Raw genomic sequence first — 57,671 nt, 5'->3', positions numbered from 1 at the left:
GCGCTTGAGGAGAGGGGTTAATTCATGTTAAGAGGTCTGTACACCGCTACTGCGGGAATGATTACGCAACAACGCCGCCATGACACAGCAACACAGAATATCGTAAATATGAACACCACGGGATATAAACAAGTGAACAGCGTAAGCCGTTCCTTCCCGGAAATGCTCATTACTTTGGTAGGCGGAGATGCAAATCTTCCAACAAAGCGGCTGGGCAAGCTGAACACGGGGGTGTTCGCGGAAGAAAGTTTGTCCATGAATTTGCAAGGGACTATTATGGAGACTGGGCAGAAAAATGATTTTTCCATTTCATCCAATATGACTGTCAATGATCCGCAGACTGGACAACCTGTCCCGTTTGACGCATCAGGCAAATTTGTACGGGCCGACGGCACGGTGACTTACCAGCCTCAGGCGTATTTTACAGTTCAGGATGCAGAAGGTAACACCGGATATACACGCGATGGTCACTTCGAGATCACAGGAACGGGACAATTGCTGAGCTCAACAGGTTCACAAGTGTTGGATAATAATGGACAACCTGTAGTGTTGACAGGTTCCGTAGAGCAATTTAAAGTGGATGAGCAAGGCCGTTTGGTGGATGCAGCAACAGGTGCACCGACAGGGGTTACTCTCGGCATTAGTGTCATTGACCAGCCGAATCAACTGGTTCGTCAAGGTAATGGCAATTTCAGTCTCAGCGATGCAAACGGGGCAACGTCCCGGATGATGGCAGCTGGTGATAATGTGCAGATCCGTCAGGGATACCTGGAAGGCTCGAATGTTGATGCTTCACAGGCAACGGTTGATATGAACGCCGCATTCCGTGCGTATGAAGCAAACCAGAAGGTCGTACAATTCTACGACCGCAGTCTGGATAAAGCCGTCAATGAAGTCGGGCGTGTATAACGCCGACGTTTAAATATAACCGCGCAGCGGAGAGCCAAACGCCCTTTGCGTGCAAAGCAGAGAGGCTCACGCGAAGCGCAAACAAAGTGCAGCCGAGCTTATGCGAGGATTGCGTGGCAGTACCTGAGCGAAGCGACGGTCTCGACAGTCCTTTGCGGAGCAAAGCAAGGAGAGACCCCGCGGAGCGCAAGAGCCTAGACGCAGCCGAGCTTATGCGAGGAATGCGCAGCAGTACCTGAGCGAAGCGACGGTCTCGACAGCCCTTTGCGGAGCAAAGCAAGGAAGAGACCCCGCGGAGCGCAAGAGCGTAGACGCAGCCGAGCCTATGCGAGGATTGCGTGGCAGTACCTGAGCGCAGCGACGGTCTCGACAGTCCTTTGCGGAGCAAAGCAGGGAGAGACCCCGCGGAGCTACACGCCGCATAAAGAGCGTGCCGGGTTATGATTCAGCCATGTGAAACTATGGCGGGAATCATAGCACGGCAGTCGCGGCGCACACACACCACCGCCACTTAGCAAGATCGTACCCCACTTACCTAATCCGCCTGTTTCGGGAGTCCAGAGGGCAGCGCCATCTGGGGCCCTCCCTACTAGGGAGGGTTTGGGAGGGTGGACAGGACACAAGGGAGGGTATACTACCAATGAATAATTCCATGATTAGTGCCAAGGTTTCCATGACTGCCATACAGCAGCGTCTGGATGTCATTTCCGATAATATTGCCAACGTGAATACGGCAGGCTATAAAAGCAAACAAGCGGCTTTCGAGGATGTGCTGACCCGGGTTCAACAACAACCGGACAAATACAAACTGGATGGACGTTCCACACCGATGGGATATAACCTCGGTTTTGGTGCTCGTTTGGCAGATGTGACGAAGGATATGTCTCAAGGCCCCTTGAACGAGACTGGCCTTCCGACCGATCTGGCTATTGAGGGAAATGCGATGTTTGCAGTTGAAGCGAATGGGGAGAAAATGTGGACACGTCAGGGTGCATTTCATTTTGTACCTGATACAAGACCTAAGCCTACTCCGAATTCACCTGATATGATGGTGATGGTCAATGGCGAAGGCCACTTTGCCCTGGATCGTCAAGGCAATCGTATTACGGCACCAAATAATAGCAAAGTTGCTTTTGATGAAAATGGCAACCTGCTAATCCGACGCGGTAATGAGGCAAACGCAACCATTGGAGCACAGCTGCAAGTGGTAGACATTGAACGCCCTGAGGGGCTGGTACAGTATGCGGATAACCTGTTTGGTCTGGATGCGGGATTAACCGAGGATGATGTGTTTGGCGCTAATGCAGCTACACGTCAAGCGGCTGCCTTGATCCGTCCAGGATTTCTGGAGCAATCCAATGTAGATCTGACACAGGAGATGTCTTTGCTTATGCAAGGACAGCGGACATATCAGCTGGCGGCAAAGGCGCTAACTTCAAGTGATTCCATGTTGGGTCTTGCCAACAATATGAGAGCGTAAAAGGTGAATGTGATGACAGAAACACAGCAGCAGAACAGTAAGCCGGAGAAAAAGGAAGTCAAGAAGAAGAAGAGTGGATTGCGCATCGCAAGATGGTTCCTGGTCCCAGTCCTACTTGTTCTTGCCCTCGCTGGCGGAATGGTAGCTGGATATGTGGTACTGGGCAAACAGGATATCGGTTCCGTATGGCAATGGAGTACATGGGAACATGTATACAATCTGGTGTTCGCTCCATAATGTAACGAGTTAAGCGAAAACTCCTGCGCAGGCAGGAGTTTTCTTTTTGACGTTGAAAACAGTATAATGATGGATGACGTTTGACGTCACAAAAGAGGCCTCCCCTGCGAAAGACATTCGTCATCGCGAAGAGAGACCCCTTATCTTAACCTTCACTACTGCAGTCATGAAGGATATAACTAGTGTTAACCGAAAATATGCTTTCCATACAAAATTTAAAAATTAAAAAACCATTTATATGAGCTTCGACTTTGTCATGTGGGGGTTGACCTTGCAGCACCGAAGTAAGTGGAGGGAACGGAATCGTTCAGAAGAAGCGAAGCGCTCGCCTTTGTCACCGAATTTTGACCTCTCTGAGGTTGATCAAAAAAATTCGGAGACAACAGCGATCAGAGGGACGATCCGTAACCGTAACGACCACCGTAGCGCTAAGAGTCAATCCATGATGAAGAACGCTCATATAAACATCCCGAGAGGAGATTACACAGTGCTCGATATCAAACAGATTCAAGAAATCATCCCGCACCGCCCCCCGTTTCTGCTGGTGGACAAGATTCTAGAGATTGAGGATGGTAAACGTGCCGTTGGTTTGAAAAACGTAACCATTAACGAACCTTTCTTCATTGGTCATTTCCCAGAGTATCCGGTAATGCCGGGTGTACTGATTACAGAAGCGCTGGCTCAAGTTGGTGCAGTAGCTATTCTGAATTTGGAAGGCAACAAAGGCAAAATCGGCTTTTTGGCGGGACTGGACAACTTCCGATTCCGTGGACAAGTTGTGCCCGGAGATACGTTGATTCTGGAAGTGGAGATTACACGTCTGAAGGGTTCTATTGGTAAAGGTAAAGCAACTGCCCGAGTGAATGACAAAGTGGTCGCTGAAGGCGAGATTATGTTTGCACTGTCTGACCCAAGCTGATTACATACGTGAGCATTGACATCATGCAGGAACTTCGTTGGACCGAATGATGCAAGATGCTAGAGTACTCAGCACACCTGAATTTATATAGACGGAAGGGGTTTATCGGAATGGAACAGTTAAGCACAGCAGCAGCAGAGACGTTGCAGCAATGGTTGGAGGATGCTTCGATTGATGAAGCAACGAAACAGGAGCTTCGTGACTTGCAGGATCAGCCGAAAGAGCTGGAGGAACGTTTTTACAGAAACCTGGAGTTTGGTACAGGTGGATTGCGCGGAGTCATTGGTGCCGGAAGCAACCGGATGAACCGTTACACCGTAGGTCGGGCAACGCAAGGATTTGCGCGTTATTTGCTTGAGCAGCATGGTGACCAGGAAGGTAAACCTTCTGTTGTCATTGCTCATGATTCCCGTCATTTCTCACCTGAATTCACACTGGATGCTGCGCTTGTACTGGCTGGAAACGGCATTGTAGCCAAGCTGTTCCCATCCCTGCGTTCAACTCCTGAGTTGTCATTTGCGGTGCGTAATCAGAAGGCTACTGGCGGAATCGTCGTAACAGCGAGCCATAACCCACCGGAATACAACGGATATAAAGTTTACAATCATGAGGGCGGTCAATTGGTACCGGCTGAAGCGGAAAAAGTCATTCAGTACATCCAGGAAGTGCCTTCCCTTGCTGACGTGAAGAAACTGACGCAAGAAGAAGCAGAAGCTCAGGGACTCCTGATCTGGTTGGGTGAAGAGCAAGATCAAGCGTTTGTGGATACCGTAGCAAGCCGCAGTCTGAGCCGTGAACTGATCCAATCCGGCATAGGTCGTGATTTCAAAATCGTTTACACACCGCTTCACGGAACAGGTAACATTCCTGTACGTCGCGTGCTGGAGCAGATCGGATTCGAGCAAGTGCACATTGTAGCTGAACAAGAACAGCCGGATGCTGAGTTCTCTACCGTGAAATCCCCTAACCCGGAAGAACGCGAAGCGTTTACGCTTGCAATGAAGCTGGGAGAATCCGTAGGCGCTGACATTCTGATCGGAACAGATCCGGATGCAGACCGTATGGGTGCTGTCGTGAAAGACAATGATGGCAAATATTTCGTCTTGTCCGGTAACCAGTCTGGTGCCATTATGGTACATTACCTGCTCAGTCGTCTGCAAGAGACAGGTACACTCCCAAGTAACGGTGCGGTTGTCAAAACAATCGTAACAAGTGAGATGGGTGCTGTTATTGCTGAACATTACGGTGCAGAAGTGATGAACACACTGACGGGCTTCAAATATATTGGTGAAAAAATGAACCAGTTCGAAGCAACAGGCAGTCATACATTCTTGTTCGGATATGAAGAGAGTTATGGCTACCTTTCCGGTAACTATGCCCGTGACAAGGATGCTGTCCTTGCCTCGATGCTAATTGCTGAAGCAGCTGCGTATTATAAGAGCCAAGGCAAGACGTTGTATGATGTCTTGCAAGAGCTGTACAACCAATTCGGATACTTCTTGGAGAAGCTGGAGTCCCGTACGCTGAAAGGCAAAGACGGCGTGGCTCAGATTCAAGCCAAAATGACGGACTGGCGTTCCAATCCGCCACAAGAAGTAGCGGGAATTGCGGTACAAGATGTGCTGGACTATTCCCTTGGTCTGGACGGTCTTCCGAAGGAGAACGTACTGAAGTTCATTTTGGCAGACGGTTCATGGTTCTGCTTGCGCCCTTCAGGAACAGAGCCAAAGATCAAAGTATACTTCGCCGTGCGTGGAGAGAATTTGGAAGATGCGGAAAGCCGGATCGAGCGTCTGGTGACTACAGTGATGTCGCGTGTAGACGCACAATAATACGAATGCAACAATGAGCAAGAACATGAGAAGGCCTCTCCGCACCGTAAGGTTGGTTGGCGGAGGGGTTTTTCTTTGAAATAAAAGTGTAGATGGTTCTAGCATATAAGAGGGCTTGTTGACACAAGCTGTTTGTAACCTATTGTATGAATATTAAATGAACGAATTACTTGAGCTGAACGTGCATTTGGTTCCAACACTTGAGGAGGTACATGTAGTGCGTCAAAAATGGCTTTATTGGAATAACGCTTCTCGGAAGTGGTTGTGGCTCGTCGTTATTATCGGTCTGGTTGCGTCCATCCCTGTCATCAGTGATCGGGTGCAGACAGAATCTTCTGCCAAAAAGGTGGAGCTTGTCTTCAACTATAGAGGTCTGCTGGATATCTCCGCGTATCAGGCACATCCACAAGATTTCATGAATGAACAATTGACTCGTCTAAAAGACGCAGGCGTAACAACGATGGCTGTGTTCGAAAGTACATTGGACGAGCTGAGAAAGACACGCCGACTAATGGTGTACAATGGCCAAGATCTAGCGAACTTGACCAAAAATGTGATTCCTTCTAATGAAAATTACACGTATGTGTTATTTACATCGGAGGAAAACGCACAGACGTATACCCCTATTATTGAACAAACGTTCGCTGATCGGCAGATTCCGGTAGTACCATGGGAATATGAAGGTCGTAGCGGCTTAATATTGCAGACTCCTCCGGAGAATGCCAACATGCAGCCTTTGCAGCCCGATCCGGTTGCCGTGAAGATGCTGCGTGATAAAGGTTTCTACATTTTGCCGCGGATCTCGGACAGTGTGCCATACAGCCAGGAATCGATGGAGCGCTTGCTTACCTTCTTCGAAGAGAATGGCGTAAAGCGCATCTTGTTTGATGGTGATGCTGTGAAAGGGTACAATGATAATGCAGAGATGAAGAGTCTCGACCAATTTGCACAGTTGCTGAACAAGCACAATATTGGTCTTGCAGCCATTGAGAACTTGAAGAAACCGCAATCTGGATTCCAGACCCTTGCTTATAAAACGGATTACAACGTTACGCGTCTGTACTCCCTTAGTGATGGAGATGCCAATCTGGACGTAGACACAATTGCTGACCGTTTTGTTCTCGCAACCAAGGATCGCAATATTCGTATGCTCTATATGAATGCATCGCCAAGCCGGAATACAGCAAAGGCCATGATTACAGATCCAATTGAGAATCTGATCAACAGCCTGGGTGAGCCGGGTCATGCCGTAGAACGCATGGCGAAGCATGGATTCGAGCTAGGACAAGCTGAGGCATTTACAGTTAAGGATTCTTCGATTCAGCGTTATGCCAAGCTGGTTGCTCTTGTTGGTGCAATTGCCATGATTGCACTTATGGTTTCTTATTTTATCCCACTACTGACCTTGATCGCATTTGTGGTCGCTTTGGTGGGCAGTGCAGGATTGTTCCTCTTGAAACCAACGCTGCTGGAGCAAGGAATCGCCTTGCTTGTGGCAATCGCCGCGCCGACCATAGCGATGGTGCTGGCCGTTCGTACAGTGAACTATCAGCAACAGCGTCAACCCGACGCATCTGCGGGTCGTCGTTTGAAACAAACGTTGGTGTTATATGTAAGAACTTCGATTCTGTCATTCCTGGCGGTACCTTTTGTCATCGCATTGCTTAACAGTATTACGTACAGTCTGGTGATTAACCAGTTCCGCGGCGTGAGTCTGTTGCACTTTGCACCTATGGCACTGGTGGCGATCTATATTGTGTTTTACCGGGGTTCGGGATCGTTCTCTATTAAACAAATTAAGAATATTCTTCGTACACCGATTACCGTTGTAATGGTAGTACTGGGACTTGTTGCTGCCGTTGTTGGATATTACTATTTGAGTCGTACAGGTAACTCGGGTTCGGTTACACCATTCGAGATGTTCCTTCGTGTTGTGTTGGAAGATACGTTCGGTGTACGTCCGAGATTCAAAGAATTTATGCTGGGACACCCGCTGTTTATCGTTGGCGTGTTCGCCGCTTTAAAATATCGTAAAGTCATCTTTGTGCTCATTATTGCAGCGATTGGGCAATTGTCCATGGTGGATACGTTCGCGCATATCCATACGCCGGCTGTATTGTCACTCATTCGTGGAGTGATGGGATTGGGACTTGGCTTAATCTTCGGTATCATTGCTGTGGGTGTGTGGCAAGTAGCGGAAGGATGTTGGAAAAAATGGTCACCACTTCTCAAAAGTTAGTCATCTCGGGGTATTACGGATTCCGCAATAGCGGAGACGAAGCGGTGCTAAAGTCGATTTTGACAGCGCTGGAAGAGGAAAGCCAAAGGTCAAACATAACCATTGAACCTATTGTTCTCTCGGGTGATCCCGAGTCGACAACCGCCATGTACGGTGTGCGCTCCGTGCATCGCATGAAATTGAAGGAAGTCCGTGAAGCACTCAAGGAGAGCGACGGGTTAATCAGTGGCGGAGGAAGCCTATTGCAGGATGCAACTGGACTGAAATCCATTCCTTATTATCTGGGTGTAATCAAGCTGGCCCAGTGGCTGAAAAAACCAACGTTTATCTATGCACAGGGGATTGGCCCTGTGAATCGTAAATTTTTTAACCCGATGATCAAATCGGTCTTTAAGGCCTGTACTTATGTATCCGTTCGGGATGAACAATCGGCGGATTACCTGCGTGGGCTCGGGCTACAGTGGAATCAGATCCATGTTGTACCCGACCCAGTAATGGGTTTGCCATTACCTGAAACAAATTCGAAGGCTGTAGCAGGGGCTACTTCAGCAGATGCTGCTAACCAGGCTAAGCGAGTGGAACCTTCAACTGGGGGACATACCAAGCTTCCTGTGATCGGCGTTTCGGTACGTTTTTGGGAGTCAGACCGGAAGGAACTTACGGCTATTGCCGCCGGATTGAAAAAACTGTGTTCCAAAAGAGCGGTGCACTTGCGTTTTCTGCCATTTCATTTGCCGGTTGATGAACAGGCATCACGATTTCTTATGGAAATGCTCGGTGATGTGACCAGCAAAGGCAGCGAGATTAGCATCACAGAAGATCTGACCGACCCTCAGCTTATGCTGGAGGAAGTCAGCAAGTGTGATCTCGTCATCGGTATGCGTCTGCACAGTCTGATCTATGCGGCTTCGCAGTATGTGCCTCCGGTGGGCATCTCGTATGATCCGAAAATTGATCAATTCCTGCTTCGTCTCGATAGTGAACCAGCAGGCAAGACAGATACACTCGATGGGAACAAACTCGCTAAGACTGTTGTTGGACTGCTGGATCAACGTTCACAGTGGCTGAAGGAACATGAAGAAGGTATCACCCAACTGAAGCAGGAAGCCAGAGTGCCTGCACAGCAGATTATTAACTATTTAGGCCGCAAAGGATGAGATAAAGATGAGTCAGACCGGATCAATACCTACCGTTTCAATCTACGGCATTCCTTTTTCCAAACTGACGATGAAAGAAACGGTAAAGGTTCTCCAGGAAGCTGTGCTGTCCAAGCAGACACCACATCAGGTCATCACAGCCAACCCCATTATGGTTATGGCCGCATTGGAAAATCCCGCAATTATGGAAGTCATGCAAGCTGCGGAATTGATTGTTCCTGATGGAACAGGTGTCGTATGGGCTGCAAACTATTGTGGAGATCCAGTAGCTGAGCGAGTGCCGGGTTTTGAGCTGTTACATGAATTGCTGCGTGTTGGAGAAAACTATCGATGGGGCGTATATCTGCTGGGTTCCACCCCTGAGGTGATTCAAGAAACGGCAGTTCGGTTACAACAGCAGTATCCGGCGATTCGAATTGTGGGTTATCGCGACGGTTATTTTGGTCCGGCTGAGGATGAACAGGTTGTCGCTTCCATACGGAAAGCTGCACCTGATCTGTTGTTTGTAGCACGTGGGGCAGACACCCAAGAACCTTGGATTCACAAACACAAAGATGCACTGCAGGTTCCCGTAACCATGGGCGTTGGTGGCAGCTTTGATGTGATTTCGGGTAAAACCAAACGTGCGCCTATGCTGTTCCAAAAGTTAAGACTGGAGTGGTTCTATCGCTTATTGCGTGAACCAAGCCGGGCTGGCCGGATGCTTGCGCTTCCGAAATTCGCTGTTAAGGTGATGCGTGACAAAGAAAACGTGACGAAAGTCCGTTAAAAACAGGTAATTGCGAGATAAATGCGTGTTTTTGCTAGAAATTGAGGATGGCTTTTCGGGTGTGATGAGCGTATAATTCATTCCGGATTACATGTGTGCCACTCCATGAAAGCAGAAGCTGTGTCACAACACGAAAACAGAACCGTTACACTTGCCACTACGATTACAAGGCAACCTGTCGATCGCCGTTATCCCCAGATTTCCTTTTACCTTTTTCAAAGGATGAAATCCGGTGATAAATGCGAACGTTACACTTCTCTAGGTTTTCCTTGCACTCTCCGTTATCGTGTAACATGATTTTTCATCAAAAGTGACTAACAATATTTTTTTATATATAAAAAGAGATCAGGGGATTTATAATTTCGTACAGGTATTATAATTGGGGGTCGAATGTTCAAATGGTAGCGATCTTTATCATTGGATTTATCGTGTCAATGGGACTGGCTCTTGCCCTGACACCACTTGTCAAAAAGTTCGCAGTCCGCATTGGCGCAATGGATACGCCGAATGCACGTAAAGTACACACACGGATCATGCCACGTCTTGGTGGTCTGGGGATATTCCTGGCCTTTATTATTACAGTTGCGGCATTGCTTCCTTTTGTATCGGCATGGTTCACAACTCGGGACATGAGTTTTGTTAGCGCGTTTCTGATTGGTGGAACCATTATCGTACTGATCGGAGCACTCGATGATCGGTTTGAGCTGTCGGCCAAAGTGAAGTTGCTCGGTCAGATCGTTGCTGCTTCTGTCGTTGTATTCGGATTTAATATCCGGGTAGATTTCGTTAACATTCCTTTTCAGGATTCCTATTCTTCACTCGAAGCTTGGGTATCCATTCCGCTGACGATCTTATGGATCGTTGGTGTAACCAATGCGATTAACCTGATTGATGGTCTGGATGGTCTGGCAGCCGGTGTATCTGGTATTGCAATTGGTACCATTGCCGTAATGTCATTCCTCATGGGTAACATGATGATTGCCTTGATGTGCCTTGTGTTGTTGGGTAGTATTATCGGATTCCTGTTCTTTAACTTCCACCCGGCCAAGATCTTCATGGGGGATACCGGATCACTATTCCTTGGTTTCTCTCTGGCAATGCTATCTATGCTGGGATTCAAACAAATTGCTATCGTGTCCTTTATTACACCGCTGATCATTATCGGTGTGCCGCTCTCGGATACCTTCTTCGCGATTATCCGTCGTGCGGTACAACGGAAACCGATTTTCGCACCGGATAAAGGTCACCTGCATCACTGCTTGCGTGAACTTGGATTCAGTCACCGTCAGACGGTACTGATCATATACGGAATTGCCGCGTTCTTCGGAGTTCTGGCGATTATCCAATCTTCCGCTGCTATGTTCGAAGCGAACTGGGTAACATTTGTTGTCATCTGTATCATGATGTTCTTCCTCCAGGTGGGAGCAGAAGTCATCGGACTTGTTAGCAAAACGAGAAGACCGGTTATTAACTTTCTGATGCGCATGCGCGTCAAGCTGAATCCGGAGACCCGTTCGAAATCATAAATAGATAAATGTAATGGTTACAGCTATTCTTGAATATTATTCCAGACCCAACCTTATCCCTTGTGGATAAGGTTTTTTGTTTATTTTGAGATTTTTACTAAATAATTGGAACCTTTTGCCGATATATAAAGGTAACTGACTTAAAAAGAGGAGAGATGATATTTAATGCTGCGTATGAAAAAGCCAATTGTTTGGCTAATGCTGATAGCGCTGGTAGTAACTCTGATTCCTGCTGGCTATGCACCAGTTGCATCGGCCGCGGGACAGACAAGTTACTTTACTCCTGACAATGCTGGGAATGTCCAATTGAAAGATACAGTAGGACTGAAGTTGAGCGGAAACAGTGCCAATGCGGATGTGTTGTCTCGTACATCAGCTTTTGTTGTTACAGGAAAGGAACAGGTTTTAACAGGAACATTCACGAATGTTACAGGTTCAACACTCGGTGTGAATGTTCAGCTGATGAATCTCAAAGGTGACACTTGGACTCCTGATAGTACACGTGTTGCACCAGGGGTAGTAACTGTTGATCCTAATCGACCGGATAATCGGTTTAGATCAACCATTACACTGTTCCCAGGGATGAATAAAATTACGTTTACAGGTTCCCAAGGACCAAGTGAACGCTCTGAGAGTTTTTATATTTTATACGATTCCGTCCCATACATTGAGAAGTTGCAAGTCCTTGGTGGAGCGGATAACCTCAACTTGAATGAGGGATCTCAGGTTGTGGTTAACACCGGCGAAGTTACAATTCAAGGTGTTGCGCAGAACTCATCCAAAGTAACGATATCGTTGAATGGTGGCTCGGAGCTGCCTACATCACTATTGCAGGATGGTACATTCTTCTCTCCAGTACTGACACTAAAATCAGGTGAGAATACCCTAAGAATGACGATTGAGAGTGGCGTCGATAAGAAAGTATTTAATTATTCTTTGTTATATTATGATGAAACAAAACCATTCACTCAGTTGGATTTAATTGAAGGTGCAAACGGGCTGCCGCAGAGTATGCTTTCATCAGCTAGACCGACCTATGGAGGCACTCCTGCTAGTGCCAATGTGAAAGCACAGTTATTGCTTCCGGGAGCTGATGTTACTGAAGTTCCGGTCATTGATGTCGATGGAAATGGGAACACGGGTGTAAGTAATGTAAATGTGGAACATATCCCTAGCGTGGGACAAAACACACCGGCTTATGTCCTAATTTCCTTTGATATTAACCCGATCACATTCAACGGAGCTCCTGACCGATTACAGAATCATAGTCTATCGGTAGACTATGGGGATAAAAAAGTTACAACAAGTATGAATTTTGAATATGTACAAGATGCAGTTGTAATTACAGGATTGAAGTATCTTAGAGACTACAATGGGTCTGGTACTGTTCCAGATGGAATACCACTTGATGGTGCCAGCGTAAGTGGATCCAACTTTTATATTTTAGTGGAGACTAGCAGAGCACCGAGTGATCCAAAAACTTTGGTTGCGGACTATCTGCCTAGAGGAACAAGCACAATTACCGTGAACCATGTAGGTCCGCTTAGTGCGACAGATACTACAAAAAATATTTACGAGATTAAAGGGTTCAAAACGGGAAATCAAGTTGTTCAATTTAAGTATTCCGGATCGAGCACAGGTCGGAATGCAACGATTTCATTCGCTTCAAAGAGCTTTATCTCTGTAGAAAATCTTACTGATGGTCAAACTCATGATTTGAAAGACAATGCCACAGGCGTTCCAATTCTGGGTCAGTACATTGGATTTGATACGCTTAGCAGTCCATATTTTGTAGCTGAAATTTTTGCCAACGGTACAAAAGCATATTCTACTGAGGGTAGCGGAAATACGGATTTCCCACGCAAGTTGAACCTGGGGGCAGATGGAACAATTAATAGCGTGATCATTCCTATTGGAGAACCCGATGGCTTGTTATTTTTCGGTGAGAACCGAATTGTGCTGACAGGAACAACTAAGGATGAGAACGGACAACTTAAAGAGGTATCTAAGGAACTTCGAATCTATATTAATGATAATAATATTTCGAACATTCGAAACTTCCAACCTGCAATTACGAAAGGTCGACCAGAATTTATTGAACCATTAGACCAGGATGCACAATGGGTCAAAGATGCGTTCAATATGTCACCAGAGTTCGTATATGCTGATAATAAAATCACCACCAGCTTGAAGAACTTTGATATTGTCATTCGCGGAGCAGGTGCGACACGGATGAGTTTGAGCATGGGGACTCAGAAGATATTCGATCAGGACATTCCAGATGGAAACACGGCAACTTGGGACAATGCAAAGATTGATCCTCAGTATGCACTGGATAATGGTACTGTTACAGTTGACAGAGCAGGTCGCCAACAGGACTTTGTTATTCGTCTGCGTAATCTCAAAATGGATACACCAGGAACGTATATCTATACACTAGACCTCTTCAATCGGACGGGAGCGAAGACCAGTCAGAAACTTGAAATTGTTAAAGAAGTAACTGGATACCGTATTTTATCACCTAAACCGACTTCAGGTGATCGTGTAGTTGTAAATAAGAACTTTGTTCATTTTGACATCGAAGCAGAAGGTGCAACAGGGGTTATCATTGATAAAGAACCTGCACAGAAGCTGCAAGGTGTAGAGACAGATCGCTTTGTCCTGGATTATGTAGGGTTGAAGCCGGACAAATCTAATAAAATTAAACTAACCATTAACCGTGATGGTGTAACAACCACCGACACTATTGATGTATTCTACACAACAAGTCCAGGTATAGATTCCCAATACATGGCTCCGAAAGTAGCTAATAAGTATTCAGCCTTTAATAAAAAGCTGGAATTGAGTTTCCCGAAAGGTACAGTTATGGAAAGTACTGATATTCGCGGAATCAAGAAATTTTATCCAGACAATAAACTTCTCTTTGGTATCGCAGATCCCAATAATGGTATTGTAGAGCGTCGCAATGATTATGGTACTGTCATGGGCGTAGGTGCAGAGAGAGGTGAGGGTGACCCAGTCAACTTCGATGTACAAGAAGAATACTTCAGAAGATTTTCTGCCATTGTAGGAGATACATTGAACTTCAGTCCAATTTCTGATATTTATTGGGTCAGCGGTGGTCTGGGCGAATATGGTTCAAGAGATTCAACAACGTATAAAGCGCCGACGAATGGTATCGGACCGTATACACCTGACGCTCTATACGGAGATGTTAAGGTACCAGCGGAGCGTACAATCAAGCCTTCACAGCGTGGAACATTGACACTGACCTATGATTCAAATGTAGTAGATGATGCTGGAACGACTATCTCCGTCTTCTATTACACACCAGGACGCGAGTGGAAACGAATTGGTGGAGAAGTGGATTCCAAGAAACACACAGTTACTGTGCCATTTGATCAGTTCGGATATTATAAAGTCATGAAATTAAGAAGAAGTTACAACGACATCACGAATCATGGATGGGCTAGAAATATTCTGAATGCGTTATACGCTAAAGGTTTCATGCAACCGATTCGTTTCGAACAATTCGGAACAGATGATCGTGCATCCCGTGGCGAATTTGCTACCATTCTCGTGAAAGGATTGAACTTGCCGATTACTTCGGATAATAAACCTACATTTACAGATGTAGGAGCAGGGACAAGTTCATTTACGTGGGACTATGCAAGTATTGAAACGGCAGCCAGAGCAGGTATTGTATCAGGACTTACGGACGGAAACTTTGGTCCAGATCAACCTCTTACACGTGAGCAAGCAGCTGTAATGATCGCAAGAGCTCTTGAGTTAAAGTTAGCAAGCAATGATAGTAAGTTAACTAGTGCATTGGCCAAATCCTTTATTGACTCAGGAAGCATGGAAGCTTATTCAAGACCAGCGATACAAGCGGTTACGAAGGCTAAAATTATGGAGGGATCTCCAGTCACAGTAGCAGGTCAGAGCAAGCAACAGTTTGCGTTTAATCCGAAAGGGAATCTGACCCGTGCTGAAGCAGGCAAAATTGCAGTAGAGTTGCTTAAGAAGAGCACCAAAGTTTTCCCTAAAACCTTGAGTTAATTCATTTGATACATCGAATCAATTTAGAAAGGACCTGTCCCTTACTCTAAAGGGGCAGGTCCTTTTCATGGCTGTCAATGAATTGACATAGAGTACTTTTATAATAGAAGAAACAGAATTTTTACCAATAACTATTTTTGTAATTTGCTAGAGTTTAAGATACAATAACGGTAAATACACAATGATCTAGAGGGTGAAGTTAGCTAATGAAACCGATTTATTCGAAAGCCCAGCTGGGCTACATGAAGGCAAAGACACAGTTTGAGAAGCAGGCAGTCATTCTGGAGAAAAAGTTGGAAGATACACGCAAGACTCAGGAGATCTCTCAGGAAGTTATGGAAGGGCTTGTACAGTCCACTGGCTTCCATGATGCGTATAACAATCTGGTTCTGGCTGAGAATGAGTTGATTGAATGGTCTCACACGACGATGAAGCATGAGAAAACGTACCGTGAGAACAGACAACCAATTGACGATATGTATCTGAGATTGAACAGTGATCCAAGTATGCGTGCTCAAATTATTGAACTCGCGATGAAGATTAAATAACTTATATTTCCAGATGTGCAGGAAAAGCATCCCGATAGGGGTGCTTTTTTATTTTATTTTTTGTGAATTTTGTCGCTTCATAGGTTGAAGTTGCGGGTATAAATAAACGTTGGTAGCACAGACAAACCAGAGATCACAATTCCAGATTCATTGCTGTATCAACGGTTTGAAAAGGTTTTGAATGGCTTCAATACCCGCATTGTACCTATACATAAAAAAAATCAAAACTTTTTTTGTGCAATCCGCAACTTTTTGAAATCTACTGCGTTTAAAGTGTAGAGTCGAAAACATTGGGCCTGTTACCAAGAATGACCTCGTGAAGAATCTTGTCTATTTTTTAGAAAAAATTGCTTTACGCCACGAGAGACCCATTGTATAATACGTAAGGTAGGATTAGGAAACTACTCTATTTACGTGTGATTCTGCTTTATTAACTAGTTTACAAGTTTCTGTGATATGCTCACAGACATCATTTATATTAACTTGCTCACAACTCTGGAAAGGGGGTGCAACAATATATGAGGAATACGAGCGACCCTATTACTAAAGAAAATTCAAATGTTATGAACGCCCAAGGAGGAGAAAAAAAGGTTATGAAGAAAATTTTATCCGTAGCATTGTCTACAGCAATGGCATTCTCAATGTTTGCATCTGTAGCATTCGGTGACACAGCAGTTTCCCCGCAACAACAGTTTGATGCATTGAAAGCAAAAGGTATCTTTAACGGTTATCCGGATGGTACAGCAGGTCTTGACAAAGACATGACTCGCGCTGAGTTTGCAAAAGTTATCACTAAATTGCTGGGTCTGAAAGAGATCACTGGAACTCTTTCTTACACTGACAAAAACTACACAGCTAAAAACTGGGCTGTACCTTACATCGAAGCAGTAACTGCTGCGGGTATCATGGAAGGTAAAAACGTTGAGAAGAAAATCTTCGACTTCAACGGTAAAGTGACTGTGTCCGAGATGGCTACAATCCTGACTCGTGCATTGGATCTTGAAATCCCAGCTGAAACAAACAACACTGCTCCAGCTTGGGCTAAAGGTTATGTTCAAGCAGCAATCAACGCTGGTCTGGTTGATGCAAACACTAACTTCACAGCTAACGCTTCCCGTGAATTGCTTGTAGGCGCTGCTTACGCAATTGACGAAGCACAAAGCTTGAAAGTAACTAAATATGAAGTAAGTGAAGGCGGTAAAGTCGTTACTTTCACAATCAGTGACGGCGAAACTGTAAAGGTTACTTTGGATAAAGCTCTTGAAGCTAACAAAGAAACTGAAGTGAAATTTACTTACAAAGAAAAATCTTTCACTGAAAAAGTTACTTATGTTGTAGAAGCTGCAACTAAAGTACAATCCGCTTCTTCTGTTAACTTGAAAGAAGTAGACGTTGCTTTTGACGGTAAAGTAGATAAAGCTACTGCAACTGACAAAAACAACTACTCTGTGGATAGCAATTCCAAAGGAATCAAATCTATCACTTTGTTGGCTGACGGTAAAACAGCTCGCCTGTTGTTGAACGAATCCAGCAAATTCACGCAAGGAACAACTTACAAAGTAGTTGTTAAAAACGTGAAATCTTCTACTGGTACTGTATTGCCACAAGGTGAAGTTTCCTTCACATCTGCTGACAATGTACTGCCTACAGTAACAGAAGTTAAAGCTCTGGGAACTAAAGTTATCAAAGTAACTTTCTCTGAGCCAGTTGTAGCTCCATCAAGCAGCAACTTCCAATTGGATGATAAAGCTTTTGTTGGATCTGTAACTCCAGGTGCTAACCAACGTGAAGTAATTCTGCGTGACTACACAGGAACAATTTCTGAAGGTGCTCACAAATTGACAACTTCCATGATTGAGGACTTCGCTGGTCTGAAATCATTGGCAGCAACTACTGATTTCACTGTAGCAGCTGATACTGAAGGTCCTAAAGTGACTGAAATTTCCGCTACTTTGGAAAAAGTAACTGTAACTTTCGATGAAGAGATCGATCCAGCTTCTGTAACTAACGACAGCTTCTACTGGAAATCCGGTTCTTCTAATAAAACAGGTACAGTAACTCAAATCGCTTCTAACGTTTATGAAGTTGTATTCAACACAGACAACCGTCTGCCAGGATATGAGTCCACTTTGTTCGTAGAAGTTAAAGACTATTCCGGTAACGCTAACGCCGTGAAAGAACACAAAATCAACGCAACTGTTGACTTGGTTCGTCCACAAGTAGTTGAAACTACTTTCGGTGATCGTGGTAATAAAACTTTGACAGTACGCTTTGACAAAGCTGTTAATGCAGCTGACAAAAAATACTTCACAGTTAAAAAAGGTAATGATGTAATTCCTGTAAGCGACGTGTCACCAGCTGATGCATCAGGAAAAATCTTCTATGTTAACTTCTTCAACCCAGTTGCAAGTGGTACTTACAACTTGAAGGTTGCTGATGTTCAAGATACTACTGCTTTGAAAAATACTCTTGTTGAATACAATGGTACGTTTGTAGCAAATGATACTGCTAACCCGTCTATTGTTTCTACAGATTATAACCAAGCAAATCGTAAACTCACTTTGAACTTCGGTCGTGAGATGGATCTTGCTACAGTTCAAGCAAAATCTAACTACTACATTAAGTTCCAAAAATCAGGTGCTGATGCTAACTACATCTCTATTCCAAATGAAGTAACTGTTAACCCAGTAAATGGTGGTAAGTCCGTAGTACTTACATTCCCTGAGAATATTGATGGAACTGCTGTAACATTTGGTCCTACTGGTTCAGTTCAAGAAGTTAATGTTACTGGATTGAGATCTAAAACAGGCCAAGTAGTAGCACTGAACAGAACTACACTGGATTCAGCTACTGCTAACCAAGTTCAATGGACTGGTACTAAACAAAAAGACGCTAAAACTTTTGAATTGACATTCAATAAAGTTATTGCTAACGCTAATGTTGGAGATTTCCAAATCAATGGTAAATATCCATCTTCCGTAAGCATTGACGACAACGTTGTAACGTTGAAAACGTCTGACGATCAAAACAGTGGTGCAGCAATTACTGTGTTTGCGAATAGCTCTATCGAGACTTATTCCAACACTAAATTGAACCTACCGAGCAACACAACAGTTACTGTAAATAATGCTGTTGCACCTCGTGTAGATAAAGTATCTACTGTTAGAACAGTAAATGATACTACTAATAAACAAGAAATCGTTTTGACATTCTTGAACAATGTTGATACTGCAACTGATCAAGTTAAAGATGTAACTGCTGATATCATTGTTAGAGATACTACTTTGACTAACACACCTGCGTTGCAACCAAACGTTGATTATGTTGTTACTAAAATCGATGGTAAAGAAGTTACTGTAGAGCTTACGAAACCAGACTGGAATACAAAAGCATTGTCTGTAAAAGTAGAAAATGCTAAGTATTTGGTTGCTGCTAATAGCACTGTTAAAGCTGCTAATTCTGACCTTTATACTGTAGCTGCTCCAACTGAAGATAATGTTGAAGATGTTACAGTAAGTGGAACTAAGTACACTGCAGGAACAGACGCAGTTGCTGCTGTAACTCCTAATGCTGTAAATGGTGTGAAATTGGCTGGTATAGCAAAAGGCGTAAGTATTGATAGTGTTGCTTGGACTGAAGATGCTAGTATTGCTCCTGGTACTGTAGTAGCAACTGCAACTACAATCAAAACTAATGGAGTAACTGCTGCACAACTGGAAAACGCAATTAATAACCAAGCTGGTCTGCCGTATAAAGTTACTGATACAGCTGGATACGCTACACCTGCTGCACCTACTGATCCAGCAACTCCTACAGCTGTAGGTACATTCACTTTCTCTGGTGAAAAAGCAAAAGTAAACGCTACTTTTGAAGCTACATTGAGCAAAACAGTTTCATATCCAACTGGATTTACTGCAGGAACTTATAAAGTTACTATTGGTACTAAAACTTATGATGCTACTATAACTGGAACAAAACTCTTAGTAGATCTTGGTGACAGTACTAAAGCAGATATTCAAGATAAGAACTTGATCTTCGATGTTACTCTAGGTTCTTCTGTGAAGACTGTTAGACACGGTATCTCTGGTCTGTAATAACTGATTTATAGCAAAGAGTCGGGAATTTATTCCTGGCTCTTTGTTTTTTGTTTATGGAATTCTTATTTATTGATAAGCTAAAAATACAAATATCAACAGCATCGTAACTTTCTCCCTCTCTCAAACGTTTATACTATAAAGCAACAAGCAACTTATGGGAGGTTTGGAAGTGGATCATAAAAAGGTCATGATGACTTTGTTGGCGAGCATCTTGTTGATCAGTTCAAGTGGAGGTATCGCAGTGGCTACGAATACGAATAGCGTATCGGGCGATTTATTTCATAGCGGTTATACAACCCTGAAGAGATCCGAGAGCTTAGCAAAAACCAATTTTGTAAGTAAAATCGCATCCAAGAATGAATTACTTGCAGAAGATGTTAATGTTGTTGCTCCAAAAGTAAGCCTCGAAGTTGGAACGAGAATTCCCCAAATTAACAAACAGATCGAAATTCCATTTACACAAGACCTTGATACAACTAATCAAGAACTATATGCAAATGACTTGATTATCAGGAAACTGTCCCAATTGAACGTTCCTACATTAATTCCAATGATCGATTACAATACAGTAGTTGAGGGTAATAGTATTATTGTCACTTTTTTAGCAGATTATGCGGATGAATATACTGTACAAGTTAAAGATTCTCTTTATATTCGTGCTAATGGAATCCCGGCTTCACAGTCAGCATGGTACATTACAACACAAAACACCCAAGTGAACACAGAGATCCCTAAGGTTAGACTCGAAGTTGGAACAAAAATTCCCCAAATCAACAAACAGATCGAAATACCATTTACACAAGACCTTGATACAACTAATCAAGAACTATATGCAAATGACTTGATTATCAGGAAACTGTCCCAATTGAACGTTCCTACATTAATTCCAATGATCGATTACACTACAGTAGTTGAGGGTAATAGTATTATTGTCACTTTTTTAGCAGATTATGCGGATGAATATGCTGTACAAGTTAAAGATTCTCTTTATATTCGTGCTAATGGAATCCCGGCTTCACAGTCAGCATGGTACATTACAACACAAAACACCCAAGTGAACACAGAGATCCCTAAGGTTAGACTCGAAGTTGGAACAAAAATTCCCCAAATCAACAAACAGATCGAAATACCATTTACACAAGACCTTGATACAACTAATCAAGAACTATATGCAAATGACTTGATTATCAGGAAACTGTCCCAATTGAACGTTCCTACATTAATTCCAATGATCGATTACACCACAGTAGTTGAGGGCAATATTATTATTGTCACTTTTCTAGCTGATTACACGGATGAATATGCGGTTCAAGTTAAGGACTCTAGTTTCATTCGTGCCAATGGAATCCCAGCTTCACAGTCAGAAGTCTTCACAACAACTAGAAATGTTCAGGTAATAGAGTAATAAAAAAGCAACTATTGCTATGTAATAAATCCAACAACATCGTAACTTTCTCTCCCTGCTAAACGTTTATACTATAAAGCAACAAGCAACTTATGGGAGGTTTGGAAGTGGATCATAAAAAGGTCATAACGACTTTGATAACTAGTATGTTATTCATCAGTTCAAGTGGAGGCTTAGTAGCTGCCGCAAGTACACCAGCTAACTCAGGTAAACCTGCTACAAATAACAGCGCAACAACAAAGAAACAACAGACAACAACCACGAACAAAGTCGTACATACACTGGCCAAGGTACCTGCGGTCAAAGTAACTGCACGGAGTACTGTGAAATTAACCGACGTCAATATTTTGTCTCAAGACGACGGGAATACGGTGACGTATACACTGACGTACAAAAATAATGACAGTACACCGATGATGATGCTCGATTATTGGAGCAAAGTGAAAACAAAAGGTGGAACTAGCTTCTCTCCAAAGCTGATCGCCAAGGATCAGGAGAAAAAGACGGTATCACCGGGTTCCACGGTGGATCTCACATACGTTATGAAGGTTGGACGTGAAGTGAAATTAAGTGATCTGAACTTCCTGATTGTAAAATGGGATTTCAGTAAACCGAATTATGAAAGCACGCTGGGGAAATTCAATGTTCCCGCATCATATAGCATCACTACACCTGTAGGTAAAACGAAGACGGTTCGTTTGAGTGATTCAGCCGTCAAGGTTAAAGTCTCTGGTATTAAAGTGTATCCAGGTGAGAATAAGAAACAATACGTCAAAGTTGGCGTGAACCTGAATAATATCAGTTATAAGCTGTTGGATAATCCAAACATCAAGTGGATTCTACGTACACCGGGTGGTACGAATTATCCATTGACCCCGGATAAGGATAGTACAAGTGTGAATATACAGGCACAGGCCAACAAAACGTTAAATTTAATGGCATCATTGCCTACAGCGTTGAAACTGGAGAAGTCAGAATTACTGCTAGTGGAAGAACAAGGTGAAGAGAAGACTGCTCTACCGGTAGCTGCTCTACAGCTTCCTGAAGCTAGTCAAACCAATGTAAATGTAGCAGCGAATCAACCGAATATTATCTCGATTGATGGACAACCTGTATCGACTCTTCTGGAATCTGCTCGTGTCCGTGGCGAGGATGAAGAGTTCGATCTAACGATGCAGTGGGTCATTAAGAACCAAGGGAAAAAAGAAGTTAAGGTTCCCAAATACGCATTAGAGATCCGTACAGAAGATGGTACTTCGTATCCGATCGAGACGAAGGCATTAGATGATCTGAAGCTGAAGCCAGGTGCGACCAAAACGATCAAGCTGATCACTACGATCCAAGGGGATGGGGACACCAGCAAGATCAAACTATATGCCATGACACCGACGACCAAAGATGAGAGCAAAGAAGGGGAGACGTCTGGCGGAGGCGCGAGTGGTTTTGAGTTCTCCTATCCGGTTGGCATCTATGCTATTCCTGAATCCGTAACAAGTGGAGATGGACTTACAACGGAAACGGTAATTAAAAATAGTAAAGGTACATTCGGTGTATCTGTAGGCTCCTTGCAACGGCTTCCTTGGACAGACAGTGATATTATTGCTGCCAAGGTCACTATTCGTAATGCATCAGCCAAAACGGTCCAATTGCCTGAGCTGGAAGCGATGTTCACAATTGATTCCGCTAGAATTGATGGAGATACGAAGCTGATTAGCGCGCAAGGCGGCAAGTTGCTCGGTTCGGGGATGGTCATGGAAGCTTATCTCCTGACGAAGATTCCATCTGAACTCAACATGAGCCGTCTGGAATTGACGTTGCTGGAGAAAGTAAGTGAGGAAGAAAAGAATGATTGGATTACCCTTAGCACGTCCGGGTTAATTCAGCCCCTCTCTTATGTAGGCGAAGGGAAGACTTATACCCAAGGAACTTCTGATAAAGAAACAGAGCTGGGCATACGCAGAACGTATGTGTATCCGGGATCTTCGTCCGATATTGTATATACCGAATTCGAGATGACGAATAAGTCTCTGCGTCAGAGTGGCCTTGCGAAGTTGGTAGGATACTACAAAACAGCAGATGGTCAATATTACAAAGCAACTGCCAAGCAGGCAAACCGTGTACCAGGACCAGGTCAGAAGAGTATCGTGACGTTCTGGGCCAAAGTGCCGAAGAGTGTAAAAACATTATCTGATATGCGTCTGATTGTAGGTGAAGGGGTTGCTGACAACAAATTTGTAACCGGTGAAGGTGATGCAACGGCTTATGTTAATGCCATGTCATTTGAAGTACAGCCGAAATCATTATCTGTTCTATCATCTCTGAATGACATTGACTTGTATCCGTTCAAATTCTCGGGCAGCAATATTAAAGCTTACCTTACAGGTGGAACGGCAGTACAGATCGAGATGATCTACTCCTTAACACAGGAGGAAGCTGTGGATAGTGGAGAGTACGGACACAAGCTCGTTCTGTCTCTAACCGATGGGTCAGGAAAAGTGTTTGATAAAGAGATCACACCAGGAACCGATCTGAAGACAGGCATTAACCAGACGCTCAACTGGAGTATTGATGACACCGTGTTTGACAAAATACGTGGTGGCTCATATCGCGTTGCCCTGTATGATGTGTTCGAGGGACAACGGATCCGTTTAGCGGAACAAGGTTACAGTTACGATGTATCCAAATTGCCAAAAGAAGAACCGATCATCCCAGAGTTTCCGGAAGAGGGTTCTAATAATCCAAATAATAATCGGTAATCTGAACGAGAATTAAGATATTCTAAAGCTAAGACCTCGCTTCCACATCTGCGGAAGCGAGGTTTTGCTTGTCTCATGTCTATTTATTCTCTATAGTTAAAGTTAATAGATTACCAGAGGAGGAAAATGATTCACATGAAACCTTATATGAAAGTATCCCTCGCTGCGCTCGCCATTGGTGTTGGCGTGTGGGTTGGGTCGGTATACAGCAATACAGCCATTGGAGCAGGGACCAGCCAACCAGGTACAGCCGATGATCCAGTTGTAACGAAGAGTTACGTAGATCAGCAGATCCAACAGGCTTTGGGCGGTAAGATCCCGACTGGAGGCGGTAGTACCAGTACGGGGACAGACAGCAATGCAGGAAATGGTAACAACACCGGCTCTGCAGGAACCGGGAACTCCGGTAGCACAGGTGGAGACACATCCCTTCCTCCACTGGTCTCGGGCGCTTCTGAAGCCGTTGAGATCGTAACCGTGAAGCCGGGTCAACAGCTGATCGGGAAGTCTGGCGCGGAGTTCATTGTACGTAGCGGCAAGGCTGTGATCGTCAGTGAAGGTACGAATGGTGTAGCTGATCTGACGGACGGGATTGACCTGACGAATGGACAGGCAGCGCCGACCAATCACCTGCTCTCTTTTCCAAGGGATGGACGGGGGATCACGGTCTTGGAAGGAAACAAATACAGCTTAACCGTAATGGTTCGTGGTGGATATACTCTGAAATAGGATTTGTAGCTGTGAAAGGAATTATTCATTAGTCATACATTTCATTTGCTCAGATTACCCAGTTCTAACAAACATTAATACGGCTAGCCAACCTTGTTCCTGCTCACTCTATAACTGTTGACAATCATTTAATGGAGGTGCAGGAACCATGGCTAGAAGCAATCGCAAAGTGGTACCCGAAAGTCGTCAAATGCTGGATCAGATGAAGTATGAGATTGCTGCAGAGTTTGGTCTCAATGTGGGTTATGGTGGCAGAGGTTTGGCTGGTGCGGATACAGAATTTGGATCTGAACTGGGTGAAGTGAGTGATCATTCTTATGGGCAATACAAAGGGTGGGGACACCTGACTTCCCGCGAGAATGGATCGGTTGGTGGAGAGATCACCAAAAGGCTAATTCGTCAGGCAGAACAGCACTTATAGGGCATTTTCCTTACCCCGTTTCGTTTGACACGTCTTGACAAATACGTTAAGATGGCATTTGAGGTATGCAACCTTTTCCACTAGGGAAAGGTTGATTTTCGTTTGAGGCAATTACCTGAAAAATCCTTATCTTCGGTACTGCGGACCCTGCGTCCTTATTCCATTTTGGAAAGCTTCGAGGGTACAGTGAACGAATCGCTGTCATGTTTTGTTCGGGCAATCGCCATACTACTAGTTATGGGAGGTTGAAACTTCATGTCTGTTAAAGGCCGGCATCTATTTACATCGGAGTCTGTAACTGAAGGGCATCCGGATAAAATCTGCGATCAGATCTCAGACGCCGTATTGGACGCGTTTCTTGCAAACGACCCCAATGCTCGCGTAGCTTGCGAAGTTTCCGTAGCCACAGGCTTAGTGCTTGTCATCGGTGAAATCAGTTCAGCTTCTGAATACGTGGACATTCCGTCCATCGTTCGTAATACAATTAAGGATATTGGCTACACACGTGCCAAGTTCGGTTTTGATTATAACACTTGTGCAGTTCTGACTTCTCTGAATGAGCAGTCCGCTGATATTGCCCAAGGTGTTAACGCAGCGCTTGAGAACCGTGACCCGGAACAAGTCGCTCGTGAAACAGAAAACATTGGTGCAGGTGACCAAGGTCTGATGTTCGGTTTTGCAACGAACGAAACACCGGAACTCATGCCTTTGCCAATCGCACTGTCCCACCGTATCGCACGCCGTCTGGCGGAAGTGCGTAAGAACGGTACATTGGAATATCTTCGTCCGGATGGTAAAACGCAAGTAACGATTGAATACGATGGTGACAAGCCGGTACGTGTGGATACAATCGTGGTGTCTACTCAGCACGCTGAAGAGACTACACTTGCGCAGATCCAAAAAGATATCAAAGAACATGTAATCTTGCCTGTTGTTCCAGCCGAATTGCTGGATGAGCAGACTAAATATTTCATCAACCCAACAGGACGTTTCGTTATTGGCGGACCTCAGGGAGATGCAGGCCTTACGGGACGTAAAATCATCGTAGATACCTACGGCGGTTATGCACGTCACGGCGGTGGTGCGTTCTCTGGTAAAGATCCGACAAAAGTAGACCGTTCCGCAGCATATGCGGCTCGTTACGTAGCGAAAAACCTTGTAGCTGCAGGACTTGCAGACAAAGTGGAAATCCAGCTCGCTTACGCGATTGGTGTAGCCAACCCGGTATCGATCAACGTGGATACATACGGAACTGGCAAAGTCAGCGACGAGAAATTAGTTGAGCTTGTGCGTAACAACTTCGATCTTCGTCCGGCTGGCATCATTCGTATGCTGGATCTGCGTCGCCCAATCTACAAACAAACTGCTGCTTACGGTCACTTCGGCCGTACAGACCTGGATGTACCTTGGGAGCAAGTGGACAAAGTAGATCTTTTGAAAACTCAAGCAGGTCTGTAAGTTAGGTGCAATAGTAATGGAGCCCTTGATTCCGATAAGGAATTAAGGGCTTTTTTGTGCTTCCATCGATTTTACTGCTTGTCATGGACAAAGGAAAAATTATGGAATAATTCCCCAAATAACTAAATGAAATCCCTTCTCTAACCGAAATACATAATGAGGTCTGTACATCAGACAGGAGAAGAAATGCAGATAAGGGGGAAGATCAGTGGAATTGAAGAGAATTGCAAGAAAAGGCATACTTGGACTCTTGATCGTCATGCTAATAGCTCAAGGTTGGCTTACGGGTTGGAGAGGAATGGATCAAAGAGCATATGCTGGAGGTGAGTTAACTGCAAACGGAATAGTAAATACAGTTCCTGCGGTGAACGGCAAAAACGTCGATGGATCATCGCCTTTACGTATTGAATTTGCGAGACCCGTTTCAAAAGTAATCGGTCCGGAAAGTAAGATATCCATTAAACGTGTCAACGATGATTCTGAGGTTGTTTCTGTAGACGTATCCAGTGAACTGGTAACAATTGAAAGCACAGGGCCAATCACGAATCCTTCTGTACCTGTGAACGATACCGAACCGTCTACAGGAGAAGATACAGCTTCACCACCACCTGAAGGGAAATTTGTAAGCATCCAAATCCCAAAAGGGAATATTATTCCAGGTGGAACCTATTACGTTCAAATTGATGCAAATGCATTTGCTTACACAGATGTTGAGAATCTTACTTTATTTCCAGGATTATTGAACAAAGCGTGGACGTTTAGTACTCAAAATATAGGCTTGCCGGCAGTTACAGGCAAGAGACCCCAGAACGCAGCAGTTCAGGTGAAGCCTTCGGATCATCTGACAATGTCGTTTAGTCTACCGGTTTTTGCTGGAGCAGGCACGCTTCAGATTTATCAAGGGAGCGTAACAGGAACTGCATTTGAAGCAATTCCAATCACGTCTAATGGATCATCCCGTATTTCAGGATTAGGAACTCAGACGATTACGATTGATCCTGTGAAAAATTTTAATAATAATAGTACATATTACATTGTAATACCTGAAGGTTTTTTGCGAGATCAGCAGGGAAATGACATCCGTGGAATCAGCGGCATGGATTGGGGATTCAATGTGCAGTCGGACCCAACTTCCCTGACGGTGTCTACGTTGTCTCCTACCAATGGCACCACGAATGCGCCTTTGTCGGGCAATCTAACGGTGACGTTCAACAAGGAACTGGACCGTAGCTTCCCAGGTCAAGCCATTCTCAAGAAAGCAAATGGAGCAACCGTTGGTTCGACGACAACCTTTAGTTCGAACAACAGACAACTGATTATTACGCCAACAAGCACATTAGAGAATAATACGAATTATGTTGTCGATATTCCTGCCAATACGTTTCGTGATCAAGCAGGTAATACATTCGCAGGTTTGAATGGGTCTACATCATGGGCTTTCAAAACCTTAAGCAGAGATACAACATTACCTGTAATTAAAAGTGCCAAGATGCACAGTAACAACACGATTCGTCTAACGTACGACAAGTGGCTTAGCAGCATCAGTCCACTGAGCAGCAGTTATACCGTTACCGTGAATGGAGAGAAGCGAAACGTTAGTTCCACTTATATTTCAGGTGACAGTGTATATGTTGTCTTGGATACGGGTGTAGCGGTAGGACAGGTTGTGCGGATCGCATATGCACCCGGTACTACAGGTAATCGTCTTACAGATCAATCTTCCAATGCTGCGGCTGCTTTTGGCGCAAGAGATGTGGAGAACGGTTTAGATTCTGTCATGTCCAAGCCGCGAGAAGGTAACGTGTATTACAGTACAATTACGTTGTACTACCCTGAGACGGTATATATCACTTCAAGTGATGCAGCAAGACAATTCAGTGTAACTGCGGATCAGTATGCTGTAGGCATCAATAGCATATCGATCAATGGTAGCTCTGTCGTGACATTGAACCTCAGTCGATCCATTACGGATGGTGAAGTCGTTCAGGTTGCATACACGCCAGGTTCATGGCCTGTAAAAGATACACGTGGACAGGCTCTTGCTGGATTCAGCGGCTTCTATGTCCGCAATTCAATTGATACCAAACCACCTGAGTTTAAGAGTGCTGAGGTGAGTGGTAACAAGTTATGGGTACGTTACAATGAACCACTGAATACGACGAATAAACCGCTCAACAGCCAATATTCTGTTCTGGTCGATGGTAAGCCAGTCTTCGTTAATGATTCTGAGATCGAAAATGATCTGGTTACGTTAACGCTGGCTTCAGCGGTGAAGGATACACAAAATATATCGTTATCATATGTACCTGGAGCGTTGAGATTAACGGATCTGAACAATAATCCAGCAGGATATCTCAATCTGACTCCAGTAACGTACACATATGGAAATGGCAAAATCCTGTCGGCTACGCTTCAGGGAGACACGGTTCAAATTAATTTCCGTGATTCAATCCAGTCCCAGGCTGCACTAACAGCATCTCAGTTCAGTGTAGTGATTGGTAATTCAACCACAACTGTATTGTCTGCTTCAGCTTCTGGCTCTGTGGTGACGTTGAAATTGGATACTTCAGCAGTAACATCGACAGCTACTCAGACGGGAACAGTGAGTTATGTACCTGGGGCAGTGCCGTTACGGGATGCGTCGAATGTCACGATAACAGCATTTGGTCCACTTACGTTACAACAGACGAATAATAGTTCCAACAACAATAATCAGTCGGGAAATCGTCCTTCCTGGTTGTCGGAATTGGATGCACCGAGCTATGGTCAGTCTTTACTTGTAATGAATAATACTACGGGTTCTGCTGTATCTGCGATGTCCCACTATAACCGCCCGACTCGTCAATTCAACGTGGATGCAACCAAGTTGCTTCAGTCCTTTGAATACGCTGGAGCAAACGGGAAATTGACTCAGCCGGTGGTATTTGAGATTCCGGACAGTGAATCGGCTGCATATGTTGGATTGCCGTTGAATGCACTGACTCAGATTGCTGCAAGTTATCGTACAGGCACTATTGGTGTGAAATATGGAGATCTTCTCTGGACGGTGCCACTGTCTAATTTAGATATGGCGGCTATGAGTCGGAGTGTAGGAACGTCAAACACAAGTACAACGACAGGAGCAGCAGTTCCATCCTTATACGTTCAGTTAGAGACGGTACCTGTGTCTTCATCGGGGACGATGGAAGGCTTGATTGCAGGTGCAGGAGCACAGAAGCTTGGCAACTATACGGACGTATATTTGTATGCCGGTAATGGAACAAGCGATCAACGTGTGGATCAGAATGTCAAAAGCCAACTGGCCATGCAATTGGCTGCCAATACCCCAAGTTTAACATCTGGATTTACGTATATTGATCCAGTAACGTTTAGGTTATCCAATGTACCTAGTTCCTTTAAAAATACGACAGGTGGTGTAGTTGTCCGAGGACAGCTGAATGGCAATCAGTCGGTAGTCCCTGTTAACAACATCGTTAGTTATCCGGATACGGCGTCACACTGGGCTAGTGAGGTCATTAAGGAACTCTCAGCCAAATGGATTATTAGCACACCGGCTGGTTCCTTCTACCGACCAAATGAGAACATTACACGTGCGGAATTTGCTGAATTGGTTGCTAGAGGTCTTGGACTAAATGGAGAACCTACCGCAGCAAGTCGTTTTCAGGATGTTCGTAGCGGTAGTGTGACAAGTGCTTATATCGGTGCTGCAGCCGAAGCGGGGATCATTACGGGAAATACCGATGGTACCTTTAAGCCGGATCGCCCTATTACGCGTGAGCAGATGGCGCTTATGATGGTTCGGGCGATGAGCTACGGTGGCAAAACAGTCTCACTTCAATCCTCCGCTACTTCGACGTTGTCCAAGTTCAAGGATAGCAATAAAATTCAGTCCAAGGATTCTGTTGCCAAAGCAGTGCAAGAGGGAATTATTCAAGGCATGACAGCGAGAACATTCGAACCCCAAGGGAACGCGACTCGCGCTCAGGCAGCAGTGATGTTGAAGCGGGTTTTGGATAAGTTGGAATATCTGTAATAGTAATTAGCTCTTTTATCTTAGTGAAGCGAAATCGATCAGGGGAATAAGTTCAACTGATTGGTTTCGCTTTTTTATATCATAAGTCATGAATTTCATGAATAGAGGGTGTAGATTTGCTGAGAAAAATACTAGTATTCTTCCTCATTTTGGGGTTAATATCCATACCATCATTGGTTTATGCTCAAAATAATAAAGAACCCATACAACTGTACGTAAATGAAAAGCCTACAGACATTAAACTAATAACAAAATCAGGAACGGTGTATGTTCCTTTTCGAGAGTTTATTCAACTAATGGGGTACCGAGCGGACTACTCAATAGAAAGTCGCGAAATTTTTGCTAGAACGGATCATTCGGAAACATATTTTGTACCTGATGTAGGATACTTTGATGATAAGGAAGGATATATCGAGTTGGAAAAACCAGGTATATTAATTGATGGGAAATTCTATCTTCCAATTCGATTTGCTGCTTGGTTTACAAAACATTCGGTGGCTTATGATCGAAAAGAAAACACCGCTCGAATGGTGGAGTACGGCTATGGTCAAGAAACAGCGATACTTGATCTAGTGAGAACTTATGATAGAGCTTTTTCTGTAAAACTATTAGCTTCAGACCATATGCAGAGATCTTATCTGACTGATAGTAAGATTGCACCCCAAGTGAGCGAAATCCCTGATCGAATCTACAATGTTGATATAACAAACATTACATACGAATCTGCAGACCAGGCATTATTGTACGTTACTTATATTCATAATAATCAGGTAATAAATGATCAACATGAGGTCGTATTTCGAATTATAAAGGAGAACAATCAGTGGAAAATACTTCAGGATCGATATCTTTCCAGTAATACTACGCTTCCAAAAGATATCGATAAATCTGTACATACGATAAAAGAGAATTTTAATGAGAAGCAACAAAATATCCTATCTGACCTCAGGCAATATTATAAAGCGTTTAATCAGAAAGACTTTGATTTAACGTATAAATATACTTCACCATTTGATATTGAACGAATGAACGCAAATGCAGTTGATGAATGGAGAACATGGGACCACATTACAAGAGCTTCCTTTGAGTATGGAGACACTACGTATCATATGTCTAATGAACGAGTCGTGTTTCTTGGGGAGAAGCAAGCTGTTGTTCATGCAACCTTGGAATGGAGCTACATCTCAGAGAACATAGAGCAGAACCATTCTATATATGAGGCGCTGATCTACCTCGATTACGCCAATGGGCACTGGAATTATAGTTATGATCATGACATTAGTGAGAACGAAGAGGACCCCAATCGAATGTTACCCGAAATTCATTTCCCAGAGTTAAATTGAAAATATAACGAATATCAGTATACAGATAATTCCCATGTATGAGTAGCTAATTGCATACATGGGTTTCTTTTTGCCAAGAATCCCCTCAAAGTTAGCTAGGGGCGTAACTTTTTCCACAAAAAGCAGTCTATTAATAGAAGAGTATACTAGAGATCTCGCTATCGGCTGCCTTCTTGGCAGTGTTCGTGATGTCTAAGATTGATATACAAGATGGGAGAGACGTTTCAGACATGCTGGGGAAACATGAGAAACATCTGGAAGACGTTAAGGGCAGTATGGTGAAGAAATGGGCGATTGTGACGCTGGCGGGTGTGATCTGGATTGCACCGGTGATGAGCGCAGGCGGGCAGATGTGGTCAGGCACTTCGTGGCAATCGGTGGCCGCTGCAGCATCTACCAATACAAGCAAGTTGAGTGAAGAAATTCTGACTTCGGGTGCGAAGCTCATGAAATACAGATATACAACAACACGTTCCGGTTCCAAGGTCAACGTACTGGCGGATGTAGTCCAGGTGGATCTGCAGAACCCGTATGTGAAGCTGGATGTAATGACAGGCAAGGGCGGTAATCTGAACAGTAAACAGAGCACAGGTGCCATGGCTAAGGAAAATGGTGCAGTAGCCGCTGTGAATGGCGATTACTTCAATGTATCCGGGGAGCTCGCACCGATTGGTGGACAGGTCTCCGATGGCGTGCTGGTCTCCACACCTTCTGAGCTGTCAGGCATGTATGCCCTGACGGTGACCAAGGATGGCAAACCGATGATCGATGAGTATTCTTTTGACGGAACAGTGAAGGCACAGGATGGTTCAACCTTTGCTTTGCGTGGGATAAATAAAGAGGATTATACGGTAGAGTCGGGTGCAGTGAAATATAGTCATGCCAACTCGATGTATATTTATACACCGGCATGGACGTCCACCAAACGTCCAAATGACCCTTCCACAACGCCGACAGAGGTTCTCGTGCAGAACGGAGTAGTTACCCAAATTTCGGATAAAAAAGCGTTAAACATGACAGTGCCGAAGGATGGGTACATTTTGCGTGCGCATGGAACAGCGGCGACATGGATCATGAGTCATCTATCCGTTGGGCAAACCTTGGATGCGGATTACAAGTTAAAAGCCAAAACAACCGGACAATCGGTTGATCCGAGTAATCTGGAGATGATGATTGGCGGTCACACCATTCTTGTGAATGGTGGTAAGGCAGCTTCCTTTTCCCGTGATATCGCATCTTCCGGCATTGGTGGTATTCGTGCAAGAACGGCAGTAGGATACTCTCAGGATGGTCGGTACGTCTACATCATTGCAGCGGAGAAAAACAGTAACAGCAGCGGGATGTCGCTGACGGAACTACAATCCTTCATGACCAGTGTGGGTGTCTGGAAAGGCATGAACCTGGACGGAGGCGGCTCCACAACGATGGTAACACGTCCGTTGGGTGAGCAAACCGCCGGTCTGACGTTCAACACAGAGTATGGCACCGAGCAACGTCAGGTTGTAAACACACTGGGTGTGTTCTCTACGGCTCCTGTAGGTAAACTGAAGGGCTTTGCCGTGAGTGGAAGCCAAACGCTGCTGGTGGGGCAAGAGGGCAAGTACACAGCCAAAGGATATGACACCTACTACAACCCGATCGCAACAGGCGATATCAGCATGTCCTGGAAGTCCAGCAACAACAGTATCGTGAGTGTCAGCAACGGCACAATCAAAGGCGTGAAGCCAGGGACAGCAACCCTGACGGCAACGAGCAATGGAGCTTCATCCTCCATTAAAGTATCGGTATTGGGGGGAAGTGAATTGGCTTCCCTGACAGCAGGATCAGGTCTCGGTTCCCTCAAAGCGGGCACAACGATGTCCATTCCGGTAACGGCAACAACGAAGAGTGGACAAAGTGTTACGGTTCCGGCGGACTCGCTGACATGGGAATTCATCGGATTCAAAGGTAAAGTTACTGCTGACCAATTAACCGTATCTTCCGTTAATCCTGGTGCACAAGTGGGATATGCGATCGGTCGTTATGATGGTTACAGCACAGTTGTAGTCCTCTCGGCTTCTGCCAGCGAAACGATCTGGGAGAACTTCGAAAACGTGAATTATCCGATTAACTTCATAACGAACGCAGCGGGTGTAACTGGTACGGCAACCGTTACAGCAGGAACTGGTGAAAAAGCCGGCTCCAATGTACTGCAACTCGGTTATGATATGACTGCTGGAACAGGAAAAATGTATGCATATGCACAACTGAATGGCTCTACCGGTAGAGAGGTATCTGCTGCAGCTACATCGATGTCGATGGATGTTATGGGAGATAAAAGCCTGAACTGGTTACGTGCCGAATTCACAGATGCCAATGGCAAAACGGTATATGCCGATCTCGCCAAGGCGATTGACTGGAACGGGTGGAAGAAGCTGAGCGTGGACCTAAACGGACTGAACATCGCCTATCCGGCGAAGCTGAAGCGGGTCTATGTGGTGAACGTGGAAGAAGGTCAGGATGAGCGTGCGAAATCAGGTACGGTTGCTTTTGACAACATCGCATTCACGATGCCTTCCAAGTCCAGTGAAGTCGGATTGCCTACGGGTACAGCTTCGCTCGTGCTTGGACAGAAATCGATGACGGTGAATGGAACGAAAAAAGCCATTGATGCAGCACCAGTCCTGAAAAATGGTACGACGTATGTGCCAATCAAACATGTTTTGGACGCTTTTGGTGGTCAGGCAAGCTGGGATAGCAAAAATCAGCGGATCACGGTATTACGTGGTGGCAAGCTGATTGATCTGGTTGTAGGGCAGAAAGAATTCATTCTGAATGGTAAAAGACAGAGCGCAACTGTTGCACCATACGTAACGGGTGGTAGGACTTTAGTCCCGCTTAGACTCGTTTCCGAGCAACTTGGTCTGACTGTAAAATGGGAACAGAAAACGAAGACCGTTACCATCTCATCGTGATATGGTATGATATATACCGGAAACGATAGAAATGGAGTCGAACAAACGTGGATTTACAAGCCGATGCCATAGACCGCGTCATTAAAAACGCCATACAAGTCATGGAAAACAGCAAATATCAAATGTTCGAAATTATGGACGCAACTCGCGATGAGCTGAAAACACTCAACGAGGAGTTGAAGTCGGTACTGAAGGAGACGGCGGAAACGATCGAGAAAGTAGATCAATTGGAGCTGAACTACCGCCGTTCCCGGATCCGGCTGACTGAGGTTAGCCGCGACTTTGTCCGTTATTCCGAGCATGATATCAAGCAGGCGTATGAGAAAGCAACACAGCTGCAGCTGGATCTGATGATTTATCGTGAGAAGGAAATGTATCTGAAGGCTCGTCGGGATGATCTGCAGAAGCGTGCCAAAAATGTGGAAGCTTCTGTGGAGCGTGCCGAGACCATCGGTTCGCAGATGGGTGTTGTACTCGAGTACCTGTCAGGTGAACTAGGTCAAGTGACCCGGATCATCGAATCTGCCAAAAATCGACAAATGATTGGTTTGAAAATAATTTTGGCCCAGGAAGAAGAGCGGAAACGTATTGCTCGTGAGATTCATGACGGGCCTGCGCAGATGCTCGCCAATCTAGTGCTTAGGACGGAAATTGTAGAAAGAATGCTCATTAAGCAGGATTTTAAGATGGTCCAGGCCGAAATAGTAGATTTGAAAGGCCAGGTTCGTTCCAGTCTTGAAGAAATGAGAAAAGTTATTTTCAATCTGCGTCCTATGGCACTGGATGATCTGGGACTGATTCCAACGCTTCGGAAGTACGTGCAGGATTTTGAGGTAAAAACGAAAATTCGGTCGCTTTTTGAAACAAGAGGTAAAGAACACCGTTTATCTTCTGCGATGGAGGCTGCGATCTACCGCCTTGTGCAGGAAGGTCTGTCGAATGCTGCAAAGCATGCTTATCCCACTTATGTTGTGGTGGAGATTACATACCAGGCTCAGCTCGTCAAAATTGTCGTTCAGGACAATGGGCTTGGGTTCAAACCGGAGCTTCTTGCGAAGAAAAGCAAGGATCATACCCACTTCGGTCTGATTGGGATGAGAGAACGGGTTGAACTGTTAGAAGGAAGAATAGAGATTGAATCCGGAGAAAATCAAGGAACCAAAATAGTGATTCATATCCCGACAAACGTGGATAAGGGAAAGGAGTAGCAGGATGATGGAAAACCGTGATACTGGTAAAGCATCGATTAAAGTTCTTTTGGCTGATGATCATCAGCTGTTCCGTGAGGGACTGAAACGCATTTTGAATATGGAGGACGACATTGAGGTCATCGGCGAATGCGGCGATGGTATTCAAGTGCTCGAATTCTGCAATCAGGATAAACCGGATATCGTATTGATGGATATCAACATGCCAATCGAAAATGGGGTAGAAGCAACGGAGAAATTGCGTGAGCTGTTCCCTGATGTCAAAGTCATTATCTTGTCCATTCATGATGATGAAAGTTATGTATTTGAGACGCTTCGTAAAGGGGCTAACGGATACTTGCTGAAGGATATGGAGGCAGAGTCTCTGATCAATGCGATTCGTTCCGTGCATGAAGGACATGCGTTCATTCATCCGAAAGTAACAGGCAAACTGATCATGCAGCTGCGTCGTATGACGTATCTTAATGAAACAGGGGCAATGAGTGAAGGAGCTTCGAAGGAAGCAGGTGTTAAATTTGTCGCTGGCGACAATAACCCGCTCACACGTCGTGAGGCTGAAGTACTTCGCTTGATGGCAGAAGGTAAGAGCAACAAAATGATTGGTGAATTCCTGTTCATCAGTGAAAAAACAGTAAAAAACCATGTCAGCAGTATTCTGCAGAAGATGGAAGTGGACGACCGTACGCAAGCTGTTATCAATTCGATCAAATATGGTTGGGTTACGCTCTAATACCTTATGTTTTTCGTAAAGCAGTATTCTTACGGTAAGTCAGTCCATTGGTTGATTCAACCTAGACGAAGTATAGATTGTTGTTCACTCGCGCCCTTTCCAGAATGTTGGATTGGTCTGCGGGTTAATGGACTTTATCACTGCAAATGAGCAAAGCGTAAGGTTGTGCGGAACATATGTTCAAGTTTAGGCGTGAATGAATGACCTGGCCTGTCTTTCTTCGTCCGGTGTCGATCAGCGTGGAATATGAGTGATAGGAAATGCAAGTGTAACCCTTCAGAAAGTACAGCATATACTTGTTGTATACAGGGATGTTCGCCATGGGTGAGCATGACCTTCCGAGGAGGTGCAGTTGCCATGGTTGCTCATCTGACTATGATTCTGCTCATATACTTCCTGGCGGCAATGGCCGTTCATGCCATGCACCAGCGCCATCTTTCCCGTCCGGAATCTGAAGGTTTCGAGCAGATCCTGCTCATCCCTTCCAATCAGGCAGGGCGGATCGAAGGCATTGTAAGAGAACTTTGCCGGGAATTGTTATACCGTGGTAAGAGCTTCAGATTAACCGTTGTTGCTGATCGTACAGAAACGGAAACGATTACGATTATTGAAAAGCTTATGCAAAGGCAAGGAATGGAGACATCTTATCTGCCTGCTGTCCCTGCTGATATTGAACGGGTAGCACAGACCGATCACACGTTTCGCCTGATTGATTTGCGTGAGTCAGAGCAATAAATCATTATGTGAGCGGGAAATGGGATTAGCATTTCGCAGATCTACAGTGAAAAGATTACAGCAGAAGCTGTAGTCTTTTTTTGTAATTGTAGCCAAGTCTGCTTTTAAATTAAAAATGGGTTTTTATGCAATCTATGGTTATTGCCTGGGTATGAGGAGTTCTTGATCACAGAAATAAGATTTTCGAAGTCAGAACTCTTAATTTAAAAGTATAGACGATTCAGATTGGAAAAAGTTTCGCAATTTTAAAGAAAGATTCTGGTTATTAGAAGAATTGGTTTGAGTGTACTAGAGAGGATTAGATCAGCCCATAAAATGAAAGCAGACTCTTCCACTATATTGACCTATGGTATATCAAACCATATAATTACTTAAAATGGATGTTGAACGTGAGAAAAGTGTGTTTCTGGAAGGGGATATCTTCTTGAGTATAATAGATAAGACGATCCGAACAGAATTTTTACATTACATAGAGGAAAACAAAATACTTCTTTATCATTTTGCAGAGCAATCAGGCATTAACTCTGGAACGCTAAGCAGGGTGATTAATGGTTCACAGCCTATATCTGTTAAAATCCTGGATATTATGACAGAATACATGGGATTGGAAGAAGGATATTTTTATGAACAGTATGTGAGTGAGTTATCTAATGATTCTACGATGAACTGGCGACGACTGCGTCCATTTATCACTCGCTGCGCGAAGCTTGGTAAAAACGATTGTATTGAACGAACAGTAGATCTAATGATGGAGAATCCTGCGTATATCCAACAACTGTATGATTGTGCCGAATCATTAAACGCAGAAGGGAGCGCGGCGGCTGCGCTAATTATATATCGTAAAGTGTGTGAAGGGGAACGGTACCAGCATGCCGAACGATTGGCGATCTGTCAGTATCGAATATTCAAACTCTCGATTAATGATGATCAGCAGAATAATCTGGAATGTGCTGTGCAATTTGATCCGTATGTCGTGCGACTTAATGAGTTGGATCAACTGGATGCGCTGAAAGATCTGATGAATCTCTATCTCTCATTGCGTCGTTGGGACAAAGCGGAGCAACTGGCAACACGAATGGGCAAACTGGCGAGGGTGCAGTACGAAATCAAATATCAACGAATTAGACAGGGGAAGAGTTATCAGGAGCCTTCCAAACCTTTGTTTGGTTATATTTTATACTCGGATTTGATAAAAGGGTCCATTGCAGAAGAGCAGAATGATTATAATCAGGCACTACACTATGTCTCAATTTACGAAAATCAGGACTGGATTATGGAGAATGATCTTGAGGCGGAGCTAACGAAAAAACAGTTTCGGGAGTGGGCAGTAGCCAATAGATATCTCTATCAGATTCTTGCAGGTAAAATAGATGTTTTGGATGAGTATGTGGAGTATTTATCAGTAAGAGAAAACGAGATTTTGCGTGGAATGTTCAAGCTCATTAAAGCAGCCAATACGTATAAAATAAATATTGACCATGTGTTGGAGCGTTTTAAAATAAATATATCATCTCATATGTTCACTCAGGAGAACGTGGGCTCTTATACTGAACAGATTATTGATGATCGGTTTGCAATATTTTTAATGGATATAGGTGATTATTATCTAAACTCCAATCGTGTTCAGATTGGAGTTCAATTTGTCTTGGATAGCTTGTCAATTATTGATCGAATTAACAATGATGCTAACGTGATGAGTCGGTTGTTACGAGTCCAGTTGAAACGTCTTCTGTTATAAAAGGAAATGATGTTGTCCATATTCATTTTTTCATCAAACTAATGGCGACTAATATACATGGTGAAGAGATGGTGGTTACTCTCGTATATTTTTGTGTATCTCATGGAAATCTATGTTTTTACATAAGAGGTTACAATGTTTTATAGAGGTGAAGATGCTATGAAACATGTTGCGAGTGAACAAGAAATCGAACTGGAACGTGAAAGGGAAAGCTTGTACACATTGACAGCGATTTATGGTTTGCAACATCCAATTGTAATTAAGCAATCCGAAATTTTGGATGAGTTGATTAATCGATATAATCGAATGTTTCACAGGCATCTCCAAACTAAGTAATACATAACCGGTTCCTGGATATTTCAGACCAACATGATTGAAGTAAACGTACATCGTAGAATAAGGTTCATCTAATTGATATATATAGTCTGGTTAGAAGTTGTTCAGCACTTGATCAGCAACCTCTAATTCGAGTTGGGAAATAAACTTTTTGAATGGCTGAATTTGTAGAGTAGTGATTCAATTGGTATAGTGATAAGTAGATTGATCATAAGAAGATGGAATATGGACATGAAGCACATGCTCCGGCGAACAGCCGGGTTGGCATGTGCTTTTTTTTGCGTTCAGGAAAATTAGGATGGGGGAGGAAAGTAAATGAAAGTTGCTTTATATGTGTGCCGTGTAGGGGAAGGGTGGAGCATGGTGTTATCACTCGATATTCGAGTGGATGTGGCTTGGTGGCTAGAGGGAGGAAGTGGGCGACATGTGCTGCGCTGGTTGCTGTTAGACAAGGCGTTACCGTTAAGTCAGGCGTCCTGGTTGGTTGAACATTTTGAGATGGAGCGAGGTATGGATCAGTGGGGCCAGCGCGAATGGCAGAGTTATCTTGCACGGAAGCTGGATGTGTATGAATTGGCCTCGGGGGAAACAGAGGCTAGAAAAGGCATAGCGGGCAAAGCGGGAAGTGTCGCTACGCTTCGCATTCAGGTAGGCGGGATGCCAGAGTCGTATCCCGCCGGGCAGTGGGCTCAGCTGGAGCGGGACGCGGCCCTGCTGGCTGAGCGGATCAGCGGCCGCCAATTACTGGCGGCCGAGGCGGAGGCGTTGCTGGCGGATACCGCCCAGCCGCCAAGGGAGTGGCGCGCGGCTGCGCAGCTCGCGTGCTTGCACGGGCGGCTGAGTATCACAGCCGCCCTCCAAGGGCCTGCCACGCGCCGTCGGCACGCGTGGCTTGGACGCGCGCGGAGCGCGCCCCGCTGCCATCGTTGTGGCAGCGAAGCCAGGCAGCGCGTGCCCTGCGCTGCCTGCGGCCTGGCGGCGTGCGCCTACTGCGAGGCATGCCTCGCGCTGGGGCGCAGCCGTGCCTGTGCGCTGCTGCTATGCAGTGCAGCGCAAGGGGCCGTGCCACGACGCGGCGAAGCACCGCGTGGCACGGCCTTGGCCCCCACCGGCGGCGGGCTTGCCCGGTGGGGGCTTAGCGCAGCGCAGAGCGCGGCAGCAGCCGCGGCGCTTGCGTTTTTGGCCCGGCCACCCGCAGGGGATGGGCCGGGGCGGTTCTTGCTGTGGGCCGTGACCGGGGCCGGCAAGACCGAGATGATTTTCCCCCTGCTCCAACATACATTGGATCGTGGCGGACGAGCACTGGTCGCTACGCCACGCAGGGATGTGGTACTGGAGCTAGCCCCGCGCCTGGCGAAAGCTTTTCAGGACACCTCGCTCGCTACCCTATACGGAGGCAGTGACGAACGCTGGAAAGACGCTCATCTTACGCTCGCGACCACACATCAACTGATGCGTTTTTATCAGGGGTTTGATCTCGTTATTATCGATGAACTGGATGCTTTTCCCTATCACAACGATCCTATGCTCGCCCACGCAGCGGCATCCTCCTGTAAACCGGACGGAAATTTTGTTTATCTATCTGCTACACCCCCAGCTCGGCTACAGAAGGAAGCGGCTAAGGCGACGCTCTCCCATGTCAAAGTCCCGGTACGTTTTCACCGTCATCCTTTGCCTGTCCCGCGCTTGGTCAAGATGGTTACTGTTGCTGAATGTATTAAGAAACGAAATCTTCCTGCTGCCTTGAAGATTAACATCCAAATTTCATTGAAGCGTGACGCCCAAGTATTTGTGTTTGTGACACGCATTGCCCAGATTGAGGCGTTCGTGAACTTGATGCGTCGTAGTTTTCCCGGAATCCATATCGAAGGAACCTCATCCCAAGACCCCGATCGCGCTAGCAAAGTTACAGCCTTTCGTGATCGCGACATTCGTCTGCTCGTAACCACCACAATTCTGGAGCGTGGCGTGACCATTCCGCGCAGCGATGTCTTTATTTTAGATGCAGACAATGCTCTCTTTGATGAAGCTTCACTGGTTCAGATGGCGGGCAGAGCAGGGCGTTCCATGGATGACCCGGCGGGTAGAGTGGTTTTTGCATCATCTCGTCGGACACGTTCACAGGTGAAGGCCGTTGCACAGATTCGGAAAATGAACACCATCGCTCGTCGCAAAGGTTATCTGCACCCACCATCCCAAACCTAATTGGCATCTGCCAATTTCGGTTCCACATTTCATATTACATTCCCAAAACTGGAGGTTTACTCCCCTATGTTCAACTGGCTCAGTAACATAACCGATTATGCGCAGCACCTGACCGGGCGTCTTCATCACCTGCTCGCCCCACCTGGGGCGACTTGTCTGACATGCGGCACTCGAGCGATTCTGTCTTCAATCTATCCGGGCATATGCCCGCGTTGTATGAAGCAGATTCCATGGATTCGTTCCATCCGCTGTCTGCGTTGTGGTCGGGGTGTTGGGTGCCCGGACTGTGTTCGTCCACACATGCAAAACCGTTCTTTTATCTCCAATCGCAGCGCCGTACAATACAACGCTCTTATGAAAGAATGGATAGGCATGTACAAATTCAGAGGCCATGAACGCTACGCACCGCTCCTAACCGCGCTGTTGATTCAAGCCTTTCAAGCGATGAGAGAGGAGCAGAATTCTGCTTTGGCAAAAGAACCCCCAGCCCCCGTGGCTCATTCCGCCACACATGCTCAACAAACGAAGCCGCAATGGCGACCTGACGCGGTCACCTATGTCCCGGTGAGCAGCGAGCGTCTGGCCGAGCGCGGCTTCAATCAGGCGGAGCGGCTGGCCGCAGGACTTGCCGCCACCTGCCGCCTGCCCATCGTTGATCTGTTGCAGCGCCAGATCAACACCACCAAACAAAGCTTCAAATCACGTGGCGAGCGTATCGAAACGATGAAGAACGCTTTTTCCATCAACCCGGATGGCATGCATTTAATAGAAGAGCTATACAGGAAATTTTATCTGCCAACACAGATGGGCATGTCGCATGCCAAACCCATACAGTTACTGCTAATCGATGATATATACACAACAGGTAGCACCTTGGACGCTTGTGGGCGAGTTATCCTAAATGCTGGTTTCTCCATGGAGAGTCCGGTCGAGATTTACACCCTGACACTGGCGAGATCCTAATCGGCAAATCAGTATATTGAGCTACTGTTTAATATTCTTCAGGTCTCCCTGCATACACAACCTACGCTTCATCTTTTAATAGATAGGAAAATGTGTTCCTGTATTAATAATTTCACATTTGCGAATTCCTATTTTCGTATTTATACCATATGGAATATAGTTGTTTGATGAAATTATAAATGAAAGCGCAATAAGAAATTTTTTACATGTAAAAAAGAGTAAAAAAGAGGAATTTGTTTTCTCGCGCAGAATAGATAGTTTTGCCGTTCACCACAGGTGACAGCATAGGGAGTGGCACAACATATCTTTTTGAAGGGGAGAACAAAAGTGGTCGCAGGAAAAAGAAAAAACGGATTTTACTTATGGACTGTCCGTCTACTAGTATTCATGCTGGTATTCGGACAGTTTGGCGTGTACGGGGGGAACCGGGCACATGCAGCAGTAGGAAGCGGGATAGTCTCATCAAGTAATGATTACCAATATGTGTTGACCAACAACAACGGCCAATTACAGGTGAATCAAAAATCAGTTAAGCTGGGTTGGGTGAGATCATATGAGATTTCAACATCAGGATATTCTTTTAGGAGAAGCCAATCGATCAATGGAGCAGTTGAAGACATAACCAAGATTTCATTTGGCTCCTACACATCTACGTATACCGGCAAAGTTACCAATGCTTTTATCATCGACTTTGCTGAGGTATGGGAGTATTACACAACTATGGAATATAGACAATCCGGAACCAATGTTGGAGTATGGAATAATTCCACCGTTGATGAGTTTGGAATGACTACGCCAAGATATGTGCAAAGCTATGAGGCTACACAGTTAAGTCTTGTGATTAACGCAGATACAGGAGCGGTAGTAGATTTTGTATCTAACCTGAATCCGTATTACATACGGAAAGCAGAATCATTTAATTTTGTAAAAGAGCCGGGGACAACACAGCCTATTACTACGGTTCCAGCTGTTCCGGCTAATTTGGCGGCTGACGTTAATGATGTAGCTGTTAATCTCAATTGGCCTGCTGCTCCACAAGCTGTCCAATATGAGATTGAAGAGAATGGCGTAGTCAAAGGGCCTTTTTACGGAATCAACTATACAAGCTCTTCACTTAAACCAAATACTACATACACCTATAGAGTACGAGGAATTAACCGACTAGGAGCTAGTGAGTGGAGTGAGCCGATTGCAGTAACAACCTTGCTTGAGAAACCCGTTTTGGCCGTAACGCCAGAGGAAGGCAAGAATACGATTCAGTGGATGGCGGTTGAGTCTGCAGACCGCTACCAGTTGCAGATTGATGGTGGTACACCATTTGAATTAGGAAACGTAACTTCCTATGTACATGAAGGGCTTGAAGCTAATTCAACGCATACCTATGTGCTAAAAGCCTTCTCGGCTAACAATAAGAGTGCGTGGAGTAAAATGGTGAGTCAGTTAACAGTACCTGATCGTACCAACGGGCTGACGGTTACTGATGCCACATTCAATAAATTAACGGTAGCTTGGACTGCGGTAAAGGGTGCTACAGGATATGATTTGGAGATTGATGGCACTAATGTTGCTGTAACAGGCACCACTTATAGTAAAACTGGCCTTGTAGCTAATACAGAGTACACTTTTAGAATCAGACCTAAAAATGCTGGTGGTGCAGGAAGTTGGAGTGATGTAACTACAGGAATCACCCAGATGAGTACACCCGTTATTCAGTCCAACCCTTCACAAGAAGAAGTTGTTCTCATCTGGTCACCAGTTGATGGTGCAACGTCATATGAAGTTGAGGCGGATGGCGTTGTCGTTGGAGATATATCAGATTCAATCTATACGCACACAGGGCTCAAATCTGGAACGGCCCATAAGTATCGTGTACGAGCTATAAGTGACAATAACGTTAGCGCATGGTCGGCAGTAAAATCACAGAATACGTTGCCTGATTCCGTTAATGGATTGGTGGTCAGTGCAGCGACCAATGCAGCTGTAACTGTGAAATGGACAGCAGTAACCGGAGCCACAGGTTATGATCTCGAGATCGATGGAACGGTTGTCCCCGTAATGGGAGTAGCTTATACGAAGAGTGGTCTTGCAGCGAACACAGACCATACCTTCCGTATTCGTTCGAAGAATGCGGCCGGTGTAGGAGTGTGGAGTGAACTCATCAGTGGAACGACACTGCTGAATACACCAGTACTAAAAGCAACATCGGAAGAAACTGCTGTCAATCTGACGTGGGCTGAGGTAGCAGACGCAACCAAGTATGAGATTGAGGCAGACGGAGCAGTGGTTGCAACAGTAGAAGAGCCTAGCTACAGTCACACATCATTGTTACCAGGAACGGCGCACAAGTATCGTATTCGTGCGTTGACGGATACCAATACGAGTGCATGGACTGCAATCCTGACGCAGAGTACCATCCCTGCTTCAGTTACAGGATTAACTGTTAGCTCGGCCACGAATGTCGCTGTTGCACTGAAGTGGACAGCGGTAGCGGGAGCGACAGGATACGATCTGGAAATCGACGGTACCGTTGTCACGGTAACGGGAGTAGCCTATACGAAGAGCGGTCTTGCAGCGAACACAGACCATACCTTCCGTGTTCGTTCGAAAAATGCCGCTGGTGTAGGAGTGTGGAGCGAACTCATCAAGGGTACTACACTTCTAAATACACCGGTTCTAAAAGCCGCATCGGAAGAAACTGTAGTCAACCTCACGTGGGCTGAGGTAACAGACGCAACGAAGTATGAGATTGAAGCGGACGGAGCAGTAGTGGCAACGGTAGAAGAACCTAGCTTTACCCATACATCATTGCTGCCAGGAACGGCGCACAAATATCGCATTCGAGCGTTGACGGATACCAATACGAGTGCATGGACTGCAATCCTGACACAGAGCACTATACCTGCTTCCGTTACAGGATTAACTGTTAGCTCGGCGACGAATGTGGCCATTGCATTAAAATGGACAGCAGTAACTGGAGCTACAGGATACGACCTGGAGATCGACGGTACCGTTGTCCCAGTAACGGGAGTAGCTTACACGAAGAGTGGTCTTACAGCGAACACAGATCATACCTTCCGTGTGCGTTCTAAGAATGCCGCTGGTGTAGGAGCGTGGAGTGAACTCATCAATGGAACGACGCTTCTAAATACACCGGTATTAAAAGCATCATCAGAAGAAACTGTAATCAACCTGACATGGGTAGCTATTGCTGACGCAACAAAGTATGAGATTGAGGCAGACGGAGCAGTAGTGGCAAAAGTAGAAGAACCTAACTACAGCCATACAGCATTATTACCAGGAACGGCCCATAAGTATCGTATTCGAGCGTTGACCGAGACTAATACGAGTGCATGGACAGCAATCCTGACGCAAAACACTATCCCTGCTTCTGTTACAGGCTTAACTGTTAACTCAGCGACGAATGTGGCCATTGCATTAAAATGGACAGCAGTAACTGGAGCTACAGGATACGACTTGGAGATCGACGGTACCGTTGTCCCGGTAACGGGAGTAGCCTATACGAAGAGCGGTCTTGCAGCGAACACAGACCATACCTTCCGTGTTCGTTCAAAAAATGCCGCTGGTGTAGGAGTGTGGAGCGAACTCATCAAGGGTACTACACTTCTAAATACACCGGTTCTAAAAGCCGCATCGGAAGAAACTGCAGTCAAGCTGACGTGGGCTGAGGTAGCAGACGCAACGAAGTATGAGATTGAAGCGGACGGAGCAGTAGTGGCAACGGTAGAAGAACCTAGCTTTACCCATACATCATTGCTGCCAGGAACGGCGCACAAATATCGCATTCGTGCGTTGACGGATACCAATACGAGTGCATGGACTGCAATCCTGACACAGAGCACTATACCTGCTTCCGTTACAGGATTAACTGTTAGCTCGGCTACGAATGTAGCCATTGCATTGAAGTGGACAGCGGTGACGGGAGCAACGGGATATGATCTGGAAATTGATGGAACGGTTGTCCCCGTAACAGGAGTAGCTTATACGAAGAGTGGTCTTGCAGCCAATACAGATCATACTTTCCGTATTCGTTCGAAGAATGCTGCCGGTGTAGGTGCTTGGAGCGAACTCATCAATGGAACGACACTCCTAAACACACCTGTACTAAAAGCAACATCGGAAGAAAATGCAATTAACCTCACGTGGGCTGAGGTAGCAGACGCAACCAAGTATGAGATTGAGGCTGACGGAGCAGTAGTGGCAACGGTAGAAGAGCCAAGCTATAGTCACGCAGGACAGTTGTCAGGAACGGCACATAAGTATCGCATTCGTGCGATGACGGGTACCAACACAAGTGCATGGACAGCAGTACTGACCCAAAGCACCATCCCTGCTACAGTTAACGGTCTCATGTTAAATACAGCTACACCTGTGGCTATCTCAATGAAATGGAGCCCTGTTCCAGGCGCTAACGCTTACGATTTGGAAATTGACGGTGTTGTAATTTCTGTGAGTGGATCTGCTTATACGAAAAGTGGTCTTCTAGCCAATACAGACCATACCTTCCGTATTCGTGCGAAGAATGCTGCTGGCATGGGTAGCTGGAGTGAGATCGTAACCGCTTCGACCCAGTTGAATGTACCTACAACCCTGAAAGGTGTAGCTGAAGAAACGGCAGTTACGCTGACGTGGAATGAAGTTGCTGGTGCAACAAAATATGAGATTGAAGCAGATGGCATAGTGGTTTCTACGGTGAGTGATCTCTTGTATGTCCATAATGGATTACTTGGTGGGACGGCGCATAAATACCGTATTCGTGCCCTGACCGACACTAATGTGAGTGCATGGACAGCAATATTGTCCCAAACTACGTTACCTGCCAGTGTCTCAGGTTTAAGTATTAACTCTGCAACTACAGCGGCGATCGCGCTGAGATGGAGTGCTGTAACTGGAGCTACCGGGTATGATCTGGAGATTGATGGTACGGTGGTTGCCGTGAGTGGAGTTGCTTATACAAAGAGCGGACTTGCACCAAATACGGAGCATACTTTCCGGATTCGTGCTAAAAATGCTTCTGGTGCAGGAGCTTGGAGTGAGATTATAGCGGGAATGACTCAATTAACTACACCTGTGCTGAAGGGAACTTCGGACAGAACAAACGTTATTCTGACATGGGACGTGGCTGTGGGTGCTTCGTCCTACGAAATTGAAGCCGACGGGCAAATTGTGGCGACTGTCAGTGATGCAACGTTTACTCATTCCGACTTGTTACCGTCCAATTTGCATAAATATCGTATTCGGGCATTCAATGATCAGAACACAAGCCTATGGTCTTCTGTACTAAGTATTAGAACATTGAATTAGTAATGTATAAGGGGGAGCGGGGTTGCATATATGTGCATCCTGTTCCCCTTTTTTGTTTTGTAAATAGACTATGGCTTCATCAGAGAAAATAAGGTAATGTATAGTTATTATCTATTCGGAAATGGAAGTTTGAGAGGGGCGTTTTAGCGATGAATCTAGGTAATTGTCCTCGCTGTGGTAAATTATATGCGTTGAATTTTCGAGATGTATGCTCGAATTGTATTAAAGAAATGGAACAGGAATATCAGATCTGTGTAGATTATTTGCGTGAAAACAAAGGCACCAATATACAGGAACTATCTGATGCAACAGAAGTTTCGATCAAAACCATTACCAAGTTCATCCGTGAGGGACGGATTTCCATCGAAAATGCCCCGAATATGATGTATCCTTGTGAAGTATGCGGAACATTGATTCGGGAAGGTCACATGTGTGACTCTTGTCGTAATCGTCTAACGAAAGACTTGGCTAGTGCAGCTCGTGATGTAGGTCAGAAGGATAACGGCAATATAGGCGGACGAACCTACAATGCTCTCGACAAACTACGCGATTAATAGGAGTCAGGGCTCAAATACATGTTTTGCTATAACAAATGTTTTGAAACGTACCGATAAACTTATTAAAGATTATCGGTTTTTTTTATTATCCTAATCATCTCGATAACATAAAGATAAAGTAAGAAAAACGTATATCAATGTAAAATTCTAACGTGGAAGGAAGTGTAGTTCATATGAAAATCAATGAACCGAGTAGAATTGGCGCAATCAATTCATATCAGAGGAACGTTGAATCCAATCAGCAGGCTGATGCCAAGAAGAGCCGCCGTAAGGACGAAGTATCCATTTCTCCGGAGGCGATGAAGATGCTTGAGGAACAAGGGCGTACACAAGATGCAGGACGCATTCAGCGGATACAGGAACTGAAAGAACAGGTCAGTTCGGGAACGTATCAGGTAGACAGCAGCAAGCTTGCTGACAAGCTGCTGCCGTATTTTAAGTCTTTTGATAAGGAATAGGTGATCACGTAATGGCAGCACTGGACAGATTAATTGCAGTTTTGCAGCAAATGGAACAAAGTCACCGCGATATGCTGGCACTCAGCGAGGTCAAGAGACAGGTCATTGTCAAAAACGATGTGGATGAACTCATTGCCGTTCTGAACAAAGAATCCCGTTTCATGAAACAACAAGAGCCATTGGAGATTGAACGGCAGAGCGCAGTTCACGAATTGCTTCAGGAGCGTGGGATCAAGTCCATGCTGAACCTGAACATTACGGAGATCTCGAAGCTGATTTTTGATCCGGCTGACAAACAGCGATTGCTTGAAGTCCAGAAGAAGCTGGCGGGAACACTGCAGGAGTTAAAGGAAATCAATCAACTGAATCAAAAGCTGATCGAGCAATCGTTGATGTTTATTGATCTTTCAATGGACATCTTTGCTTCTCGGCCAGAACAGGATGCCACATATCAGCATCCTGCTGATAAGAACGGCAATCCAGGGCGAATCGGTCTGTTTGACACGCGTGCCTGATTAATTAGGGGGAAACCAGGTGACATCTACATTTCATTCAATCGAAACGGCTAAACGCAGTTTGTTCACACAGACGACAGCTCTTAGCACAACAGGTCATAACGTAGCCAATGCCAACACGGAAGGCTATTCACGTCAAAAGGTAAACATGCAGGCATCCATTCCAATGGAGCCATTTGCATTTCTGCATAGCACAACACCGGGACAGCTTGGTACAGGGGTTGAGTTCGACTCCATTACCCGTGTGCGCGAGAAATTCTTGGATGACCAATATCGTAATGAAAACACCAACTTCGGGAGTTGGTCCATTCAACGAGATACACTTGAGAAACTTGAAGCTATTGTGAACGAGCCATCGGATACCGGATTCCGGACGGTTATGGATAACTTCTACAAATCATGGTCGGATCTGAGTAAGAACCCTGAGGACGTTACAGCACGCCGGATTGTCAAGGAAACCACACTCGCTCTTACGGATGCAATGAATCAGATTAGTCGTCAACTGGATGCGCTCAGTCAGGATTTGGACAGTAACATCACTGTGAAAAGTAATGAGATCCAGGGTTACCTGGGTAACATTGCGAACCTCAATAGTGCCATCGTGAAAATTGAGTCTCTTGGCGACAATGCCAACGATTTACGTGACCAAAGGGATTTAATGACGGACAAGCTGTCCAAAATCATGAATGTTACCGTAACTGATTCCCCGCAAGGATATGCTATCCAGATGAATGGACAGGCACTCGTTACCGGCGGGGCAGTACAAGTCGCGGTAGATCCTGCTTTTCTGAATGATGCATATACTGCTGGTACACTCACCAATGGTGAAGTTCATGGCATGATTAAGTCGAGAGACACGTTGGTAAGTGATTATAAGAAACAAATGGATGACCTGGCTAATACACTCGCGAATGGTGATATTGAAATCACACTTCCAGCAGGATCGGTTATCCCTGCAACGAATGCTTTAGGACTTGCAGGGGGAGCATTAGCAACAGACACGAAGGTAACCGTAAAGGGACTCAATGGTCTGCATCAGTTGGGGTATACGATGGATGGTACAACCACCCCAGGTCTACCTTTCTTCACAGCAGCGGGTGGTGGGACATCCATTACAGCTGGTAATATCTCATTAAATGCAGAAATTTTAGCTGATCCGAATAAAATTGCTACTTCTTTGCGTACTACAGATGCGTCCGGCACAGAGACCGTAATCAAAGGTAATAATACTCTTGCCATCTTGCTCGCCAATCTGAAAGATACACCAATGAAGTCTGCCGACGGCATGCGTAATGCAGCTATTGGCGCACAGTTTAGTGCCATTGTTGGACAGCTGGGGGTGCAATCTCAGGAAGCCGCACGTCAGACATCCAACTCGGAATTTCTGGTGGAGCAGGTGGAGACACGTCGCCAATCCGTGAGCGGAGTATCATTGGATGAAGAGATGTCCAATATGATCAAGTTTCAACATGCATATAACGCATCCGCACGATTTATGACCACTTATGATGAATTACTTGATAAATTAATTAACTCTACTGGGACAGTAGGCAGATAATAGAAGGGAGTGACATAACAGACCATGAGAATAACAAATAATATGCTCAGTTCACAGCTACTGTTGAACCTGAACCGGAACGCACAGCAGATGAATAACACCCAGACCCAACTGGCAACAGGTCGGAAGATCAACAAACCTTCAGACGATCCGGTTGGGATTACTTACTCCCTTCGTTATCGTGCAGAGTTATCCTCCAATGAGCAGTATCAGAAAAACGTAGACAGTGCTATTTCTTGGTTGGAATTCAATGATACCGTTATGAATCAAGCTGGGAACGTTGTTCAACGCCTACGTGAACTGGTAGTTCAGGGATCGACAGGCACTAATCCTCAATCTGCACTAGACAGCATTAACGAGGAAGTAAAACAGTTGAATGAACAACTAATTGATGTATCTAATAGTAAACTGAACGGCAAGTATATCTTCAACGGTGAAACCTATGACGTAAAACCTTATGAGTTTCCTACCAACCCAGATGGGTCCTTTGATACCTCTAATGCTGCATCTATTGTAACGGACAAGGGTAAAATTAACTTTATTGTTGGTGAGAGTGTACAGTTACCCATCAATGTGAATGGGAATGAGGTATTTGGTACTGGAACGGAAGAGGATAATCTATTCGTAACGGTTAATAACATTATGAAGGCTCTAACAGAAGGTGATACAGAGGCGTTATCCAAGCAACTGGATAATATAGATACCCGAATGAACAAAATGCTAGCAATACGTTCGGAGCTTGGGGCAAAAACCAATCGTGTTGATCTGATGATGGGGCGTCTCGATGACCTTAATATCAATCTGACAGATCTGCAAGCCAAAGTCGAGGATGCGGACTATGCAGAATTGGCGATGAAATCCAAAATTCAGGAAAACATCTACAATGCTTCTTTATCTGCAGGTGCCAAAATTATCTCTCCTTCTCTGGTAGACTTCCTGAGATAAAAAGGAGGACTTAACTAGTGAACACTCTTCCTGTTGTCCAGATTCGAACAACGCCGTCCATTCTCAATATGGATGCTGATCCTGGTCAGTACTCTATTCGTCAGCCTAAGGCAGAAGTACAGTTAAACACCAGACCTGCCAAGCTAAGGGTAGAGAGTCATCCTATCACTCTTCGTGTAGATCAAAGTAAGGCTTTCTCTGCTTACAATGGCGGGAATATGATCGATATGAACGCACGAATATATTCTGGAATACAGCAACAATTTCTGCAAAACATGGCTGAACGCGTTCAACAAGGGAATCAATTGGCAGCGATCCATAAGTCAGGTAATACGATTGCCAACATAGTGGGCATGGACTGGAAACCACAGCCATTCCCTGAAACGCGCACTCCGGCTTCATTTGACAATGTTGACACACGTGTTGATACAAGGCCACCGGATATTAACTTTCAACCCGCCGTTTCTGAAATGAACGTTATTGTTAACAAACCCGAGATTGAATATCAACGGGGTAAGCTTGACATTTATGTTAAACAGTATGCGTCAGTTCAATATACTCCACCTGACATAGATATCGGGTTGTAAGTTATAATGTAGAGCTATAGACGGTCTCGATATGCAGCCATCTATGGCTCTTTTTGTATAAATTCTTCGCCAAGGAGGCGTTTACCATTCATATTCAGACAAGCATGTGGGGAGAACTAGAGGTCAAAGAGGAAGATGTGTATCAATTTCCCAAAGGGTTACCAGGATTTGAGGAAGAGACGGAGTACGCGTTAATTCCATGGGAAGATACGCCATTCAGTTATTTACAATCAGTAAAAGAACCTGGATTATCGTTCTTGTTGGTTAGTCCATTTATGTTTGTACCTGATTATAGTTTTGAATTGGGCGAGGTGGATAAGGAAGAGTTAGGGATTGAAGAGCAGGTGTCGGTTTTCTCTCTGGTAACTATTCATTCTGACACAAATAAATCTACCATGAATTTACTGGCTCCGGTTGTACTTAATCCAGAGCAACGTCTGGGAAAACAAGTGGTACTCCATCATTCCAGCTATGAGACACGTCATCTCATCTGGGCCGAAGATGAAGCAAACTCAGTGAAGGGTGGAGTCTAACATGCTGGTATTATCACGAAAAAAGGGTGAATCCATTGTTATTCAGGATCATATTGAGGTGACCGTACTTGCTGTAGAAGGAGATACCGTACGAATCGGTATTTCTGCACCTAAGCATATAGATATCTTTCGGCAGGAGATCTACGCGTCCATTCAGGAAGCGAATCGGGAGTCAGCTACACCTCTCGCAGCCAATATTGAAGCGTTTATGGAACGTTTAAGAAAAACAGAAAATAAAAAAGATTAAAAATATTCCAATTTGCTATAAACAGTTGCTCACCTTCCGTCGATATATAATTTAGACGCTGCTTCGGCAGGGCGGCCGACCTTAATGTCGCGGCGTTTACCACATGGATGTGGAACTAATTTATTTTCAGGGAGGAAATACTCTAATGATTATCAACCATAATATCGCGGCATTGAACACACACCGTCAATTGTCTGCAAACACTGCTAACACTAACAAAAATATCGAAAAATTGTCTTCCGGTCTTCGTATCAACCGTGCTGGTGACGATGCTGCAGGTCTGGCAATTTCCGAAAAAATGCGCGGTCAAATCCGTGGTTTGGACCAAGCTTCCCGTAACGCTCAAGATGGTATCTCTTTGATCCAAACAGCTGAGGGTGCTTTGAACGAAACTCACTCCATCCTGCAACGTCAACGCGAGATTGCTAACCAATCCGCTAACGGAACGAACACGGATTCCGATCGTCAAGCTCTGCAAGACGAAATGAACCAACTGACTTCCGAAATCAACCGTATCGGTAACACTACTGAGTTCAATACTCAAAAATTGTTGCAAGGTGATGGCAAAACTAACCTTACTGGAACTGGTGTTGCTAAAGACGGATTTGTAAGTGGTGGGGAAACCAACCGTACTCAGGCAGCTCAAACACTGACATTAGTTGAAGGTGCTGTAGACGACAAAATTTCTTTGACAATCAACGGTCAAGAAATTAGCTACACACTAACTGCAGACGATGCAACAGCAATTGCTGCAGCAGGAGGTACTGAGGATGAGGCAACTGCAGCTGCATTCACAGCAGGACTTCAAAAAGCAATTGATGCAAATGAGACATTGAAAGGTAATTATACGGTTGCCGCAACCGGCGCTGATGTGAAAATTGCTGCTGTTACAACAGAAAATGGCGGTAAATTTGACGGTGCTCAAGGCAACATGACTGCTGCAACTTTTACAGGAACAACTGGACTTATTGGCGCTGGTGCTGCTGCTGATGTTGGTACAACAACTTATACTCCAGCTAAAGGAGAACTTGATTTCAGTAGTATTACTACAGCTGCACAAGCTACAAGCCTTGTAGGTACTGGTGTTACTATTAATGGTCAGCAAGTTGAATTTTATGATGCAACTAAAGGCGCTTACGAAGGTAAAGGTTTAGGCGTTAATATTAGTGCTGCTGCAAATGCAACAGGTACAATTACAGGAAATGATATTACAGATGCAATCGTTGCAACACTTGCTAATAAAATTGAAGGTGTTACACTTTCTAGTGTTGCAAACTCTGGGAAATTAACAGTAACTGCTAATGCTAAAGGTGAAGCTGGTAACGGAATCACTCTGAAAGATGGCGGAGTTCAAAAGAACTTTGAAACATCTTTCCAAATTGGTGCTAATACTGGACAATCCATGAGCTTGGCAATCGGAGACATGCGTTCTTCCGCTCTGGGTATCACTGGTAAAGCTGGCGATGCTGGTTTCACTAAAGAAAACACAGTAACTGATGGAACTAACGATGTTAAAGGCGAAGCTGCTCTGAACATCTCCACTAAAGAGGGTGCAGCTGCTGCAATCGCGGTTCTGGATAAAGCAACTGCAACTGTATCCAGCGAACGTTCTAAACTGGGTGCTGTTCAAAACCGTCTGGAGCACACAATCAACAACTTGGGAACAGCTTCTGAGAACCTGACAGCTGCTGAATCCCGTATCCGTGACGTTGACATGGCTAAAGAAATGATGAGCCAAACGAAAAACAACATCTTGGCTCAAGCAGCTCAAGCAATGTTGGCGCAAGCAAACCAACAGCCACAAGGCGTTCTGCAATTGCTTCGTTAATTTTATCAGGCTCTGCACTAAACCTTGGATCTTTGATCCAAGGTTTTTTTATTTGATTTTACATATTTCCTAAAGCTGGGGACTTGCTTGACCGATATATAATATAAATGCGAACAAGTTGGAGGTCGTTGAAGGGTGAATATTCAATTTTCTTTATCTGCCTCATCCGTAACAAACACTGCTACTGAGGTGAGTCACCCTGGAGGCGCTTCTCAAGCGGTAACCGACACAGCAAACATCAGGACAGCGAAGGAAGCTTATGCCAAAGAAAAACAAGGTGTACACTTATCTGTAGGGGAAGAACTGCTGATCCGCAACATTGATCGAGCGGTGAAAGCCTTGCAAGGTCCAGAAACGACATTAGATATTAGTATTCACGAGAAGACACATGATATTATGGTCAAAGTTTTAAATAAGGAAACTGGGGAATTGCTCCGTGAGATACCACCGGAGAAAACGTTAGATTTAGTAGCCAAGATGATGGAAATTGCGGGTATTTTAATTGACGAAAAAATATAGATTACGGGGGTGGCGAAATGGTTACACGTATTAATGGATTTTCCGGTATGGATATTGAAAGTATGGTTAAAAGTATGATGGCGACAAAACGTGTGCCTTTGGACAAACTCAATCAGGAAAAGCAACTGTTGCAGTGGCAGCGGGAAAGTTACCGTGAATTAAGCAGTAAATTATATGACTTTAGATCCAATAAGTTAATAACAAAATATGGTAATTCCACAGCACTGAATGCAAATAAAGCAACTGTTACGGGTAATACTGATGCTGTCAAAGCAGAAGCGTCCGCATCCGCTAACGGAGTTGAAATGAAGGTAAGTGTTACTCAGTTAGCTAAAAGTGCAACAGTAGCTACCTCAGGTTTGGGACAAGGAGTAAGCGGATCTACATCATTAGCAGCATTGGAAGGTGTAGACTTGTCCAAAATGGGTTCAGCGGACATGGCTAAGTATCTTCAAAAGGGATTTGATATCAAGATTAATGGTGTAAGCTTTACCGATAAAGATGGGAAGTCTTTATTCAACGGTATGACCTCCATCTCTACATTGGTATCTACCATTAACTCCAATGCTCAGGCAAATGCAATTGCAAGTTATGATGAGATTACAGGTAAGTTATCAATAGCCTCCAAAACAGGAGGTCTGGATAGTAAAGTGACAGTAGAAACCCCTACTGGTGGCAATTCCTTGTTAGCCCTCTTTTCTAAAAAAACGGTGATTGAAACGAATGGCGCAGGTACGGGAGTGACCGATGATAAGACACTTGCTGATCTATATAAACTGAGTGGTGGTAAGGATCCAGAACCAGGTTCCCCTGCGAAGACGTACAGTTTTGTATTGAATGGAAAGACGTTTAGTTTCAACGAAACGGATAAAATATCAGATGTAGTAGACAAGATAAAATCTGGTGATGCCAAGGCAACAGCGAATTTTGCAGATGGGAAATTAACGATTACTGCTCAGTCCGGTGAGGAATTGAAAATGAGCGGTGGATCGCATGAATTTTTGAATTTGTTTAAGGGAATTAAATCTTATGAGGATATGGCAGGTCAGCTCACGACTACTGCAGGTCATGATGCGATAGTAACTGTGAATGATGAGCCTTTGAAAGATATCAAGAGTAATACGTTTTCTCTGAATGGTGTGCAAATAACTTTGATGGATGTTACCACAAAGAATGGAGTGGATACTCCGACCATTATCAAGAACCAAAGTGATCCAGATAAAGCGCTGGAATCCATTAAAGGTTTCATTGAAGATTACAATAGCTTGATTAAAGCTCTTAACTCAAAGGTAGAAGAAACAAAATATCGTGATTTTAAACCGTTAACAGACGAGCAAAAGAAAGAACTAAAAGAATCCGAGATTGATACTTGGACTGAGAAAGCAAAAAGTGGCTTGCTAAAAAATGATGATATCATCAAATCGGTGTTGTCTGAAATGCGTCAAGTCATTACAGATAAACTTGGTCCTTTAAGTGCTCTTGGGATTACAACCGGCAGCTATTCTGAGAATGGTAAGTTGGTGATTGAGAACGAGACAAAACTTAAAAATATGATCAGTTCCAATCCACAAATGGCATTGGATCTGTTCCAAGGACCATCCAATGCTCCAAATGAAGGTTTGTTTGATAAATTGGCAGATAAGGTATCTAATGCAATTGAGAAAGTATACCAGCGTGCAGGTACGAACAGATACACAACTGATATTACTAGTGCGTTCAGAGATGAAAACATCATGGGTCGCAAAATGAAGGATTATAACAATCGAATTCTAATGATGCAAACGAACTTGCAAAAAACCGAAAACAGATACTATAA

At 44.8% G+C, this 57,671-nt stretch carries 40 protein-coding genes (1 of these 40 only partly in view); 39 read left to right on the top strand and 1 reads right to left on the bottom strand.

Features of this window, described 5'->3' with window-relative positions; translation table 11 throughout:
- Positions 1-24 precede the first annotated feature (24 nt).
- The 26 genes from NZ043_RS06380 (at position 25) to NZ043_RS06255 (ending at position 41,823) form a co-directional block, all read left to right on the top strand.
- Positions 25-909, top strand: coding sequence for a flagellar hook-basal body protein (locus tag NZ043_RS06380; protein WP_076209801.1), 885 nt, complete (start codon positions 25-27; stop codon positions 907-909).
- Between the two features lie 640 nt (positions 910-1,549).
- On the top strand, positions 1,550-2,389 hold the full coding sequence (locus NZ043_RS06375) for a flagellar hook-basal body protein (RefSeq protein WP_338588718.1): 840 nt from the start codon (positions 1,550-1,552) through the stop codon (positions 2,387-2,389).
- Between the two features lie 12 nt (positions 2,390-2,401).
- On the top strand, positions 2,402-2,626 hold the full coding sequence (locus NZ043_RS06370; protein WP_133386093.1) for a DNA-directed RNA polymerase subunit beta: 225 nt from the start codon (positions 2,402-2,404) through the stop codon (positions 2,624-2,626).
- A 487-nt stretch (positions 2,627-3,113) separates the two neighbouring features.
- Positions 3,114-3,545: a 3-hydroxyacyl-ACP dehydratase FabZ gene (gene fabZ, locus NZ043_RS06365; RefSeq protein ID WP_036613058.1), complete on the top strand. Its 432-nt coding sequence runs from the start codon at positions 3,114-3,116 to the stop codon at positions 3,543-3,545.
- A 110-nt stretch (positions 3,546-3,655) separates the two neighbouring features.
- Complete coding sequence (locus NZ043_RS06360) at positions 3,656-5,377, top strand: phospho-sugar mutase (protein WP_339311070.1); 1,722 nt, start codon at positions 3,656-3,658, stop codon at positions 5,375-5,377.
- A gap of 217 nt (positions 5,378-5,594) precedes the next feature.
- On the top strand, positions 5,595-7,616 hold the full coding sequence (locus tag NZ043_RS06355; RefSeq protein ID WP_339311068.1) for a DUF5693 family protein: 2,022 nt from the start codon (positions 5,595-5,597) through the stop codon (positions 7,614-7,616).
- Positions 7,592-8,773: a polysaccharide pyruvyl transferase CsaB gene (csaB, locus tag NZ043_RS06350; protein ID WP_339311066.1), complete on the top strand. Its 1,182-nt coding sequence runs from the start codon at positions 7,592-7,594 to the stop codon at positions 8,771-8,773. Before NZ043_RS06355 ends, csaB begins: the two co-directional genes overlap by 25 nt.
- Before the next feature lie 7 nt (positions 8,774-8,780).
- Entirely contained in the window at positions 8,781-9,542 is a 762-nt protein-coding gene (locus NZ043_RS06345) for a WecB/TagA/CpsF family glycosyltransferase (RefSeq protein WP_339311064.1), read from the top strand.
- A 398-nt stretch (positions 9,543-9,940) separates the two neighbouring features.
- Positions 9,941-11,068: an MraY family glycosyltransferase gene (locus tag NZ043_RS06340; protein ID WP_036612523.1), complete on the top strand. Its 1,128-nt coding sequence runs from the start codon at positions 9,941-9,943 to the stop codon at positions 11,066-11,068.
- 165 nt (positions 11,069-11,233) lie between these two features.
- Entirely contained in the window at positions 11,234-15,127 is a 3,894-nt protein-coding gene (locus NZ043_RS06335) for an S-layer homology domain-containing protein (RefSeq protein WP_339311062.1), read from the top strand.
- Positions 15,128-15,333: 206 nt separating this feature from the next.
- Positions 15,334-15,675 (top strand): hypothetical protein, encoded by a 342-nt coding sequence (locus tag NZ043_RS06330; protein WP_339311061.1) that lies wholly within the window; start codon positions 15,334-15,336, stop codon positions 15,673-15,675.
- Positions 15,676-16,193: 518 nt separating this feature from the next.
- The gene (locus tag NZ043_RS06325) at positions 16,194-19,769 is read left to right on the top strand and encodes an S-layer homology domain-containing protein (RefSeq protein ID WP_339311060.1); all 3,576 of its coding nucleotides are present in this window, start codon (positions 16,194-16,196) and stop codon (positions 19,767-19,769) included.
- A gap of 172 nt (positions 19,770-19,941) precedes the next feature.
- Entirely contained in the window at positions 19,942-21,177 is a 1,236-nt protein-coding gene (locus tag NZ043_RS06320; protein ID WP_339311059.1) for a hypothetical protein, read from the top strand.
- Positions 21,178-21,284: 107 nt separating this feature from the next.
- The gene (locus NZ043_RS06315; RefSeq protein WP_339311058.1) at positions 21,285-23,933 is read left to right on the top strand and encodes a hypothetical protein; all 2,649 of its coding nucleotides are present in this window, start codon (positions 21,285-21,287) and stop codon (positions 23,931-23,933) included.
- Positions 23,934-24,068: 135 nt separating this feature from the next.
- Positions 24,069-24,662 (top strand): hypothetical protein, encoded by a 594-nt coding sequence (locus tag NZ043_RS06310; protein WP_339311056.1) that lies wholly within the window; start codon positions 24,069-24,071, stop codon positions 24,660-24,662.
- Positions 24,663-24,810: 148 nt separating this feature from the next.
- Positions 24,811-25,083: an alpha/beta-type small acid-soluble spore protein gene (locus NZ043_RS06305; RefSeq protein WP_017691962.1), complete on the top strand. Its 273-nt coding sequence runs from the start codon at positions 24,811-24,813 to the stop codon at positions 25,081-25,083.
- Between the two features lie 255 nt (positions 25,084-25,338).
- Positions 25,339-26,541: a methionine adenosyltransferase gene (gene metK, locus NZ043_RS06300; RefSeq protein ID WP_091036339.1), complete on the top strand. Its 1,203-nt coding sequence runs from the start codon at positions 25,339-25,341 to the stop codon at positions 26,539-26,541.
- A 208-nt stretch (positions 26,542-26,749) separates the two neighbouring features.
- Positions 26,750-30,574 (top strand): SwmB domain-containing protein, encoded by a 3,825-nt coding sequence (locus NZ043_RS06295; protein ID WP_339311054.1) that lies wholly within the window; start codon positions 26,750-26,752, stop codon positions 30,572-30,574.
- A gap of 116 nt (positions 30,575-30,690) precedes the next feature.
- On the top strand, positions 30,691-31,917 hold the full coding sequence (locus NZ043_RS06290) for a stalk domain-containing protein (protein WP_339311053.1): 1,227 nt from the start codon (positions 30,691-30,693) through the stop codon (positions 31,915-31,917).
- Positions 31,918-32,147: 230 nt separating this feature from the next.
- A complete protein-coding gene (locus NZ043_RS06285) occupies positions 32,148-34,871 on the top strand; it encodes a stalk domain-containing protein (protein WP_339311052.1) in 2,724 nt (907 codons plus the stop codon).
- A 47-nt stretch (positions 34,872-34,918) separates the two neighbouring features.
- Entirely contained in the window at positions 34,919-36,079 is a 1,161-nt protein-coding gene (locus NZ043_RS06280) for a sensor histidine kinase (RefSeq protein ID WP_074092506.1), read from the top strand.
- 7 nt (positions 36,080-36,086) lie between these two features.
- Positions 36,087-36,809: a response regulator transcription factor gene (locus NZ043_RS06275; RefSeq protein ID WP_026081439.1), complete on the top strand. Its 723-nt coding sequence runs from the start codon at positions 36,087-36,089 to the stop codon at positions 36,807-36,809.
- A gap of 324 nt (positions 36,810-37,133) precedes the next feature.
- Positions 37,134-37,544: a hypothetical protein gene (locus NZ043_RS06270; RefSeq protein ID WP_143023606.1), complete on the top strand. Its 411-nt coding sequence runs from the start codon at positions 37,134-37,136 to the stop codon at positions 37,542-37,544.
- A 424-nt stretch (positions 37,545-37,968) separates the two neighbouring features.
- Positions 37,969-39,282, top strand: a complete 1,314-nt coding sequence (locus NZ043_RS06265) for a helix-turn-helix transcriptional regulator (RefSeq protein ID WP_339311049.1) — start codon at positions 37,969-37,971, stop codon at positions 39,280-39,282.
- A gap of 159 nt (positions 39,283-39,441) precedes the next feature.
- The gene (locus NZ043_RS06260; protein WP_315937588.1) at positions 39,442-39,618 is read left to right on the top strand and encodes an aspartyl-phosphate phosphatase Spo0E family protein; all 177 of its coding nucleotides are present in this window, start codon (positions 39,442-39,444) and stop codon (positions 39,616-39,618) included.
- Between the two features lie 1,062 nt (positions 39,619-40,680).
- Positions 40,681-41,823 carry a helicase-related protein gene (locus tag NZ043_RS06255; protein WP_339311046.1) on the top strand — a complete coding sequence of 381 codons (1,143 nt, stop codon included), beginning with the start codon at positions 40,681-40,683 and terminating at the stop codon, positions 41,821-41,823.
- Between the two features lie 186 nt (positions 41,824-42,009).
- Here the strand turns inward: NZ043_RS06255 and NZ043_RS06250 are convergent, their stop codons facing one another.
- A complete protein-coding gene (locus NZ043_RS06250; RefSeq protein WP_339311045.1) occupies positions 42,010-42,216 on the bottom strand; it encodes a hypothetical protein in 207 nt (68 codons plus the stop codon).
- Here NZ043_RS06250 and NZ043_RS06245 point away from each other — a divergent pair.
- The 13 genes from NZ043_RS06245 to fliD all read left to right on the top strand — a co-directional run.
- Complete coding sequence (locus NZ043_RS06245; RefSeq protein WP_339311043.1) at positions 42,196-42,786, top strand: ComF family protein; 591 nt, start codon at positions 42,196-42,198, stop codon at positions 42,784-42,786. The genes NZ043_RS06250 and NZ043_RS06245 overlap by 21 nt on opposite strands.
- A gap of 291 nt (positions 42,787-43,077) precedes the next feature.
- The gene (locus NZ043_RS06240; protein ID WP_339311041.1) at positions 43,078-48,108 is read left to right on the top strand and encodes a fibronectin type III domain-containing protein; all 5,031 of its coding nucleotides are present in this window, start codon (positions 43,078-43,080) and stop codon (positions 48,106-48,108) included.
- 149 nt (positions 48,109-48,257) lie between these two features.
- The gene (locus NZ043_RS06235) at positions 48,258-48,662 is read left to right on the top strand and encodes a TIGR03826 family flagellar region protein (RefSeq protein ID WP_339311039.1); all 405 of its coding nucleotides are present in this window, start codon (positions 48,258-48,260) and stop codon (positions 48,660-48,662) included.
- A 176-nt stretch (positions 48,663-48,838) separates the two neighbouring features.
- Positions 48,839-49,123, top strand: a complete 285-nt coding sequence (gene flgM, locus NZ043_RS06230) for a flagellar biosynthesis anti-sigma factor FlgM (protein WP_053779526.1) — start codon at positions 48,839-48,841, stop codon at positions 49,121-49,123.
- Positions 49,124-49,134: 11 nt separating this feature from the next.
- A complete protein-coding gene (locus NZ043_RS06225; protein ID WP_076333996.1) occupies positions 49,135-49,638 on the top strand; it encodes a flagellar protein FlgN in 504 nt (167 codons plus the stop codon).
- Between the two features lie 19 nt (positions 49,639-49,657).
- The gene (flgK, locus tag NZ043_RS06220; RefSeq protein ID WP_339311037.1) at positions 49,658-51,196 is read left to right on the top strand and encodes a flagellar hook-associated protein FlgK; all 1,539 of its coding nucleotides are present in this window, start codon (positions 49,658-49,660) and stop codon (positions 51,194-51,196) included.
- Between the two features lie 24 nt (positions 51,197-51,220).
- Complete coding sequence (flgL, locus tag NZ043_RS06215; RefSeq protein ID WP_339311035.1) at positions 51,221-52,141, top strand: flagellar hook-associated protein FlgL; 921 nt, start codon at positions 51,221-51,223, stop codon at positions 52,139-52,141.
- Positions 52,142-52,158: 17 nt separating this feature from the next.
- Positions 52,159-52,728: a DUF6470 family protein gene (locus NZ043_RS06210; RefSeq protein WP_339311034.1), complete on the top strand. Its 570-nt coding sequence runs from the start codon at positions 52,159-52,161 to the stop codon at positions 52,726-52,728.
- 53 nt (positions 52,729-52,781) lie between these two features.
- The gene (gene fliW, locus NZ043_RS06205; RefSeq protein ID WP_339311033.1) at positions 52,782-53,261 is read left to right on the top strand and encodes a flagellar assembly protein FliW; all 480 of its coding nucleotides are present in this window, start codon (positions 52,782-52,784) and stop codon (positions 53,259-53,261) included.
- Between the two features lies 1 nt (position 53,262).
- Entirely contained in the window at positions 53,263-53,508 is a 246-nt protein-coding gene (gene csrA, locus NZ043_RS06200; protein ID WP_074096614.1) for a carbon storage regulator CsrA, read from the top strand.
- A gap of 145 nt (positions 53,509-53,653) precedes the next feature.
- On the top strand, positions 53,654-55,336 hold the full coding sequence (locus NZ043_RS06195; protein ID WP_339311031.1) for a flagellin: 1,683 nt from the start codon (positions 53,654-53,656) through the stop codon (positions 55,334-55,336).
- A 135-nt stretch (positions 55,337-55,471) separates the two neighbouring features.
- The gene (locus NZ043_RS06190) at positions 55,472-55,855 is read left to right on the top strand and encodes a flagellar protein FlaG (protein ID WP_339305384.1); all 384 of its coding nucleotides are present in this window, start codon (positions 55,472-55,474) and stop codon (positions 55,853-55,855) included.
- 17 nt (positions 55,856-55,872) lie between these two features.
- Positions 55,873-57,671, top strand: partial view of a flagellar filament capping protein FliD gene (gene fliD, locus NZ043_RS06185; protein ID WP_339311030.1) — the 5' portion only. It continues 82 nt past the right edge of the window; 1,799 of the gene's 1,881 nt are visible here — the first part of the coding sequence; it begins with the start codon at positions 55,873-55,875; the stop codon falls past the right edge of the window.

Source organism: Paenibacillus sp. FSL k6-2145 (assembly GCF_037976585.1).
In the GTDB taxonomy this organism is placed as follows: Bacteria; Bacillota; Bacilli; order Paenibacillales; family Paenibacillaceae; genus Paenibacillus.
This window is presented reverse-complemented; position numbering and strand designations above follow the sequence as displayed.

Coding starts and splice junctions, on each gene's coding strand:
- NZ043_RS06380 (WP_076209801.1), top strand. CDS start 25: ATGTTAAGAGGTCTGTACACCGCTACTGCGGGAATGATTACGCAACAA.
- NZ043_RS06375 (WP_338588718.1), top strand. CDS start 1,550: ATGAATAATTCCATGATTAGTGCCAAGGTTTCCATGACTGCCATACAG.
- NZ043_RS06370 (WP_133386093.1), top strand. CDS start 2,402: ATGACAGAAACACAGCAGCAGAACAGTAAGCCGGAGAAAAAGGAAGTC.
- NZ043_RS06360 (WP_339311070.1), top strand. CDS start 3,656: ATGGAACAGTTAAGCACAGCAGCAGCAGAGACGTTGCAGCAATGGTTG.
- csaB (WP_339311066.1), top strand. CDS start 7,592: ATGGTCACCACTTCTCAAAAGTTAGTCATCTCGGGGTATTACGGATTC.
- NZ043_RS06345 (WP_339311064.1), top strand. CDS start 8,781: ATGAGTCAGACCGGATCAATACCTACCGTTTCAATCTACGGCATTCCT.
- NZ043_RS06340 (WP_036612523.1), top strand. CDS start 9,941: ATGGTAGCGATCTTTATCATTGGATTTATCGTGTCAATGGGACTGGCT.
- NZ043_RS06335 (WP_339311062.1), top strand. CDS start 11,234: ATGCTGCGTATGAAAAAGCCAATTGTTTGGCTAATGCTGATAGCGCTG.
- NZ043_RS06330 (WP_339311061.1), top strand. CDS start 15,334: ATGAAACCGATTTATTCGAAAGCCCAGCTGGGCTACATGAAGGCAAAG.
- NZ043_RS06325 (WP_339311060.1), top strand. CDS start 16,194: ATGAGGAATACGAGCGACCCTATTACTAAAGAAAATTCAAATGTTATG.
- NZ043_RS06310 (WP_339311056.1), top strand. CDS start 24,069: ATGAAACCTTATATGAAAGTATCCCTCGCTGCGCTCGCCATTGGTGTT.
- NZ043_RS06305 (WP_017691962.1), top strand. CDS start 24,811: ATGGCTAGAAGCAATCGCAAAGTGGTACCCGAAAGTCGTCAAATGCTG.
- metK (WP_091036339.1), top strand. CDS start 25,339: ATGTCTGTTAAAGGCCGGCATCTATTTACATCGGAGTCTGTAACTGAA.
- NZ043_RS06285 (WP_339311052.1), top strand. CDS start 32,148: ATGCTGGGGAAACATGAGAAACATCTGGAAGACGTTAAGGGCAGTATG.
- NZ043_RS06275 (WP_026081439.1), top strand. CDS start 36,087: ATGGAAAACCGTGATACTGGTAAAGCATCGATTAAAGTTCTTTTGGCT.
- NZ043_RS06260 (WP_315937588.1), top strand. CDS start 39,442: ATGAAACATGTTGCGAGTGAACAAGAAATCGAACTGGAACGTGAAAGG.
- NZ043_RS06245 (WP_339311043.1), top strand. CDS start 42,196: ATGTACAAATTCAGAGGCCATGAACGCTACGCACCGCTCCTAACCGCG.
- NZ043_RS06250 (WP_339311045.1), bottom strand. CDS start 42,216: ATGGCCTCTGAATTTGTACATGCCTATCCATTCTTTCATAAGAGCGTT.
- NZ043_RS06235 (WP_339311039.1), top strand. CDS start 48,258: ATGAATCTAGGTAATTGTCCTCGCTGTGGTAAATTATATGCGTTGAAT.
- flgM (WP_053779526.1), top strand. CDS start 48,839: ATGAAAATCAATGAACCGAGTAGAATTGGCGCAATCAATTCATATCAG.
- NZ043_RS06225 (WP_076333996.1), top strand. CDS start 49,135: ATGGCAGCACTGGACAGATTAATTGCAGTTTTGCAGCAAATGGAACAA.
- flgL (WP_339311035.1), top strand. CDS start 51,221: ATGAGAATAACAAATAATATGCTCAGTTCACAGCTACTGTTGAACCTG.
- csrA (WP_074096614.1), top strand. CDS start 53,263: ATGCTGGTATTATCACGAAAAAAGGGTGAATCCATTGTTATTCAGGAT.
- NZ043_RS06195 (WP_339311031.1), top strand. CDS start 53,654: ATGATTATCAACCATAATATCGCGGCATTGAACACACACCGTCAATTG.